This is a genomic window from Moorena bouillonii PNG, assembly GCF_001942495.1.
GTDB lineage: Bacteria > Cyanobacteriota > Cyanobacteriia > Cyanobacteriales > Coleofasciculaceae > Moorena > Moorena bouillonii.
The window spans coordinates 7843667-7901337 of sequence record NZ_MKZS01000001.1; the positions used below are offsets into that span (position 1 = coordinate 7843667).

The following is a 57671-nucleotide window of genomic DNA, read 5'->3' on the forward strand; positions in this document are numbered from 1 at the left end:
GTGGGCAAATGGACATGATTGATGATCAAATTGTCAAACTATCATTATTTGCCCACCCTACCCCACTGAGTTATGGAAAGCTGACGGCACCTCAAGTAGCGTGAGCTTTTAGCTCACCGCTGACTGCTGAATGCTTATTTAGCAGGAGAATTAGCGATCGCTTTTGTAGGGTGGGCAAATGGACATGATTGATGATCAAATTGTCAAACTATCATTATTTGCCCACCCTACCCCACTAGAGCAAAGGGAACAAGGAATAGGGAACAGCGGATCTGGGAATAGGGAACAAAATTATTTCAATTCCTACACGGATTGCTATATCAGCGATCAGCTATCAGCGATCAGCGATCAGCTATAGCGATCCTAAATCATTGTCTTGATGCAGTCGCTCATGGGGGAAACCCCCTTTGGCCGACTGCATCGCTTGTAAAATCACTGGACTTTTTAAAAACTAGCTCCAACTCTTGTCACTTCTGCCTTCTGCCTTCTGCCTTCTGCCTTCTGCCTTCTGCCTTAAAGCTCTTGTCAGGTGGGCAAATTAGCCATGATTTCTAATCAAACCGACAACCGCTTGAATTTTGCCCACCCTACCATTGAAAAATCCTAACTTTTGTAGGGTCTGCAAATTAGCCATGATTTCTAATCAAACCGACAACCGCTTGAATTTTGCCCACCCTACCATTGAAAAATCCTAACTCAGTTTTGCCATTAGGCAAAACTGAGATGCACCCACCCCCTTTGGCCGACTGCCTCCCCTGTTCCCTTGCTGCATCGCTTATTCAATGTTCGGTGTAGCTTGCCCATAGGCCATAAGCACCTCAAGTAGCGTGAGCCTAGGGCGTGTTTTCAAAGTTTTCCGCAAGATTTAGATCCCCCCCAGCCCCCAGGGCTGTTTCATTGTCGATGTCAAAATTTTTTCTGAGGTTTTGAAACCGCCTTGGAGTAACGGGTTCACCCTTTTTTTTAAGAGTTAAGTATTTTAACCTAAAAAAGTCTTAAATTCTCTAAGCGCAAAAAGCTTGGGCAACGGAATAAAAAAGCGAATGATATCAACAAAACAAAAAGCGATCGCCGATACTGTAAAATAAAAGCGAACGCTATTTAATTATAAAAAGTTTATCTATGAATAGCCTAATTCAAGCTCTCAAAAAAGTCAAGGACTTTCGTAAACTCCAAGGACAACGACATCCTTTATGGAGGGTTTTATTAATTATTATTCTCGGACTCATGCAAGGATATACTGGGTATAGAGCTTTAGGAGATTTTGCTAGATTTAATCAAGACTTATTATTGAATACCTTAAATATTGTCCCGGAGAGAGTTCCTTCTTATTCAACCATTCGACGAGTGATGTTAGGAGTAGATTGTTCAAATTTATTGGATATTTTTAATCAGTGGGCAAGTCAATTTGCTTTTGATAAATCCTTAAGAGATTGGATAGCTATTGATGGAAAAACTTTAAGAAGTACTGTTGAAAATTATAACAATCATTATCAAAATTTTGTGGTAATCGTTTCTTTGTTTAGTCAGAAGTCAGGGGTAGTTTTAAATTTGACTAATTTTGAAAATAAGAAAAGTTCAGAAATTCACCAAGTCCAAGGAGCTATAAGAACTTTTACCCTTCAGAATCAAGTATTTACTCTCGATGCTCTCCACTGTCAAAAAGCAACCACTCAAGCTATTATTGACTCAAATAATCATTATACTATTGCCGTTAAAAAAAATCAAAAAACACTCTATAAGTCTCTAGAATATGTTAGTAATCATCAAACACCAATTACAGTTAATTGCACTATTGACAAGAGTCATGGCCGAGAAATTGAGCGCACTACTTACGTGTTTGAGCCTCCGGCTTATTTTTGCTTAGATTGGTGGGATGTAAAGAGTTTTATAAAAGTAGTTAGACAAGGAAAAAGAGGAAATGCTAATTATTATCATATTGCTTATTATATCAGTAGCTTGTCAGAAACGGCTAAAGTATTTGCTGATAAAATTAAAGGACACTGGGCAATCGAAAATAAATTGCATTGGATTAAAGATGTGATTTTACAGGAAGATCATTGTTCTTTTAATGACACTCAAGCTACTACTAACTTTTCTATTCTCAACACAGTAGCTCTGAATCTTTTCCGAATTTTGGGCTTCGACTCAATTACCCAAGCCCAAAGATGGCTTCGTAACAAGTGGTCTAGGCTTTGGGTTTTGTTAGAATGAAACAGCCCTGCCTTAAAAAAGGGGGGAGCCATTCTCAAAGTCCCCCTTTTTTAAGGGGGATTTAGGGGGATCTCCGAGGCAAGAAGACACGCCCTAGCCCATTAGCTGACAGCTGATCGCTGACGGCTGATAACTAAATGCTTACACCAAATTTAATTTTCGTTCCTTATATGAATATTCATTACTTTTTTTGAGATTAGCTTGTTAATAAAGTTTACATCTGCCATCCTGATCAATGATGTAGAATTTAGTTATGAATACAAACAAGAAAATTATACATCAAATTTTTCGGGATGGCGTTAGTCAGCGCGGACGCTTGCTAAGGGAACTCGAACCAGATTATGTTTCCGTAGATGAGCGCGATGTTTATGATTTACTCACCTTCGTACAAGAGTATGCCACAAAACTAAACTATTACGATGAGTCCAATCGGATAAATGGGGATTGGTCGAGTTTCTTTGCGGGAGATGTTGAGCAAATGGTTGCTTACATTAATAACCCGGAAAACTTCGCAGACGAGCCATCGACACAACGGCAATTAGCCCAACCTCATCTAGTTTTGTTGTTCACGTTTTTACAATTATTACGTTATCCTCAGCAACAGTTCAAGGCACTGACCCAAAGATATCTCGATTTTTACTATAAAGAGGTACTGCAGTTAAGGACAAAAGAGGAAGTTCCAGACAAGATTCATGGGATTTTTGAGCTGGCGCAAGGAGAAGAAGCCCATCTTATTAACAAGGGTACTTTGCTCAGCGCTGGACAAGATAGTCAAGGGGTTAATATTAACTATGCCACCGATGAAGATATAGTTGTTAATCAAGCTCAAGTAGCCAGCATCAAAACGTTATTTTTAGAAAAAAATTATATCGGTTTAGAAGAAATTCATAATCAAGATAATAAGAGCGATCAAAGTTTTGAAACTAGGCTGCGCTGGGCGGTTGGTAGCCCCAACCAAGGAGACAAACTTCCTGATTTTAATGGTGAATCTGTTGATATTGATTATCTCAAAGACACTATTTATCAAGGGATTAAAAATCCTGAACAAATCTCTGAAGAATAAGAAGAAAAGGATTCTATTGAAAATTATATTAAAAATCAACTATTTTTTGTCTCTACAGAAGATTTTAAGTATTGCTTTGATATCCATGATAGGCAAATAAATAAAGACAATCCAGAAGTAGAAGAACCTACAGAATTAGAATGGAACGAAGTTTATAAAATAATTGAAAAAGCCTACAGAAAAAAAATTACCATGGGGAGGCGTAATGCCTTAAAACAAAAGCGAGAACAGTCCGATTTCAAGAGCATGATGGAATGGGCTCTTGGTCATCCTAATCCTGGCGATCCTTTGCCGAAAATGCCTAATGGTTATACAACCCTCCAAGAGATAGTTGCTGATCTTGACCAAGAGCGAGTTATTAGATATGTCAAAGAAGAACTGTATCTGAGTGTGGCAGATTTCCGGAAGATTATGGAAATCCAAGCTACTACAGAAAATCCTGATTGGAAAGAAGTCTATCGCCTCGTTGAAAAAGCCCAAACCAAGAAAAGAAACTTTACTTACCCTCCCATTGGAAAAACCGAAATTAAAAATATCCATGGAAGTTCACTAGTTGACGCGGAAGAGGGACAAGTAACTAAAGCACAACGTTTTCAGACTTTTGGCAACATTACTCAAACCTCACAAAATTCCATCGGTTTTGCCGTTACTTCTCCCGTCTTGTTGTTGCAAGAAGGTACACGTAAGATTACCCTTACCTTCGCCTCTGAAGGAAACACTTTGAATCGGGATACTTTCCAAGAAATACTAAGTAGCGACCCTTTTGAGATTTACTTGAGTAGTGAAGCCCAATGGATACAACCTCAAGCTTTTGAAGCTAAAGTTGGCGATTTTATTGTTGAAGAACCACTAGACTATTATAGCAGTACAGAACTATCTCTGAGTTCCACTGCTTCGGACAACGATAACTTGACAAGCGTTTCTTTTAGTGAAGGCTCTGAACATACCTTTTCTGAGAGCGACGATGTAGGGCAACTTCTGGTTTGGAATGACGGCAAGATATTCAAGATTATAGGATTAGTCAGGGATAAAGAAGCTAATATACAGCAAATTGGTATCGGTAATTTTCCTCAAGAGGCTGTTAGTACTGACCAGATTAACCTCTATCGTAATTCTGCTATTTACCTCAACAGTTTACAGTTTCAGTTAACCCTCGATCCCACCCTACCTGCTATTTTGCCACCCAAACCAGATGAGTCAACTTTTTTCCTGGACACTCCCTATCCAGTGGTAAAAATTCTGTTGAAAGAAATATCATCAGCAGAAAATACCCAGGAAAAACTATATTACGATCAATTTAAATCGGTACGCTTAGAAAAAGTAAAGATACAAGTTAAAGTAGAAAATAGTCAAGATGTCCAACTGCGGAATGATAACTCAGTACTAAATCCCAAAATTCCTTTTCAACCCTTTGGCAATAATCCTAAAGTAGGTTCGGGGTTTTACTTCGCTAATCGAGAAATTAGCACCAAAAAATTAGATAGTCTTGCCATTAATATGGAGTGGATGGGACTTCCTAAAGACTTTGCCACCCATTATGAGGCATATTCAAGTACTGGGGTAATTACGGATGCAATTACTAATAACAGCTTTAAAGCCAGTTTGAAGCTTTTTAATAACCGAAGCAGGGTGGATTTTGAAAAAAATGACAAAGAAATATTTACAGAAAAAACAATTACAATTACCGGGACCGGAGAAAACCAAGAAGAAAAAACTATTTAAAAAAAAAATACTTCTTTGAGTTATCACAACTCCAATCTACAAGATGATTCATCATCTAATTCCCTTATAGATATAGATACAGATGATCCTTTTGAGCAAAATCGGTATTTCATACTGGAATTAGCAAGCCCAGATTTTGCATTTGCCCATGATTTATATCCGATAGTATTAAATAAGGTGACTTCTGCAACGGATAAAGACGTTGTAAAAGATAAAGATGGAACCAAAGTAAAAGATAAAGATGGAAAGGATATAAAAATCAAATCCCTGACGGTTTATCCCCCTTACACCCCGCAAGTTAAAGCCATCTCCCTCGACTATACCGCCTCAGAAGAGATTGACTTGCAAGCCTCCCAAAGCGAGCAGGAACCTAGTAAAATCTTCCAACTTAATCCCTTTGGCTATGCCGATATCCAAACTCTCAATCAAGACAACCAATATTATCTCTTACCGAACTATCAAGAACAAGGCACTTTATACATTGGTATCCGTAATCTGCAACCACCCCAAAACATTTCCATCCTCTTCCAAATGATACCGGGCAGTGGTAATGGGGAACTAATTCCGCCACAGATTCACTGGAGTTACTTGAGTGGTAATTCTTGGCAGAAATTTCAAGATACAGAAATGCTTTCCGATAGTACCAATGGGTTAGTCGATTCGGGGATTATCCGCTTGAGTATTCCAGACAAAGCCACCAGTCAGCATAACTTATTACCCAGTGGTTTACATTGGTTACGAGCCACCGTCACCGAAAACGCTGCTGCAATTCCTGATACTCTCGACATCAAAACCCAAGCTGTCAGGGCGACCTTTGTTAACCAGGGGAATGCAGCCGACCATTTAAGTAAACCCCTCGCAGCTAATTCCATTCAAGGATTTGTAACACGAGATCCCGCCATCAACACAGTACAACAGCCCTATAGTTCCTTTGGCGGTAAACCAAAAGAAGACAATCGCGCCTTCACCATGCGGGTGAGTGAAAGACTGCGCCATAAACAGAGGGCTATAACTGCCTGGGATTACGAACGTCTAGTATTGGAACATTTCCCCCAAATCTATAAGGTGAAATGTATCACCACAGTTACCTTGGCAACCACAATCCTGGTGATGCCAAGGTAACTGTGGTGGTAATTCCCGACGTGGCGAATACTGCGCCTTTCTTTCCCCTCGAACCCAAAGCACCTTCCTACTTACTAAAGGAAATCCAGGTATACCTGCAAAACTATACCTCACCGTTTGTGCAAATCGTGGTAAAAAATCCTCACTACGCACCCATTCAATACAAAGTGGGTATCCGTTTTCTCGCTGGATGTGACCAGGGGTACTATCTCAATCAACTCAATGAAGATATTAAACGCTTTTTGTCCCCGTGGGCCTATGAAGAACAAGCAGATATTACCTTTGGTAGTTCAATCCCTAATTCCTCAGTGATCCATTTTATTAAGAAAAGATCTTATGTAGATGATGTTGGCTATCTCAAATTAATTGAGCAAGTCGCCATCAAAGCTGGATCTGGCGGCAAGTCAGATATCTATTATCGGGTGATTCCGTCTAATCTTGCCCAGGTGCAACACCCGGATTCAATTTTGGTTTCTGCCCCTCAACATATTATCTACCTGATGGGCACAGAAAATTCTTATGATGAAGAGGATTTTGAGGGAATTGGTTATATGAGTATTGTTACTGATTTTGAGGTTATTTAAAAGGAGTTAAATATCATGGAACCCAAGAATAGATGTGACCTAAAAAAATTATTCAAGACAGGGGCAAAGCCTTCTCAACAGGATTTTGCCGACTTTATTGATTCCACCCTCAATATAAAAGAGGATGGCATAGAAAACCCGGCTGGGGCAGATACTCCCCTGAAGATTACCGCCCAGGGTGACGATGAGAAACTATTGGATTTTTATGCGGGTGATACGAAGACTTGGAGTATTAATCAAAAATCAGGAGATAAGCCAGGTTTAAATATAAAATATAATTCTGGAGATAGTAAGCTTTTTATTGACAGCAGTAATGGGAATGTGGGACTGAGTATCGATGATCCGCCGAAGGCGAAACTCCATATTCGCCAGACGTGTCATGAAGATGCTTTACGGATTGATGATCAGTTAAATAATACTACTCCTTTCGTTATTAAGAAAGATGGCAAGGTGGGGATTGGGACGGATTGTCCAAAGGCCAAGCTGGAAATTAAAGGAGATCAACCTGTCCTGAAGATTTGGGGTCAAGGAGATAATGATAATGCAACCATTCAATTGGGAGAATCGACCGCAGCAAACGGGGGTTTTGACCTTAAGTACATTGGCAGTTCAGAAAAAAAATTATATATAGAAAGCTATAGCAACTGCGTTTCAAAAGGAAAACATTTAACCATTGTAAGTGAATCAGGCAATGTGGGGATTGGGACGACCTGTCCAGATGCAAAACTAGAAGTTAAAGGAAATTTAAAGCTAGAGTACGGAGTAGCGGTGAATGCATTTTCTTGTGATGGTACTCTCGAAGGTTGTAGCGATATGGCCATACCAACGGAAAAAGCAATTAAAACCTATGCCGATACTAAAGCACTTCTCCATGGTTGTGTGAGTGAGGATTTTTCAGCAAAAAATCTAACTGTAAATGGAGTAATTAAACCAAGTGCGGGTAATAAAAAAAACAACGGTATTTTCTTTACTAAAGAACCGGATTATGGTAGTAAAGATGCTGCCTGGATCAGGTATTACCGTTGTGGAAATTCAGGAGAAAATACGACACTGGAGATAGGAACATCTAATGATTGTGACGATCATATTGCCTTAATGCCTCGAAAGGGCAATGTGGGGATTGGGACGACAAATCCAAGGGCTAAACTCTCTATAAATGGCGGTTTGCACGTTGGTGGTGATTCCGATCCAGGGGATAAAAACCTACGGGTAGATGGCTGTACAACCACAAATGAATTATCTGTCTCAGGAAGTCTTAGCTTTGATACACCGACAAGACAGATAATTAACATGTGTAATAATAATTACGGGATAGGGATACAGCATGGCACTCAATATTTCCGCACTGACAATAATTTTGCTTGGTACAAAGGTGGTACTCATGATAACAATGAACTGAACCCTGGTACTGACGGAATAGTACAGATGGTTATCAAAGATTGCCATGTGGGGATTGGGACGATAGATCCAGGGGCAAAACTAGAAGTGAAGGGCAATCTCAAGCTACTAAAGGGAGTAGCGGTGAATGAATTTTCTTGTGATGGTAGTCTCGAAGATAATAGCGATTGTGCAATACCAACGGAGAAAGCAATTAAAACCTATGCCGATACTAAAGCGCTTCTCCATGGTTCTGTGAATCAGGATTTTTCAGCAAAAAACCTAACTGTAAATGGAGCGATACAACTAAGTTGTGGTGATGCTGCCTGGATCAGATATTACGGTCGAGGAGGTGAACGAGAAGCAAAGACACTGGAGATTGGAACATCTAATCATTGTCACGATCATATTGTTTTAATGCCTGGAAAAGGCAATGTGGGGATTGGGACAAGCAATCCAACTCACAAGTTTCATGTCCTAGCATCAGATGCAGTAGGCTTATTTCAATCTTGCACTAACCTAGCCTTCTTAGAACTTTCCACCAACGAAGGATTGAAGAATCGGGTAGAAATTGCCAATAAACCTGGTGGGCGATTGAGCTTTTCTACAGCAGAAGCGTGTGATGTATTCAACCTCACCAAAGATGGTAATGTGGGGATTGGGACGACAAATCCAGGGGCAAAACTAGAAGTGAAGGGCAATCTCAAGCTACAACAGGGAGTAGCGGTGAATGAATTTTCTTGTGATGGTACTCTCGAAGGTAATAGCGATCGGGCAATACCAACGGAGAAAGCAATTAAAACCTATGTAGACACAAAAACATGTCTTTCTGGTTCTCAGAGTCAGGATTTTTCAGTAAAAAACCTAACTGTAACTGGAGCGATACAACTAAGTTGTGGTGATGCTGCCTGGATCAGATATTACCGTCGAGGATGCGAACCAGAGGCAAGGACACTGGAGATTGGAACATCTAATCATTGTGACGATCATATTGCCTTAATGCCTGGAAAGGGCAATGTGGGGATTGGTACGGATAGTCCAGAGGCAAAGCTGGATGTGTCAGGACAAATTAAAGGTGGCGGGGTTTTGGCTGGAATATGGGCAGCCCAACCAGATACTGATGTTTCTATCACATCCACGGGGTGGGAATATGTTTCCGATACATCAGTTACTTTCACCCTAGATAGAAAAGCAATAATTTTTTGTACCTATTCAATTAATGTCCAACCAGATGGAAATTGTGAAGGTGGTAATCTCGTTGCAACAAGGCTAGTCGTGGACGGTAATGGCTGTCGCCAATCTGGTTCGCACTTTCAACCCCATAGCCCTAATCATCCTAATGTGAATTTGAATGGCAATCTCGTCTTGCCGCTTCAGACAGGTCAGCATACCGTTAAGCTCCAGTGGAAGAAAGTTGGCGACAATGTTGCAAGGTGGAATAGCAACCCATCATGCCTAGATGGCTTCGGTGGCGGAAGAACACTTGTGGTCATGGCATTTTACTTACCAATAATAGGTGTTTAGTGCGATCGCCGATATTGTAGGGTGCGTTAGCGGTAGCGTAACGCACCATCTCCAAATTTCAACCGAACCTGAATCTAAAAGTTAAAGGAACATCAAACAACAACTGTAGCGTAACGCACCATCTCCAAATTTCAACCGAACCTGAATCTAAAAGTTAAAGGAACATCAAACAACAACTGTAGCGTAACGCACCATCTCCAAATTTCAACCGAACCTGAATCTAAAAGTTAAAGGAACATCAAACAACAACTGTAGCGTAACGCACCATCTCCAAATTTCAACCGAACCTGAATCTAAAAGTTAAAGGAACATCAAACAACAACTGTAGCGTAACGCACCATCTCCAAATTTCAACCGAACCTGAATCTAAAAGCCAAAGGAACATGAAACAACAACTGGAGAAACGTCTAGCCGAACTCAAAACAGTTGGTAGGCACTGCCCACCCTACATGAACCAAGTGAGATCGCTCATGCTATAATCAAAACACCTAATAGTAAACGAGGAAAATTGTAATGAAAAATAAAGTCATAGATGTGACAGATCTAAGTCCGAAACAGATTGCTATGCTTGAAGAAATTATTGCTGCTTTTAAGGCGGTTTCTCAACAGAATAGTTTTTCACAAGATATAAGTAAAAAAGAATACAAAGAGAAAGAAGACTTGAAGCAACTTCATCAAGAGTTTGATTGGTTGGTTGCTGACCTTGGTGTAAAAGAACCACTTACTAGAAGTAATGTCTATGGCATCGAATAAGAAAATAAAACGGTATTTAGACACTAACATTCTGGTATATTAAATTGATTTAAGTAAGGATAATAGGCAAAAACATCGGGCAGCTTTATAAATTTTAAGACCTAGTCAAAGAGAAGTTATCTGTCTGTATTATCAGTGCGATCGCCGCTCTTGTAGGGTGCGTTAGCGGTAGCGTAACGCACCATCTACAAATTTAAACCGAACCTGAATCTAAAAGCCAAAGGAACATGAAACAACAACTATAAAAACGTTTATCCGAACTCAAAACCGAATTTGCATCATGACAAAAACTTCTAACCGATTTAGAAACCAAACAAGCTAATGTTCGTAAAACCTTACTCCCCATCCAAGGAGCAATTCCAAAAGAGCAATCTTTAATCAGAGTAGAGCAATGATTACCTTAGCTAAATGGTCAATTGAAGACTATCATCACATGATTGCAGCAGGTATCCTCAGTGAGCGTCATGTGGAATTACTAGAGGGAAAAATTATTGAAATGTCACCAGAGGGACCATTGCATCGGAAAATCAACGATTCTATGGCAGACTATTTGCGGGAAAAGCTCCGAGGTTGCGCCAAAATCTACGAATCACATCCAGTTACCCTTCCTGATTCTGAACCAGAACCAGATATTGCTGTTGTTAAATTGCCAGTTTCATTGTATGACAATCGTCACCCTTCTGCCGAGGAAATTTACTTATTGATAGAAATATCTGACACTACCTTGGAAAAAGACTTAGAACAGAAGCGAATTGCCTATGCTCATGCTGGTATATTAGAATATTGGGTTGTAGATTTAAAAGCTCAACAACTGATCGTGTTTCAGCAACCATCAGGGGATAGTTATCAAATCAAACAAACCAAAGCCTATGGAACTTTGTATCCAGTTGCTTTTCCCCATGTTGAAGTGTCAGTGGAAAAGTTAATATCAAAAACTATCTGATATATAGCAATTCTCATAGCTATGAGATATACAATTTATGGATTGTAGGGAACAGGGAACAGGGAACAGGGAACAGGGAATACAGAAGAGGGAATAGAGAAGAGGGATGCGCTGCATCAAAACAGGGAATCAACGTCAAAGAAGACTGTACCTCATAACTGCGATAAACGCTATAATATACTATAGCGGTTTTAATAGTAACGAAGTACAGAGGATTTTTTACCACTTCCGACTTCCCTCTTCTTTCTTCCCTACTCCCTACTCCCTACTCCCTACTCCCTAAAACCCAATAATTTGCACCTCACCCAATTTAAAACTGCTGTATTGTAACCCATCCTCGTCAACAAGGAACATGAAAGAACAACTAGAAAAACGCCTAAACCAACTAAAAGCCGAATTTGCATCAGGACAAAAAGTCCTAGCCGATTTAGAAGCCAAACAAGCAAATGTTCGTGAAACATTACTCCGCATCCAAGGAGCAATTCAGGTATTATAAGAAGAGCTAACTAAACAGAATAGTGCTACCTCTAAATCAGACAATTTGCAAGGATTAGAAACCGAGGCTTTAGCAACACACCCTCAGAACAAGGATTAAATGCTGTAGGATCAGGGATGAAGATATTTTATAGATTTCTGTGAGCGAAACCGTCTACATTGAAACCAGTATAATAGGATTTATCCACTATTTGTACACCTTATGAATTAATGGTAGAATAAAAATGTGGAGAGATTAAATTCTAGAAGAGATCTACAGAATTCGAGAGGAACACGCTAGAACTTTCAATTACGATTTGAAAGCCATCTGTGATGACTTACGGAAACGACAAACGGCAAGCAACAGAAAAATTATTTCCAAACCCCTTAGGCGACCGGATTTACCTTTAATGTCCCAAGAAGGCTCACGCTCTATCTGATAGGAAAGCATAGTCGATTGCAGCTCAGGCTGTGCAATAGCATCAACAAAAACCCAGAAAGCCAAAAAATGGCTTATGCCTTCCCATTATTGCGCTGTAGCTACCCTGCGGGAAGCTGCTCAACGAGCATCATAGGTACACGCTCCATTGTACCTGATATAGCGGTCTTCAAATGGGCACGAATTCCCTGTTCCCTGTCCCCAACTTTTGTAAGAAGTCTACTCTAACGTTTATCGTAGCTATGAGGTACACATTATTTTTTACCTCTTCCCTATTCCCTATTCCCTATTCCCTATTCCCTATTCCCTGCTCCCTGCTCCCTGCTCCCTGCTCCCTGCTCCCTAAAACCCAGAAATTTGTACCTCACAAGTCGTAGAATTGCTATATCATGACTAAAAACCTTACCATCTCCAACGCCCCCCCAGAAAATCCTGGCATGAATTTCGCCTTATTGCGACAAGAAGGAATCAAGCACATCGAACGCCTAGGGGGGAAACTGTGGACAGACTACAATACCCACGATCCCGGTATTACTATCCTAGAACAACTTTGCTATGCCATCACGGATTTAAGCTATCGCCTTGACTTCGAGATGAAAGACTTGCTTGCGCCTGCTCCTAAAGAAAATAGGAAACAGTTTTTCACCGCCAGAGAAATCCTCACCGTTAATCCCCTCACAATTAATGATTATCGCAAACTGCTAATCGACATCGATGGTGTTAAAAATGCATGGGTTAAACCCATTAAGAATTCACAACCCCCAATTTATTACGATTCCCTTCTTCATACCTTAACTTTTGAAGCTTCTAAACGCACTCAGCAAGTCAACTTAAATGGACTTTATCGGGTACTAATCGAAAAAGACAAAAATGTCTCTGACGAAGGGAGTCTCATCGAAAAAGTAAAATCTAAACTTAATCAGCATCGAAATTTGTGTGAAGATTTTGCTTCAGTCGAAATTTTACCCATTGAAGAAATCACCATCAAAGCCGAGATGGAAATTGAAGAAGGATTTGAGGTGAATGAATTAATGGCACAGATATATTTGGACTTAGATAATTTTATTTCTCCTCACCTACAATTTTTAACCTTAAAAGAACTACTGGATCAAGGCAAAACTCCTGAAGCAATCTTTGATGGTGTCCCCCTGGAACATGGCTTCATTGACGATGAAAAACTTGATAGTTTTATCAAGAAAGACCAACTGCACACCTCTGACATAATTCGGATTATTTTAGATATTCCAGGGATAAAAACTGTTATAATAATTACTATTTCAAGCGACAATTCATCTGAATTAGAAGAAACGGCGTTAGCATTAGAGCCTAATCTAACACCCCAACTCAAAGATATAGATGGCTTGACAAGTAACATTACCTTTTACAAAGGACAAATTCCGTGCAATCTGAACCTGAATAAAGCTAAAATTTATCTGAAATCCTTACAACAAAAAAACACAAAAACATCATCAAGCACACAAACAAAAGATATCCCCATCCCAGTGGGACAATACCGAGAATTATCTGACTATGAATCAATCCAAAATGATTTTCCTGCTACTTACGGTATTGGAGAAATAGGTTTACCGGCTTCCGCATCTCCCAAACGCAAGGCTCAAGCCAAGCAGCTACAAGCTTATTTAATGTTTTTTGACCAACTTTTAGCTAACTATTTTGCTCAATTAGATCATGCTAAAGATTTATTCTCTTTTCAAACTAAGAACAATACAACCTACTTTTACCAGGAACTTTATAGCATTCCAGGTGCGCCAGAAATCCTCAACTTTGAGCAAAATTCACCAGAAGATCAATGGAATGATATTGATAAGATAATAAAAAACCGTTTCCTAGATCATTTAATGGCACAGTTTTGTGAAAAGTTCACAGATTATTCTTTACTTTTATATGAATCAATTCTGGATGAAAAACTGATTGATGATAAAATTAGTTTCTTACAAAATTATCCCCAAATTAGCGCTGGGAGGGGTAAAGCCTTTAATTACACTGATTCCAGTCAGGTTTGGGATACAGAAAACGTATCGGGACTAAAACAAAGAATTTGTAGTTTACTAGGAATTCCTTACCATCGAAAAACTTTGGCTCTCTGCAATGAATCGGATGAAACCGAAGGTTTCCATATAGTCGAACATATTTTACTTCGTCCTCGCAGCAGTAACGACCCCGACTCAGACGAGAATTTTTCAGAATTTAAATCAAACACAGATTCAAACACAGATTCAAACACAATAGATCCTTACTCTTTCCAACTCAGTTTTGTATTCCCTGATTGGCTGCCTCGCTTTCGAGAAAAAAACTTTAAACAGCTAATTTATAACATTATCAGTGCGGAAATACCAGCCCATATAACTCCTTATTTCCACTGGTTAAATAAAACAAAAATGCGAAAGTTTGAAACGGCTTACACTCACTGGTTAAATACAATTGTAGATAAAAATGCGACACCTGATACTCTTAAGAGTACGACTAATAACCTAATAGAAGCCTTAGAAATTGGTCGTGTTGGTATAACATCATTTAGCGTCCTTGGATATATGACTATCCGTTCTAATGATCTAAATGTACACACAGACACAGATTTTAGAGTGATTTAATTAAAGCCTTTGGAAGTGAAGCAACAACGACATATTATCAAAAAACAGATTATAGAACTTAATTTAAGTTCACAGCAAGGTGCTTTTGAACTGCAAAATGAGGTAAGTAGACTATATCGCTATAAAGTCCTCCCCCTGATTGATAATTTATTTAATCAGTTCAGCGATTTAGATACAATACATCGAATTAATACCCTAGAAATAGACCTAGGCAATATCGATATCAATAATCTAGAACAGGAATTGATTGACAAAATCATAGAACAAATTCAACAGCAATTAGGAGAACAAATTAGCCACTCAACTTCCAGTTTTTCAACACAGCCACAACCTAAGACTGAGTTGGGTGAGTCTTCACCACTGCTTGCTAGAACAGAGGGAGAGACGGGGGAAAATATAGAAGTAAATAAAATTACCTCTGTAAGTTCAACGAGCTATCAAAGACTATCTGATCAAATTGGCAAATCAGAGATTGCTAGTAAAAGAGCTTTACAACTAGAGGTTTTTAGCTACTTTATCCAAACAGGGATGCTACCCTGGTGGGCAGAAAACTTAAGTAAACAAGAGCTAGAAGACTATTGCGATCGCCTGATCACCAATTCCCCAAATCAGGTCAAGTCTATTGTTCAGCAAAGCTTAAAAAATCCCAAGCAATTGCAGCGCCTTATTTACCAATTTTCCGATTCAATACTCCTCAAAATAGCCGGATTGTTGACTGGGGATTCAGTCCCGTTTATTGCCGACTATAATACAGACATAAAACCGGTCTTGGCACAGCTAGAGCAGACGAGAAATATTCCGGCAGCCAAATTGCGATTAGAAATATGGCAAGGAATACTTTTCAGTATCTCCTCAAATAGTAATACTCAAGTAGATAAGCTCAAGTTAATCCAAGAAAATTTATTACACATTGCCACCAGTAATCGGATTAACTATCCTGAGTTTTTAAAGAATCTTGTTGCCAAGATAGAGCATCTAGTCAGAGAAGGAAAAGGATTTAAAAGCACACTTCCAGAAATCTTAGATAGAATCCAAATCCCTAGCCAAGAGACACAGTTAATTAGAGCAGAAGCAAGAGCTTCACAGCTAGAGATTTTAAGGGACTTTATCCAAACCGGTATACTACCGGAAAACTTCAGCAAACAAGAGCTAGAAGACTATTGCGATCGCCTGCTCACCAATTACCCAAATCAGGTCAAGTCTATTGTTCAGCAAAGTCTAAAAAATCCCAAGCATTTGCAGCGCCTTATTTACCAATTTTCCGATTCAACACTCCTCAAAATAGCCGGATTATTTACTGGGGATTCAGTCCCGTTTATTGCCGACTATAATACAGACATAAAACCGGTCTTGGAACAGCTAGAGCAGACGAGAAATATTCCGGCAGCCAAATTACGATTGGAGAGATGGCAAGGACTATTGTTCAGTATCTGCTCAGATAGTAAGACTCAAGTAGATAAGTTTAGATTAATCCAAGACAATTTATTACATATTGCCACCAGTAATCGGATTAACTATCCTGATTTTATCAATAGTATTGTTGCCAAGATAGAGCATCTAGTCAGAGCAGGAAAAGGATTTAAAAGCACACTTCCAGAAATCTTAGATAGAATCCAAATCCCCAGCCAAGAGACACAGTTGATTAGAGCAGAAGCAAGAGCTTCACAACTAGAGATTTTTAGCGACTTTATCCAAACAGGTATACTCCCCGAAAATGTCAGCAAACAAGAGCTAGAACAATATTGCGATCGCCTGATCACCAATTCCCCAAATCAGATCAAGTCTATTGTTAAGCTTTGCTTCAAAAATCCCAAGCAATTGCAGGGTGTTATTTACCAATTTTCCGATTCAACACTCCTCAAAATAGCCGGATTATTTACTGGGGATTCAGTCCAGTTTATTGCCGACTATAATACAGACATAAAACCGGTTTTGGAACAGCTAGAGCAGACCATAAATATTCCAGCAGCCAAATTGCGATTGGAGAGATGGCAAGGAATACTTTTCAGTATCTCCTCAGAGAGTAAGACTAAAGTAGATAACTTCAAGTTAATCGAAGACAATTTATTACATATTGCCACTAGTAATCGGATTAACTATCCTGAGTTTTTAAAGAATATTGTTGCCAAGATAGAGCATCTAGTCAGACAAGGAAAAAGATTTAAAAGTCAACTTCCAGAAATCTTAGATAGAATCCAAATTCCTAGCCAAGAGACACAGTTGATTAAAGAAAGGGAACAACTGGAACACCTATTAATGGAATTGCAACACCTTGATTTCAATAGCCAGATATTACCCCAACATAAACAGCAAATTAATCAACTTAAGACTGAAATAGAAATATTACTAAATGAAATCAATAATCCTGCCCAAGTCCAAAGGTCATCAGACCTGATTACACGCTTCAAACAACTACAGAAAAGTATTCAAACTCTTAAACTCAACATCCAACAAGAACTCAAGTCTAATCAAACCAGATTTCCAGATACTGTCAATACTTTTAGTGACTCTGATGAAATCTATATTTACAATGGGGGATTAATTTTGCTATGGCCATTTCTGACTCGCTTCTTTGTCAAAATAGGATTGGTACAAGATAAGATTTTTATTAATACCATATCTGCTGAACGAGCAGCCCTTTTACTCCAGTATTTAGTTGATAACTCAACAGAAATACCAGAACACAGTTTACCTCTTAATAAAATACTATGCGGTATAGATTTATTAGAACCTATAGACACCAATTTAGAAATCACCCCACAAGAACGAGCAGAATGTGAAAACTTATTATATGCTGTGATTCAAAATTGGTCTATTTTGAAAAATACATCAATAGAAGGATTTAGAAAAGCTTTTTTGCAGAGAAACGGTATTGTGAGAGTTCGTGATGGTAGTTGGCTGCTACAGGTTGAACGTGAAACCTACGATATTTTACTAGATAGAATTCCTTGGAGCATACGAGTTGTTAAGCTGCCGTGGATGGATAATATTTTATATGTAGAGTGGTAAGCTGTAGGGAACAGGGAACAGGGAATAGGGAACAGGGAACAGGGAATAGGTAATAGGTAATAACCAATTTAAATGCGCGACAGCTTAGCAGGGTAGTTAATATCAAACAAATAAGCATTCAGCTGATAGCTGAATGCTTAAAAAGCTGACTAACTTTTACTTTTTACTAATCAACCTTCAACCTTCAACCTCTTAACCTTCAACCTCTTAACCTTCAACCTCTTAACCTTCAACCTTCAACCTCTTAACCTTCAACCTTCAACCTCTTAACCTTCAATCCCCAGTAATCGACAAACCATCAACCCAGATTTTTGGACACACTCCACCAGAGGTAAACTCAGGCTCTTTTTCCACATAAATAATGGATTTCAGCAGTTCCCGAAAATCTCCGGCTACGGTTGCGGAATCAATACTAGTTAATTCTCCTTTATTCACCATCCAACCATCAAAGGGTAGAGAAAAGGAACCTTCGAGTGCTTTAACTCCCGCATGAAGCGCATTCACCTCATCAATCCAAATCACATTTTCGGCTTGCTCCAAGCTGTATTCTTGTTCAGCAGATTGACCAGGAAAAACATGATAGAAATTAGGGCTAACTGTAACTTTTGCCCCCATATTGGCATGACCTGTTGGTTGAGCATTCAGGCGTTTGGCGCTGCCAGCACTGTGCAGAAAATTGCTTAACACCCCTTCTGTAATTATCGGTACTCGACGAGTAGGTGTTCCTTCTCCATCAAAATAGACCGGTGCTACATTCTTTGGATGTAGCTCATCATCACAAACAGAAAGCAGAGGAGAAGCAATTTGAGTACCTAGAGACTCGGGAGTCGAGAGGCTTTGCTTGTCTAGAATATTCTGAGCATTAAATAAATTAGAAAAAGCATTCAGTAGACTCAGGAAAGCTTCGGGAGAGAACACTACCCGATATTTTCCGGACTTAACTTTCTCATAGTTCAAGTGACTGATGGTTTTCTCAGCAGCTTCTTGCAGACAAGTCTGAATATCCAGAGTTTCTAAACCTTGACTAATCTTATAGGCACCAGCACTACGGGGCTTTTTCCCTTCTTCCTCAGTTTTGGTATAAAGATAAATGGAAGCCGAGGAACTAGCTTGCTGGCGCAATGCCCCATCACTATTGAGATAAAAGCGCTCAACATCCCGTTGAGATAGTCCATTGTAAGGAACTCCGGCAATAGCTGAGTGAGCGTCCAGTAACTTTTTCTCTGAATCCAGTAGGGTTTCTACTAATTTAGATACTGGCTGTTGAGGCACTTGATTATTGGGAATCTCTGGAATCGATACTGTTGACTCAGAGCTAAAGTCTGGGGCGTTTTCCTTCACCCCAAAACTACTCGCCTCATAAGCGGTTTTTAAGGCTAGTTCCAGCCCAGTTGGGTTGGTATCGGTAGTTGAAGTAATGCCTACTTTCTGGTCTTGATTCCAAACCCGTACAGTTACACCAGACCGATTAGATGCCTCAACCTGTTTTGGCTCACCCTGGTCTACTTGAACACCAGCTTCATCTACTGCAGAGCCATAAATATCGAATTTTTCAATTCCCAGGCGTTTTGCGATCGCATTCGCCGAATCAGCTATCTCATTAATCTTGGTCATGTTATCTTAAATTTTGAATGTTGGGTTAACAAAAAAAAGAGGCATGATATCAAATCCGGTTAATCGCTTCGGATTCAGCTTAATTGTTAGTTAATTGTTAATTTACTAACAACCAAGAATGATAAGTCTTCAACCGGAGATGATAGTCTAACACTAGTCCCAAAGCCTGGCTGCTGGGGTAACTTACCGTCCACCAACCGTAATCGAATCTACCTTGATATGAGGTTGACCGACGGTTACATAAACACTGCCGCTAATGGAACCACAGAAACCAGCGGCTAATCCTAAGTCTTTGGAACACATGGAAATCTTATTCATAATTTCCTTAGCTTCCCCAATCAGAATTGCCCCTTTCAGCGGTTTAGTGAGTTTGCCATTTTCAATCAAATAGGCTTCATCGACACCAAAATTAAATTCCCCAGTAGCACCAACACTACCACCGCCCATCCGCTTGCAGTAAATGCCTTTATCGATAGAAGCAAATAAATCCTCTACCTCGTAATCACCAGGAGCAATGTAGGTATTGCGCATCCGTGAAGCAGCAGCATAGGCATAATTCTGACGGCGGCCACTACCTGTTCTGGGGTGTCCAGTCAGCTGAGACCCTGCCCGGTCGGCGATAAAATTCTTCAGTATGCCATTTTCTATCAACAGAGTTCTTTGGGCTGGCATGCCCTCATCATCCATATCAATGGTTCCAAAGGCATTGTCAGATAACCCTTCATCCCAGGCAGTAAGGCTTTCGTTAGCAATCTTCTCGCCTTTTTTGTCAGCAAACGGAGTAGTTTTCCGCTCAATCTGGGTCGTTTCCAACAGGTGTCCACAGGCTTCATGGAAAATTACCCCACCAAAGGAATTCGCCATGATAATGGGGTAAGTACCAGACTCTACGTAATCCGCATAGAGCATCTTACCAGCAGATTCAGCAACTTCCTCAGCAGTAGCATTATAATCCCAGGCTCTTAGAAACTCTGGGTTACCGGTACTACCAGCACGCTTGCCAATCGAAGAGCGATGGTCACCATCAGCACATAGTAGGTTATATCCCACAGACTGAGTTAAACGAATATCTCTGGCAAAGGTGCCATCACTAGCTGCCACCAAAACTTCCTGCCAATCCCGGAAATAAATAGCCCGTCGGGATTGGACATGGCTAGCCTTGCGCTGGAGTGCCCCATTGGCATCCAGGAGTACTTCTCCCATTTCTGCCATCGAACTGCAACCGGATAGCCAAGTGTCTTTGCCTTTAGCAGTAGCGTAATCCCGCAACAGTTCCAGGTTAGTTTCTGGGATAAAGGCATTAGGGGTAGGTAATTCCAGCCCTTGAATAGACAGGGCTTTCTCCAAAGCCGCTTTTAGCCCCGAAAAGGATAGGTCATTAGTGCTAACATAGCAATCTGACTTACCCCGAAACACTCGGATACCAGCACCAGAGGAAAGGCGGGGAGAAATGCTAGTAATGGCATCATCTTCCGCAAGACAGCTGATGTAGTTGACCCGTTCTAGGAAAAACTCAATGAAATCAGCACCAGCTGCTCGTCCTAATCCCAGGAGGGTGGAAAGGGGAGCTCTCCAGCTTTCATCAAAGCTTGAGGATGTGGATTGGTATTCCAGAGTAGGTAGTTCTTTGGATAGAAGTAGGGTTGGGGGCATAGATAATTTCCTTATCCTTTGGATATATATCCTTTTGATGATGGGTTTTATATCTGCCAGTCTAGCAAAATCCTCAAAAGTTGGTTGAATCTGGTTCTATACTATGGGGGATGAGCTTTCTTGATTTAAAATTATTCATCTCTTACTTAATTTCAGATTATTTTTATGAATACTAAAGGATTTCACCATGTAGCGATTATTTGCTCAGATTATGAAAAATCGAAGCAGTTTTATGTGGATATTTTAGGGTTTTCGATTATTGAAGAAACCTTACGAGCTGCGAGAAAGTCTTATAAATTGGATTTACAAGTGGGTGATGGGGATAGGATTGAGTTATTTTCCTTTCCTAATCCTCCTGAACGAGTTAGTCGTCCTGAAGCTTGCGGATTGAGACATTTAGCATTTCAAGTAGATGATATTCAAGCGTCGGTGAATTATCTCAAATCCAAGGGTGTGGATGTAGAAAGGATTAGAATTGATGAGCATACTGGGAAGCGATTTACGTTTTTTCAAGACCCAGATGGATTGCCGTTAGAAATGTATGAAAGTTAAATGGAATCGGGAATCGGGAATCGGGAATCGGGAATCGGGAATCGGGAATCGGGAATCGGGAGCAGGGAGCAGGGAGCAGTGTATTCATAATAGTAACCCACCCCTAACCCCTCCCAGGATGGGAAGTGAAAATATTGTATAATTTCCTAAGAAGTAAAATTTTCAAGGAAACTAAAGAAAATGTCTTGGGATAGCTACATCGATAATCTAAGAGGTTGTCTGAGAAGTCTCATTTGCTACATCCAAGCCCCCGTTGGTCCCCCGAGCGAGCAATCCCTCGGTCGGGGGACTTTTAGAAGCAAATTGACTCTTCCCCCAAAGTTGGGGGGCTAGGGGGGCAAAATTCAGTATCAAAAAACTTTTCAGATATCCTCTAATTGGACAATCTAAAGACGCTAATGGAAGGTAACAAAATAAGTATAGCGGTTTTTACCCTAATGAGGTACACATAATTTTTTACTTCTTCCCTCTTTTGACTTTACTGCTCCCTGCTCCCTGTTCCCTGTTCCCTGTTCCCTAAAACCCAAAAACTCCTTACTAGCTTGAGAACAGCTATGACTAAAACAAGTGATCTATATTCTCTGTATGATGTTGATAATGAAAAATGGTTATTAGAAACTCTGAAACTCCTAAAAGAAAAACGACTAGGAAATCTCGACATAGAGCATTTAATTGAGGAATTAGAAGGATTGAGTCGTCGAGATAAATTAACAGTTGAAAGTTTTTTAGAACAAATTATCCGACATTTATTACTCCTGAACTATTGGCAAGAGCAATATGACTATAACGCGAACCATTGGCAAGCGGAAATTATGAGCTTTAGAACCCAACTGGACGAGTATTTAACTAAAAATCTCCGCAATCATTTACAAGAAAATCAAGCCAAAGTTTATAAAAAAGCCTTAAAATATGTCAGAAAAAAAACCGCTATGATGATTCAATTTCCTGAAGACTGTCCCTATGCTCTCGAACAATTATTAGATCAAGATTGGCTGCCTTAGTCAGCGCTCAGCAGTCAGCGGTCAGCTTTGTGGCATAGGCTTTGGCCTTGGCCAAAAGGCCACGCGGGGCGCGTTTGGCCACGCTGTGCGAACGACACTGAAACTTTCCTCAAATTAAAGGAATGCTTACCTCTTTTATTCTTAACGGTTTCCTCATCAACCGTGCCCATAGCGCATAAGCACCTCAAGTACCGTGGCACAGGCTTTGGCCTTGGCCAAAAGGCCACGCGGGGCGCGTTTGGCCACGCTGTGCGAACGAGGCTGGGACTAACCCATTAGCTGATAACTGAATGCTTACGATTGTTTTGCCTTGAGGACTAGAGGTCAATGAAAAAAACTCCTCTGGATAATTGAGGAGCGATCACCTATAAAAACCGATTAAAATTTTAACGTTTTGCTGTTGATATGCGTTACTTCAATTTACGTTTGAGAGCTGACCCAAAACCAAGAGAACCAGTAATAAGCAGACCTAAGACAGAAGCAGGTTCAGGCACAGGTGTTGTACATCCAAAACATGTAATCTCGAAATCAAAAGCACCATCACCTCCATCATTAGGACCACTTATAAAATTAGTAACGATGGCTGTGTATTCGCCAGTTCCAGGCAAAGTTAAGGTTACTACAGCACGAGGATCTGCAAATGGTCCCGGATTAGGAATTTCATCATCAGCAAACTCTAGAAAGCCTGGGTCACCCCGATCAATATTTACATTAAATCCGCTAGCAAAGTCGGAAGTATCCTCGAAAAGACCTTCAAAAACCCAGAGAGCTGGATCTAAATCTTGCTCTATGCGGAGTGCTTCGATTGTAACTACATCTCCTTGATTGCCGAAAAAGTTAAAAAAACGACCTGTGGACTGGTCACTAAAAAAACCACTACTAGAAATAGCATCAAACTCAGGGATTCCGTCTTGTAAAGTCCCTTGGTAGGTGATAGATGCGGCGTCAGCTGGTGCAGCGGCAATCCCAGCGCCAGCAATGACACTGAGGGCGATAGCGCTGTAGGTAAGGGGATTGGTGACTTTGTTGTTTATCAAACTATTAAGCATGATGATCATCTCCTGACAATTGACAGTTACTGATTCCCAAAAAAATCACAAAAATGCCTCTGTTAGTAGCGATAAAAAACCTGATTAGTCAACGCTACTAAATTGTGATTTTATTGATAATCCGTTTATTAATTAACCGGTCAGTTCATCTAAAAATCAAGCAGATCAAGCCAATTAGTTAACCCATCTCGATCCCAAGACTCACGCGAGCACCATGAACTGACCTATCTAATACAGATAGTTTTAAGCTGGATTTAAGTAATTAGGATTTAAATCAACTATTGGTATTGATGGCTTACTTGTCTCCAATCAAAATTTTATATCTAACTCAGATAAAATTTATAAATTTCACGGAAAACTCACTAAACCTTTAACTATATAAAGCTTTGATAAAAAATTTTTTGATGAGATAAAATTAGATAGTTTTGCTCTCCTAGACTGATTCTAGTAAATGAGTAGTTTAAATCAGCTTAAGCCCTTAAATAGCAAGGGATTCAACAAAGGGATGCATGGCTACTCCCTACTCCCATCAACCCAGGACGAAGTACCTCACCCAATTCAGAAACGCTATACTATGTTTACATCTCAAGTAAAAATGCTATAGATCACAAATTAACCATTAGTAGCAAGTTGCTGTTAAAGAAGTCATACCACCCACATCAAGGTCTGTCTAGATTTGAGATTAGCGTTCGCGAAGCGGTTCCAAAGGAACATCGCACTCTGTTAATGAGATGCTGACCACTAACCTATTTTTCCTCTTTGAATTAAGAATGTAGAATTAAGAATTTAGAATTAAGAATTAAGAATGTAGAATTAAGAATTTAGAATTAAGAATTTAGAATTTGGAATTCTGCATTCTACATTCTACATTCTGCATTCTACATTCTACATTCTGCATTCTACATTCTGCATTCTGCATTCTACATTCTGACATACAACCTTCAACCCTCAACCTTGGCCTTTCGGCCACGCTACGCGAACAACCTTCAACCTTGGCCTTTCGGCCACGCTACGCGAACAACCTTCAACCTTCAACCTTGGCCTTTCGGCCACGCTACGCGAACAACCTTCAACAAATACCAACAACCGCTTAATTGACCACCGATGGCTTCAACTCATCTTCGGTGTCAGCACTGGTTGCCTTAAGGCCATTATCCGACAAGGGATTACGAGCCTCAATGAGTTTGATCGCACGACTGACACTTTCTGGCAGAATCACCACTAAACCACCATCAGCCACTTTATCCAAACCCCTATCAATTGCCTCTGTCTCCTTGAGGATAATCTCATAGTTGGACTCGCGATTTTCCTCTCGTATGCCCTTACGAATTAACTCAGCTGCATCACCACTGGGACGTCCTCTTAAGTCATCATCTTCTTTGATAATAATCCTGTCAAAGATTTTTGCTGAGAGTCGTCCTAATTCAATAAAGTCTTCATCCCGGCGATCCCCAGGACCACCCACAACCCCAAAGCGCTCTCCCGGCCAGTTGCGCACAAAACTACCCAATGCCTCGTAACTAGCTGCATTGTGGGCATAATCCACTAGAGCATGATAACTGCCAAGATTGAACAAATTCATTCGTCCGGGTGTCTGGTCTACAGAAGCCCGAAATGTGGTCAATGCCTTTCGAATGGCCTCAATCGAGACTCCTTGAGCAAAGGCAGCGAGACTCGCAGCTAGAGCATTAGCAATCATAAAAGGTGCCCGTCCCCCAATTGTCACTGGCACATTAACTGCCTGCTCAATCCGCAGGGTCCAATCCCCTTTGATGATAGACAAATAACCATTTTCATAAACCGCAGCCAGACCTCCACCACTAGTGTGGTTTTTGATCAACTCATTCTCTGAGTTCATCGAGAAATAACCCACTTGACCCTTTACCTTTTCTGCCATTGCTCTGACTAGGGGGTCATCAGCATTGAGGATAGCATAGCCCTTCGGACTCACCACTTCCGCCACAATACTCTTCACCTTGGCCATCTGTTCAATGGTGTCGATGTCTCCAATTCCCAAGTGGTCAGCGGAGACATTTAAAACCACCCCAATATCACATTTGTCAAAGGCCAAGCCAGAACGCAGGATCCCACCCCGAGCAGTTTCCAGCACTGCCACCTCAACTGTAGGGTCTTTGAGAATTACCTGAGCACTTTGGGGTCCAGTGGTATCACCTTTTTCCACCATATATTCATCAACGTAGATCCCATCGGTAGTGGTATAGCCTACAACCTTTCCAGTTTGGCGATAGATATGGGCAATTAAGCGGGTGGTCGTGGTTTTTCCGTTGGTACCTGTAATGGCGATGATGGGAATACGGTTAGGTTGGCCATTTGGGAAGAGCATATCTAGGACTGGTGCTGCCACATTCCGGGGCTGACCTTGACTAGGACAAACATGCATCCTAAAGCCAGGGGCAGCATTCACCTCAACCACCACCCCATCAGCTTCCCGTAAAGGCTTAGTGATATCGGAGGTGACAATATCAATTCCAGCAATATCCAGACCAATAATTTTGGCAACCCGCTGTGCCAGCCAGATAGTTTCTGGATGGATGTTATCGGTGTGGTCTACAGCAATACCCCCAGTGCTGAGATTGGCAGTTTCCCGCAAGTAACAAACTTCCCCCTTTCTGGGTATACTGTTCAATCTGTACCCTTGCTTTTTCAAGACACTCTCACTGGTAGCGTCTACCACAATTTTAGTCAAGACATTGTCGTGTCCCTCACCGCGATGGGGATCAAGGTTAGTTTGGTCAATCAGTTCCTCAATCGTAGACCTACCATTACCCACCACATGGGCAGGGATACGCTCTGCTACTGCTACTACCTTGCCATTGACCACAAGAATCCGGTGGTCAAAACCTTTATAATAGCGCTCCACAATCACAGAGCGGGAGACTTCTTTGGCGGTCTTATAGGCAGTCTGCGCCTCTTCCCAGCTATTAATATCGAGGGTAATGCCTCGTCCATGATTCCCATTCAGGGGTTTAATCACAATCGGGTAGCCACCTACATACTCAATTGCCCCTTCCAACTCATCTAGGAATCGAATCGTTGTCCCCCGGGGAACCGGTACACCAGCATCCCTCAGGATTTGTTTGGTACCTTCTTTATCACAAGCCAACTCAACCCCTAAAATCCCTGAATAATCACTCAATGTGGCTTGAATCCGCTTTTGGTGGACACCGTAGCCCAGTTGAATCATCGCTCTCGCGCTCAGCTGCATCCAGGGAATATCTCTGGCTTCGGCTTCCTTAACCAGGGATTGAGTGCTTGGTCCTAAAGCTGAATTATTAGCCAGTTCTTGTAAATCTTTCAGGTCTTGTTCTAATTCACTTTGGGGATAGGTTTGCTTATCAATGATGCTACGACACAGCCGCACAGCTGCCCTAGCGGCATAACGACCCACCTGCTCATCAATGTACTCAAATATGACCTGGTAGACTCCTGGTGTCGCTGTTTCCCTAGTGCGACCAAATCCAACCCTCATGCCAGCCAGATCTTGTAGTTCTAGGGCAACGTGTTCAATGATGTGCCCCATCATGGTGCCTCTGGCAACCCGAGCAAGGAATCCCCCCCGGACACCAGGGGAACAGAAATGCTCTTCCAGACTGGGTAGGACAGTCTTTAGTCCTTTATAGAAGCCAGGAATCTCGTTGGAGGGGGTATTTGCCAATTCCTCTAAATCGAGACGCATGACAATCAGTTTGTGATGTCCAATACTCCAATAATTAGGACCACGTAAAGTCTGGATTCTCAGAATTCTCATATCAACTGAAACTTCGGTGGTGATGCTCGCTGAATGTGCAAGGAAGCCTAAAGACGCAATTCATCAAATAAAATCCGCCTTTATCGCCTACTTTGGCACTACTTTGGCACATTATGAGCCGATTGGCACGCTTGAAAACTCTAGCTCCAATCCGGGAATCAGGCGATCCGGTAGGCTGCTGATTAGATTTGGGATAATCTTATTATTATCAACCTTGGAGATAAAAAAAACTGTTCTGTGTGAACAGTTTTTTCAAAATTATCCATAATTATCCATTGCAGCCAGCAGGTAAGGAGCCATGTAAAAATAAGTTGTACAAATTTTATCTGAAATAACTTGTGAGATATAGCTTCCAGAACAAAAAATGTTCAGGTTATTTTTACGCGAGTCCTAATCAGATGAATTCCCCCAACTACAGTCATGAGGAAACCCCTTGATTAAGGCACTGCATCCCTTGGCACAGGTCAGGTCAAGCCATACTCAAAAGCGTGGGCTGGTTATTGCGCTTGTTGTCCAGGAGGTAAGGTTTAGCTTTCTACTGCGAATAACGAACGCTTCTGAAAGTGGTAGCGATCGCCATGACACAGAACATGCACTCGCAGATTGTGGATACTGATCGGGTCGTTATGACCAATCTTAGGCTGGTTGGTGTAAGACATTTCCTTGGGATCAATAATTGTGACAGTGCCTTTACCCATCACTTCTAACCAACCATTTTTTTCAAACAAAGCACAGGTATCTTCATCGATTCCGATGGCCAATCGCTCCGGATGTTCCGAAATAGCACTGATCAGGCGTGCCATACGATTCCGATGGTAGAAATGTTGATCGACAATCACCTCTGGAATGATTCCTAAGCCCATGGTTATATCCACCAAAGAACGATTAGGAAACTCACCACTACCACCACCAGCAATCATGTGATGACCCATAACTGCAGCCCCAGCACTTGTCCCAGCTATGGTAATCTCGCTCTGATGAACCCGCTGCCGAACTTTTTCCATTAAGGGGGTATCGGCTAGTAGCCCGCACAAGCGTAGTTGGTCACCTCCAGTCATGAATACCCCGGTACAGATTTCCAAGTACTCTAGTAAGTCTTGGTTTTCTGCTTGATAGCGATCGCGTATATCTAGCAACCGAATTTCCTCGGCTCCCATGTCTTCAAAGATGCGTTGATAGCGACTGCCAATCACGGTTGGTTCTCTGGAGGCTGAAGGGATAATGGCAAGGCGAGCATTAGTTCCTCCAGCACGCCGAAAAAAAGTTTGCAGGATCTCTCGTCCGTGAACTTTATCTTCAGCGCCGCCGATTACCAAAATAGCTGGTTGAGTGGACTTAGGCATCCTCATTCTTTGCAATTGAGATTCTAACTGCTGCATTATATTAGTAATGGGCATGAGGTGAGTTGAATACTTTTGAGTAGTGCTTTTTAGTTAAAATGCCACATTATAGCAATTTTTACGTTGAATCCGTGATTTTTTAATGATATTCACGCATTATAGCCTTACCATTTATGCATAATCACTGATTATGTATCTTAGCCTCTTCCCACAGGATTTTTAGCTCCAGACCCCTACCCTCCCTTAACTCCTTGTGCGATTTGACATTATCACTCTGTTTCCGGATTTCTTCACCTCTCCCCTGAGTTCAGGGCTACTTGGTAAGGCACTCCTCAAACAAATAGCCGAAGTGCATCTGATCAACCCCCGAGACTTTGCTACTGACAAGCATCGACGAGTTGATGATGAACCCTACGGTGGTGGGGTGGGAATGTTGATGAAACCAGAGCCGATTTTTGCGGCTGTAGAGTCTTTACCCATTTTACCCCACCGTGATGTCATCTTAATGACTCCCCAGGGGCAACCGATGAAACAGCAATTGTTCAAAGAATTGGCCACAGGTTATGATCAGCTGGTGATAATTTGTGGACACTACGAAGGTGTGGATGAGCGGGTATTACATTTAGTCACCCGAGAGGTATCACTGGGGGATTTTGTCTTAACCTGTGGAGAAATCCCAGCCCTAGCCATGATTAATGGTGTCACCCGGTTGCTACCAGGAACAGTAGGCAAAGCCGAATCCCTTAAATTAGAAAGCTTTGAAGCCGGGTTACTGGACTATCCTCAGTACACAAGACCTGCTGAGTTTCGGGGATGGAAGGTTCCAGAAGTTCTGTTATCAGGACATCATGGGGAAATTGAGCGCTGGCGTAAAGAGCAGCAAATTCAGAGGACTAAAGAACGCCGTCCTGATTTGTTTGATCAATCCCTAAATGCAAAGGGAACAGGGAGTAGGGAGTAGGGAGTAGGGAATCGGGAGTAGGGAATCGGGAGTAGGGAATCGGGAGTAGAGAATCGGGAGTAGGGAGTAGGGAATCGTAAGCATTTAGCTTATGGGCTACATCACAGCGTCGTTCGCACAGCGTGGCCAAAGGCCAAAGCCTGTGCCACGATACTTGAGGTGCCAACGGCTGATAGCTGATAGCTGATAGCTGATAGCTGTTCGCGTAGCGTGCGCGTAGCGCTTAAGCTGATAGCTGATAGCTGTTCGCGTAGCGTGCGCGTAGCGCTTAAGCTGATAGCTGATAGCTGAATGCTTACGCTCCTACTAAGGAAAACTTTAAGATAAATACTGTTGCTAAAATCCACATGGCAATAGTCGTTTCGTGAACTTTACCCTGAAAAGCTTTCAACAGAGGAAAGGTTATTAAACCGACAGCTAAGCCATCAGCAATGGAATAACTTAAAGGCATGATCAAGATGGTGAGAAATGAGGGAATTGACTCGGCTGGATCGTCCCAATGGATTTTTCTAACACTTCCGATCATCAACACTCCAACCATGACTAATGCTGGTGCTGTGGCAAAGCTGGGAATGGCAGATAGAAAGGGAATGAAAACTATCGATAGGGCAAATAAAATGGCAGTAACAACGGCAGTCAAGCCAGTGCGTCCCCCTTCCAATAGTCCTGAGGCCGACTCAATATAGGTGGTTACTGTAGAGGTGCCTAAGATTGCCCCAGCAGTAGTACCGATTGCATCTGCCATAAAGGCTCGCGACCCATGGGCAAATTCCCCCTTTTGATTGATATAACCTGCTTTGACTCCTAGTCCAGTTAGGGTACCAACGGTATCAAACAGATCCACAAACAGTAGCACAAATAGGATACTCAGTAGTTCCCAGATATTGGTCTGAACTACCTGTGACAGACCTACAAATGCCTGACCAAGTAAATCTCCTGGCCATTGGGGTAAGGCAACAATTCCTTGTGGCCAAGGGGCTATCCCCAAAATCCATGCCAGTAATGCGGTGGCGAGAATACCCCACAGCAGGGCTCCGGTAATGCGTCGAGCGATCAAGGCTGAGGTAATTAGAATCCCGACAATGGTTACTAATGTGGCTGGCTCAGTCAAATCTCCCAAGGTAGTGGTAGTTGCCTGAGACTGAGTAATGATACCTGAGCTATTGAGACCAATATAAGCAATAAATAAACCAATGCCTGTGGTGGTGGCTTGTTTAATGCATTCGGGAATCCCAGTGACAATTTTACGGCGAACTCCAGTAACCGTCAGCACTATAAAAATTAATCCTTCAATGAAAACCGCAGCCAGAGCAACCCGCCAATCTATGCCTAAACCCAACACTACTGAAAAGGCAAAGTAGGCATTGAGACCCATGCCTGGTGCTAGGGAAAATGGATATTTGGCATAGAGTCCCATCACTAAGGTTGCCAAAGCAGCTGAAATCCCGGTGGCAATCACTAATTCCCCAAACAAATCCTTGGGTTGTTGGAGGAAAATGGCATTAGACAAAATATCGGGATTGACCACCAGAATGTATGCCATGGTGACAAAGGTGGTTACTCCCGCCAGAATCTCGGTACTAAGTTTGGCTTGGTGTTGATCAAATTGGAAGAATTTAGCGATCGCGTTCGCGCAGCGTCGGCTCTGCCGAAAGCGTGACCAAAGGTCAATCCCATTGGTATCTTCCACGACTTTACGGGGTTCAGTGAACGGGTCAGATTCTGGCGTCATGGCAAGGCAAGGGTAATCAATCTGCTGCTAGCATAGTAGTTTTTTGCCAAATGCGATCGCGTAATCTAAATCTGTAACCTCGGCGTTGCGTCAGTCTTTGAATGAATAGGAGTAGAGTGGGCATCCTGCCCGCCCCAAAAGTACGCCGAACAGGCAAGATGCCTATTCCACCTCACTCTTAAAATCATTCCATTATTAAGCAACGCTGTAACCTCTGCTGGCTCCAATCCATCCTTTGAGGATAGATTAGGGGTTGCCTGAAATAACAAAACGACCAACACATACCACAAAACCGCCAACTGCTGTGATCAAAATGCCGATCAATGTCCAAATTTGTGCCTTGCTTGAACCGTTTAATTCTTTGAAATCCGTTGCAATCGCGTTTTGCTTGCTCTCTATTTTTCTTAGTGTTTCGTTTATCGTGTTGACATCTTTTTGAAGGCTATCTAGCTTTCCCTTTATGTCTTTTAAGACTTCCTCTAAGGAGTAAGTAATTTTTATGGGGGTCTCGCTCATGGGTTAAATTTCTATTATAGATATATTTTGCTGATGTCCCCTAGTAGGCAACTAGGGGACTGTCTTTATTATCCACTTTATGCTGACACTGAGTGAAGCCTCTGCAGCTGCTTTGACTGCATTCCAGGAGGAGCCTCGTAACTATGAATAGCGCTCAGCTTCCCTTCCCCTCACTGCTGACTCCCTTCTTTGTTGCCAAATTTAACTAAATTTAACAAACCTTAAAATTGACCATCAATCAAATAAAGTATTAAATAAAAAAAATACAGTTAATAACTGTAATAAAGTTAATCATTGATAAATGATTCGCTGACAGCTGACGGCTGACAGCTGACGGCTGACAGCTGACGTCATTTTAGACACCCTTGACTTTTGTTGCCAAATCTTGAAATAATAAAATCTGATTGTAGAATAGCTTAGAGTTGTTCTGTGATTTTGACTGATTTGGTCTTAATCCTCACATAATTTTTTTCAATGAAAATCCAGTATAAATCTCTCGAAAACCCTACATCCTCGGCAAGTGAGCGTCACTCGCCACACCATCAAAAATTTGTCGCTCCGCCACTGGATGATAAGTTTTACGCCGAGAGTTATGAGTTACGCAAGGCAGCTTCGACCATGACAGTTGCTGCCATTGAGTGGTTCCGCAATAATGTAACAGTATTACTGGAGGGAAGTTATTCACCCTCACACCAAGACGATACCTTATCGGTACTCAGTATTGGCAGTGGCGAAGGTGATATTGATCTTGAAATCATACAGAGCCTGATTCCCAGGCTTAATCCACGGTGGAAGCAGTTAAACTATGTAGCACTTGAACCGAATCCGATCCATCGCGGACGCTTTCTAGAACGGCTCGACCAGGCATCTTTAGGCGAAAATGTAGAGGTGTCGGTGCGTGATGACTATTTTGAACCCGGTAAGTTTGAAAGCCAACAGAAGTACGATTTGGTTCTGTTGACCCACGTTTTATACTACTTTGACGAGCCTTACCAAGCAATTCAGAGCGCCCTAACTCAAACCAAGGAAGGCGGACAGGTGGTAATTGTCCACCAAACAGCTACAGGTATCCCTCAAATCCAGCGCGAGCATATGCTGGAAGCAAAAGGTAACCAAAATGAGATGTTCACAGCACAGGACATTAGAAATTTACTGGATACTCAATCTCATCAGCATCAGTATCACCATGTCCATGCTCGCCTGGATGTGACGGAATGCCTCCAAGGCTTGGAAAATGGCGTCAAAATTATGTCATTTTGTATGGAATGCGATTTGCGCCAGCTTCAGGAAGCCAAATTTTTCAAGATTCTCCAGGGATTTTGGAGGTTGGCTGAGATTGAGGACAGTGGAAAAGCATTTATAAATGAACCGATTGGGGTTTTTGTATTGCCAGCTCCCAGTGTTACTGTTCAACAAAGAAGTCCAGAAGACCAAGATCCAGTAATTGATTATTGGCAGTTGGCGCAGCGTTTCGACTGGTCGGGTACTTTCTTATCACAATATCAACGAGGAAAATCTTCGTCTGATCTCAGATTACTGGATGTTGCCTGTGGCACAGGGCGCTGGTTGGAAGCTTTTAGTCACTATATCCAACTTGATCAAGGAATTGATAATGTTGTCTACGATTGCTTAGACCCTTGTGGGAGTTCACTGTCTCAAGCGAGTAAAAAAATTCCTCTTCTTTTCCAGCGAGGTAACCAATATGTTAATACAATTCAAGGAGCAAAGCTGGAAAGTAATGCTTACGACCTGTTGTGGTCGATGCACGGCTTTTATATGATTCCACGCCAAGACTTGAAACCTGTGTTGAAAAAGTGTGCTAGTTTGCTGAATGATACGGGAGTTGGATTTATTGGTTTGGCTACTCGTAAATCTTTCTACGTGGATTTCTACGAGCAATACCTGCAAATTTTTAAAGATGGAAAAGGCGAAGGATTTACCTCTGCGGAAGATGTGATCGAGAGTTTGGGTGAATGTGGGATTCAGCATCAAGTCCATAGGATATTCTATGAAGAGCCCATAAAAGCTGATGACTACGCAGCCTTAGAGCATTACATCAAGAATGAGGCAACAGTTAACTGCTTTAACAAGGATAAGGAAGCAGAGCAGTTATCTGAATCAAAAAATATTACCTTGGAAGATTTGCTCTCTCATCCGGAGATGGAACGATATCTAAACTCATTGCTCAGAAACTCCGTCTATTACTTTCCTGAGGAGATCTGGCTGATCTCGTTTAATGGTAGCCAGTGTTAATCGGTTTCTATTTTTTACCAAAGTAAGGAATGCCTGAATTTTCATTCCTTCAAACATCTGCTGTACCCAGCCCAGTAGTACAGCAGTCCTGTTTCCTTTGAATACCGATGTGATCACAAAGCAAAAGACATGGAAGTATGAGTGTACAGATAACAAGCTCTAACATCAGGAATCCGATAGCCAAGTCCTACTCCCAGGATGAACAAAACTTGCGCGAAGACCTTGCTGCTGCTTACCGCTTGGTTCACTACTACGGGATGACGGAGACGATCCATAGCCATATTTCAGTACGCATTCAGTCCGAACCAGCTATATTCCTAATCAATCCCTATGGTATGCTGTTCGATGAAATCCGTGCATCAGATCTAGTGCGAGTTGATGTCAATGGTAACAAAATCGATGCTACAGACGCTGAAGTAAATCAGGCAGGATTCACCATCCATAGCGCCATTCATTTAGGTTGTCCTGATGCTCATGCGATCGCCCACACCCATACTGTAAGTGGCATGGCGGTTGCTGCGATGGAAGAGGGTCTGTTGCCACTTAACCAAGCTTCCATGGAGTTCTATAATCGTGTTGCCTACCATGACTATGAGGGGATCTCACTCGACCTTGATGAGCGCGATCGCCTGGTTGCATCCCTAGGACAGAAGAACTGTTTAATCCTGCGGAACCACGGGCTTTTAACTGTGGGTCGAACCGTTGCAGAAGCACTTTACTATATGTACAACCTGAATAAGGCATGCGAGATCCAAGTCAATGTGCTAGGTACTAGCACCAAGCCGATCCTGCCATCACCTGAGATTTGTGAACATACAGCCCGCCAGTTTGAGGAGCCAACCTTCTACAACCAGGAGGTCGCCAGGATATGGGAAGCCAATCGCCGTTTGCTTGACCGGCTCGATCCCTCATATCGTCAGTAATAATGGGAACCTTAGTAACCTTGTTCACAATTCACCACATTCTTCAAAGGAAGACCATCACGAAGGCAACAAATAGCCTCTACAATCGGTTTTGTCCAGTACTCAGAATCAGTTTGAGTTGCTACATGGGGTGTTATTGTAATTTGAGGGTGTGACCAAAATGGATGATTTTCATGCAAAGGTTCCCTAGAGAAAACATCCAGACAAGCACCTGAAAGTTGACCTGAATCTAATGCTTCTAATAAATCTTTTTCTACTAAATGTTGCCCTCGTGCAACATTAATCAAATAACTTCCTTTAGGCATGGCGGAAAATGTTTCACGATTAAGAATCCCTTCTGTTTTTGGAGTTAAGGGAAGTAAACACACCAGCACTCGACATTTACTCAAGCAAAGTTTTAACTGGTCTGGTCCATGAAAACACTCTATACCATCGATGTTCTTTGGTGTCCGACTCCAACCCCGAATCGGGAAACCAAGAGTCTTGAGTTTACCAGCAGCATCTGTTCCAAGCACACCAAGACCTAAAATTCCTATAGTACAGGAGCTGGTTTCTGGTAGAGGTAAAGGGTCCCAATGTCCCGCTTTTTGAAATGTTTGATATGTAAATGCTTGTCTGTGAAAACGAAGAACAGCTAACAAGATGTATTCACTCATTCTTGATGTCACATAAGGTTCAACAATACGAACAATTGGCACATTGTGGGGAAGATGGGGGTCTCGTAAAATCTCTTCGACTCCAGCCCCGAAGGAAATAATTCCCTTAAGCTTGGGAAATTTTTCCATTATTCCTAGAGGAGGCTTCCATGTTAAGATTGCTTCTATTTTATCTGGATTCTCCACTTCTGGCCAGATCTGGACATCGAGATCTGGTATAGTTGCCTTGAGTTCTGTAACCAATAGTTCCAAATTTTCAGCTTCATAAATTATAAGTATTGAAAACATAACTAAAACCCTAAATATGACTACAACAAATCCGAATTTGAATAAATTGTTTGTTTCTGATACCTTCGCCGATATGATTAAAAACAAGCTAATGAAGAAGATGGAAGCTCATCAAGCATCCAATCCCCAAAAAGAACTATACATTATGGCCTGGGGCGAAGGATTTACCTCGGCGGAAGATGTGATCGAGAGTCTGGGTGAATGTGGGATTCAGCATCAAGTCCATAGAATATTCTATGAAGAGCCCATCAAGGCTGATGACTATGCAGCCTTAGAGCATTACATCAAGAATGAGGCAACAGTTAACTGCTTTAACAAGGATAAGGAAGCAGAGCAGTTATCTGAATCAAAAAATATTACCTTGGAGGATTTGCTCTCTCATCCGGAGATGGAACGATACCTAAACTCATTGCTCAGAAACTCTGTCTATTACTTTCCTGAGGAGATTTTGCTGATTTCATTTAATGCTAATTAATTTAGGTGGAACTATGAATACAAAAATGAGCACCCTTAAAACCAGGGAAACTTTAACTAAGTCCTACTGTCAGGATGAACAAAACTTGCGCGAAGACCTTGCTGCTGCTTACCGCTTGATTGACTACTACGGGATGTCAGACATGATCTACGGTCATATTTCCCTGCGCATTAATGAGGAACCACCAATATTTCTCCTAAAACCGCATTATCTATTTTTCGATGAAGTATGTGCATCAAATTTGGTCGCAGTTGATGGCAATGGTAATAAAATCAACCCTACAGACGCGGACATAAGTCCAGCAGGATTCACTATACACAGCGCCATTCATTTAGAACGTCCTGATGCCAATGTAATCCTACACACCCATAGTGTTAATGGGATGTCAGTTGCTGCTATGAAAGAGGGGCTGTTACCCCTTGACCAGATATCGATGGCGTTCTACAATCGCATTGCCTACCATGACTACGAGGGGATATCATTTGACCTTGATGAACGCGATCGCATCTTTGCATCGATCGGACAAAAGAAATTCTTGATCATGAGAAACCACGGGCTTTTAACTGTGGGTCGAACCGTTGCCGAAGCGTTCTACTATATGTATTATCTCAACAAAGCCTGCGAGGTTCAAGTCAATGTGCTTCGTTCTGGTGCTAAGCCTAACATTCCACCACCGGAAGTTTGCGAACATACAGCACGCCAGTATGAAGAACCCAGCTATTACGATGAGATCTTAGGCAACTGGAAAGCCAATCGCCGTTTACTTGATCGGCTCGATCCGTCAGATCGTGAGTAGTCGTCTTTCCTCTGTTCACAAATTATTTGAAAATAAGCTGTTCAGCATTTAGATTCGGATCCGCAAATTCTCGAAAGGAAACAGGGAAATGGGAAACAGAAGATTCACAATTTAAATGTCGAATAGCTTACTGTATTAGCGTTTCATTATGAATATCAATTTACCTAAAAATCATTTCAAAGAACAATCTAAGATAATAGCGTTATGGGGCGCACCTAGATGTGTAACCACTGCTTTTGAGAAGACTTTTAGTCAACGTCCAGATACAGAAATTTTTCACGAGCCTTTTAGCGATACTTATTACTTTAGTAAATGGCGACGTTCCAATCGATTTGGTGATTATCGAGATAAGCTAAATCATGACTGTGCCACAGTAATTAAAGAAATACAATTAAAAGCGCAGGTAATGCCCATAGTCTTCGTTAAAGATTTTCCGTTTCAAGTTTTGCCCTATCTTGATGAGAATATTCAAGAATTTCTTGGCTCTGTTATCAACACATTTATAATTCGCCATCCTCATGAAGTCTTAGCTTCATTGTACAAAACCAAGCAAAAACTTATAGAACAGGGGTTTGACCCAAAATTTACGGAAGAAGAATTTGGTTTCAATTCATTATATAAGATGTTTCAGATAGTAACTAAAGAATTGAGACAACAACCAATTGTTGTTGAAGCCAATCGCTTTCGCCAGAATCCAAAGAAGATTTTGATTAATTATTGTCAACAAATTGAAATCACCTTCACGCCTAAGATGCTAACTTGGGAAAATGGCAGATTAAAACAATGGAATCCTCATGAAGCCAAAATCCATGATTGTTATCACGAAACTTTAAATAATACCACTCAAATCAATCCTCCAAAAGAAATTAATCTACAGATTAGATCCGAACACTTAGACATGGTTGAAAAAGCAGTAAATGTTTATAACAAGCTTTTTGCTTATATAAGCACCTAGACACAATTAATTTGTATGCTTGCCTTAAGTTCTGTAATCAATAGTTCCAGATTTTCAGCTTCATAAATTATAAGTATTGAAAACATAACTAAAAACTTAAATATGACTACAACAAATCCGAATCTGAAGAAATTGTTTGTTTCTGATACCTTCGCCGATATGATTAAAAACAAGCTAATGAAGAAGATGGAAGCTCATCAAGCATCCAATCCCCAAAAAGAACTATACATTATGGCCTGGGGTGACACAACTCAGCCTTTAGCACCAAAAGTGGTTGACGCTTTAGTGGATGCTGCCACTAAGCTAGGAGATCGCTCAACCTATACAGGATATGGGGAATTTGACGGAAATATTAAGCTGAGAGAGGCGATCTGCAACAACTACTACAAGCCTCGTGGAATTGACCTAAAACCAGAGGAGATTTTTGTTAGTGATGGGGCGCAGTCAGGTACTTTTGGTCTTCAGGATCTCTTTGGTCTAGATAATGTTATTGCCCTACAAGACCCGATTTATCCCCCATATTTAGAAGCAAATCTGTTGGCAGGTAGAAGTAATATTATCTACCTAGAGTGCAACGATCATAATAATTTTGTTCCAGATATTCCTACATCGAAGGTGGATATAATTTACCTATGTTTTCCTAATAATCCTACAGGAGGAGTTGCCACTAAAGAACAACTCAAAGCTTTTGTTGACTATGCCAGAAGTCACAAGTCTGTGATTATTTTTGATGCTGTTTATAGTGCTTTTATTACCGACCCTAACATTCCTAAAAGTATTTATGAAATAGAAGGTGCAACTGAATGTGCCATCGAAGTTGGTAGTTTTTCCAAAACAGCTGGATTCTCTGGATTAAGATTAGGTTGGTCTGTGGTTCCGTGTGCCCTAACCCTTGAAAGCACTGTAGCAGGAGAGTTGAATGAAATGTTTAGAATTGGTCAATCTATCCGGTTTTGGGGTGCTTCTAATTTAGCACAACAAGGGGGCATTGCGGCTTTGTCCGAGCAGTGCCAACAAGAATGCCAAGAAATTGTTAACTATTACCTGGAAAATGCCAGAATCCTCAAGGAAGGTTTAGAAGCTTTTGGACTGACTTGTTTTGGTGGCACTAATAATCCCTATATATGGGTCAAAGGAGCGGAGGGCATGAGTTCTTGGGACGTCTTTAACCAACTGTTGTTTAAAGCAGGGATTGTTGGGGTACCTGGTAGCTTATTTGGTCCGAGTGGTGAAGGTTTCTTACGTCTAAGTACTTTATGTAGCCGAGAAAATATAGAAAAGGCCATAGACTTCGCGGCAGTTGTCGGGAACAGAGAATAGCGATGCAGCGCCTTAATCAGGGAGTTTCCCCCCTCTCCCCACACTCTTCTCCCGACTCCCGACTCTCTATTGCACCCGATTCCACATCCGTTGAATTTCCCCAATCACCTCAGAATTTGGTGGTGCTAAGCTTTTTAAATTAGGGTCAGTTTTTGCACCCGGAATACCTTTTGTCCAAGGACTCCCGGACACCGATTGCAAATCAATACCCCCAACTACAGGACGAAAACCGTATTGCACAAAGGTTTTTTGTTGTTCTGGAGCAGTTAGGAATTGGAGGAATTTCCGTGCTGCTTTTACCTGTTGCGAGTTAACATCTCTGCGGACAATGGCTGCTGTCGAAACCGTTTCAATGGTGGGATTAAAATAATAAATTTGATAGGGCTTGCTTTGAGTCTGGGCTGCTTGTTCCCAACGGTAGAGGGCAATGCTTTCATATACAGTAGCAACATCTGCATCATTGGGGCCACGGGCAATAAACTCTTGCAATAGAGTGTCCGTTGACCGTGGCGGTTGATAGACAGACCGCTTTACTAAACCGAACAGAGATTGAGTTTCCGGGCTATTAAAATTAGTTGGGGATAAGGTTGCGCCCCCAGAATTACTCTGTGTCCAAAGACTTAAGGTCAGTTGTCCGCTATTGGAACGATTAGGATCGGTAGTGACAAAGTCAAAACTACCCCAGTTAGGATTGCCGCCAATCTCCTGCCAATTGCGCTTTTTCATGGCATTTTCTAGTTTTAACCATTGAAAACGACCATCAGGAAATAGAACTTGGCCCCGTTCTGGCCAAGCAATACCTACTAAGAGGGTTTTGGCAATGGGTTGGGGGTTATCATAAAAAGGTGCGCTAGTGTTTTGGGCTTGCCAGCGATCGCTTAACTCATTCAACAAAACCCCATTAGCGGGAATTAAAATTGTGGGTTTAAAATCATTCTTTTCATCGAGATAGCGATTTACTAATTCCTGGGAGCCTTGGAATTTAAATTCGATGTTAATATTAGAATAGGTTTCTTCAAAACGTTGTTCCAGAACAGCGAGGGGTTCTTGCAATTCTGTTCCAGTGACGACATAAAGGGTTTGGTTTAATCCTGGTAAAGGAGCGTAGGCAATGCCTAGGGAAACAGCGATAATCCCCAGGGATGTAATTGTTTTAGTGGTTTTATTATCCATTTACTCTAGCGGTTTGCGACTTTATTGAGTTTTCTGATTTTTTAGGGAACAGGGAACAGGGAACAGGGAACAGGGAAGAGAGAAGAGGGAATAGGGAACAGGGAACAGGGAACAGGGAACAGGGAAGAGATCAGTTGGTATTAAACTTAAGTTATTTACAGCAGTTTGCAATTGGGTATTGAAAACCGCTATAGCTGATAGCTGACAGCTGATAGCTGATAGCTGAATGCTTACTATCAAGTTAAGATAGGAAAAGAGCCATATTGTCTTGAAAACCTGCCAATTCGGTACTGAGGGAGCGCAATTCTTCCAAGGTTTGGGTATCTTCTAAATTGCTTGTGCGCAGGCGATTCTGCAACTGTTGTAAAACTCCCGCAGTATCAGTAATCAAAGTAGCTAGAGCAATCACCTGGGCTTGTCTGGCATCTTCCCCTTGTCTGGCCAGGGTAATGTTGTGCTGCAAGCTGGTGGCTAATTGCTGTAATTGTTGTCTGGCGACTCCAGAACTCTTAGTTTTTTTCGCCTCTACCTCTTGCAACTGCTGCTGTAACTCGGTTACTGAAAGCAGGGAGTCGGTACCATGGAGACGTTGGGAGAATTGGTCAATTTTGGTGGGTAATTCCAAAGCGCGATTGACCGAAGGTCACGCTACGCGATCGCATGCGAATTGAATCGTAGAAAGTAGCTCCATTTCGGTGGTAGCAAGGGCAAGTTTTTCCGATTCTGAGCGCAGGCTTTCTGCTTTCTGAGCAATCAGTTGAGCCTGTTGTCGTACCTGTTGTAATTCCCTTTCTAAGGCAGGGTTTTGTAGGGTCGGGCGTGGTTGACTTTCCTTTTGCTTAAGAACAGTGGCACCAGCCACCGTGACCACTCCTGCTAGGGGTATAGCAATGGGGCTAGGAAGTCGAGCAACTCGTACTGCGATCGCATGGACTACACCTCCTGCTAAGACCGCTAGGGGATAATGAAGAGGATTTGCAAAGGTTAACATGGGTTTGGTAATCGGTAATCAGCGACTGATAATTGATTTAAAATAATTTACTTAAAACTCAACTTGTAAATCGGCGATCAACTTAGAAATCGTTTCGGGATTGCCCTGACGATAATAGCCCCCATTTAGTTCAGCAATTGTTTGCAATACTTGAGGACTAAATTCTCCTTGTTTGCCGTAACCGACGGTGAAAAAAGCAATACTTTCATCCGCTTCAAAGTTACTGCTTTGTAATTGTTGTGAGAGGTTATCGAGAGTAATTTCTGAGCCAGAATCCTGACCATCGGTTAAAATCAACACCGCATTAATTGCGTCTGTTTTAAAATTTTGTTTTAACCAGTTCCGAGCAAAAATAGCACTATCATATAATCGAGTTCCTCCCCCAGCTTTCAGACTACCGATAAATTTTATACCCTCAGCTTTTCCTTGGGGTGTTCCTTCCACCATAAATGGCTGTTCAATCTCATTACTGAAAGGAATAATGGCAATCTTTTCCCTTGAACCGATATTCTGCACGTAGTTCAGTAACGTATTCTGCACAGACGAGAGTTTCTCACCTCTCATAGAACCGGAAACATCTACGACTAAAGCAACTTGGGAAGGTTTTTTGGCGTAGCTTTGCCAACTTTGCAACATCGCTTCTACCACTTCCGGTTTAGGAGGACGGTAGGAATCGTATTTAGGATTAGCTTGTACCCCAAATTGAGGGGAAAACTTACTGCCAAGGGGCACCCCTGGAATCCCCGGACGTAAGCCCAAGTCTACCGCAATTTTTTGGGTTTCTGGTTGCCGTAGGAATTCAATAACTTTTTCCCCTGCTGCTTTCTCTTTTTCACTCACCCATGGGGCATTGGGGAGGATGGCGCGGATGTTAGAACTGAAGGTAGCAGAAGGATAAACCGCTTGATAGTTAACCGTATTATTACCTTGGCTGTTGGCAGAAATCACTAAGGATTCGTAGACAGAGCCCACAGAAGCCCAAAACGGACCGTTTTTCACCATCGATTTCGCTAAAGACCCGGTGGATTTGCCGTAACGGGTTATTTTGTTTTGGATTTTCTGAACCCGATCTTGGTATTTTTTTACATCAGCTATGGTGAGTTCTTCAGGACGCTTACCGGAAACCGAAGCAAATTGAGCCACTAGGGTTTGCAAGCCAGAATTGGAACGGGTTGGGGCGGTGTGAACGTAGGTTATTGGTAAAGCAGCCGCCTTGGGGTCTAGATCCTGGTGATTTTTCGCCTCTACCAAGGAAACATAGAGATCGTCCACTGCTGCTAAACTTCCGGCTAAATCAGCTTGGGTCATAAAAACCATCGGACTGTAAGCAAGCAGAGGTGATTCAGTTAAATCTGGGATATAGTTCTGTCCTGGAAAAATTTTATTAATCTGGAAGATCAGCTGACTCTGGTAAATTTCTCCATCGACAGAAATTAAAGTAGGAAATTGGGAGTCTTCAGGAGCGATCGCACCAGATTGCAATTGTTTAGTAAGATTAAGAACTTCCTCCACCACATCCCCACTTCCTTTAGTATCGCAGGTTAGATAAAAGGGAGTACCATCCTCTAGTTTAGGCTGGGAGTTATTGAGTTTGGTGGCAGCGCGATTGACCGAAGGTCACGCTACGCGATCGCAAAAATCTTTTAAGTCACTCCCTGCCAGAAAGCGAATTTCTAAACCTCGGTTAACTGTTTGGTTGATTGTTTGACTAGTCTGACAAGCACCAAGGAGCAAGAGAACAGAAGAGATAGGTATAAAATATCGTTTCCAAGAGATTGAAGGGAAAACCTTGGGGAGATTGCTATAATTAAACATCACACATCGCTTAGTTTTTTAATCTAAGATCAAGCACCAATTAAATGATAACACGTTTGCTTAAAAAAAGCTGTTTAAATGGTAGTTTTTTATTGGGTGTGATAAGATAGAATAGGCTTCCCATGTTTGGTAACCAGTTTTACTATGATTCAGCAGCTTACTCCCACCACCGATGACATCTTATATCCCGAAAGTGACGGGAAACCAATGGCCGACAATACCCTTCAATTTGAACTAATTACCACCATTAAGTATGGCCTGGAAGTCCACTTCAAAGATGACCCTAATGTATTCATCGCTGGGGATTTGTTGTGGTATCCAGAACAAGGAGAACCCAAAATCAACCAAGCCCCCGATGTGATGGTAGTTATCGGTAGACCCAAAGGGCATCGGCGTTCTTACAAGACCTGGGTTGAAGATAACCTTAATCCCCAAGTCACCTTTGAAATTGCATCAGAAACCAACACCATCAAAGAATTAGAAGAAAAGAAACTCAAGTTTTACCAGACCCATGGGGTAGAAGAGTACTATCTTTTTGACCCAGATCGGACAAAACTGAAAGGCTGGTTGCGTTCATCAGAAAAACTAGAACCAATCCCCCAGATGCTGGGTTGGGTAAGTCCCCGTTTAGGAATTACCTTTGAGTTAGTAGCATCTCAATTGGTGCTCTATTATCCCAATGGTGAGCCTTTTGCTAGCTATTTAGAAATTAGTGAGCAAAGAGATATGGCTCAACAACAGGCAGAGCTCGAAAGGCTCGAAAAAGAACAAGAACGCCAACGGGCAGAACAAGCGGAGCAAGCTTTAGAGCTTGAACGAATTCGTATGAAAGCATTGCTAGAGCAATTAAAAGCCAAAGGGATAAATCCCGAGGATTTTAACCTATAATCTCTAGCAATTCTCCTAGTAATCAGGTAGACAGGATTTTTCCTGTTCCCTACTCCATTCCCCCCTTAATAAGGGGGGCTAGGGGGGATCCCGACTCCCATTAACCCAAACAATTTTTCCTATGGTTCAGCAAATTACTCCCACCACCGATGACATCTTATATCCCGAAAGTGACGGGAAACCAATGGCCGACAATACCCTTCAATTTGAACTAATTACCACCATTAAGTATGGCCTGGAAGTCCACTTCAAAGATGACCCTAATGTATTCATCGCTGGGGATTTGTTGTGGTATCCAGAACAAGGAGAACCCAAAATCAACCAAGCCCCCGATGTGATGGTAGTTATCGGTAGACCCAAAGGGCATCGGCGTTCTTACAAGACCTGGGTTGAAGATAACCTTAATCCCCAAGTCACCTTTGAAATAGCATCAGAAACCAACACCATCAAGGAATTAGAAGAGGATAAACTCAAGTTTTACCGGACCCATGGAGTAGAAGAGTACTATCTGTATGATCCAAACAGAGCCAAACTAAAAGGCTGGTTGCGTTCAGGAAAAAAACTAGAACCCATCCCCCAGATGCTGGGTTGGGTGAGTCCCCGTTTAGGAATTACCTTTGAGTTAGTAGCATCTCAATTGGTGCTGTATTATCCCAATGGTGAGCCTTTTGCTAGCTATTTAGAAATTAGTGAGCAGAAAGAACAACAACGTCAACGAGCAGAACAGGCAGAAGAAGCTTTAGAACAAACACAGGAAGCTTTAGAGCTTGAAAGACTCGAAAAACAACAGGCATCACAACGGGCAGAGCAAGCACAGCAAGCTTTAGAGCAAGAACGAAGTCGTATGAAAGCCTTGCGGTCGCAATTAAAAGCAAAAGGGATAAATCCCGAGGATTTTGACCTGTAAGCTATTTGATTGATAAGTTTAAACCATACCGATACCCCATACCTTCAATCCAGAGCCGCCTGTCAAATTTTACTTTTATTCTCTTCTAGTTGACGCACCTTTGATTCATCCCCTAAAGCCCGATAACTAACTTGGGCTTTTTCCAACCACTGTAAAGCTTCCTCTTTACTGTCAAGAATTATGCTAATAATTACTAAGCGCTTTTGTATTTCCGCTTGACTGTTTAAATCTGATGTTGCTTGAGCCAGTTCTAAACCTTTGAGGTAACGCTCCTTTGCCAGTCGATTTAATCCCACTTCTGTGTAGGTATCCCCTAGCAGTTGATAGGTGGCTACCAAAGTATTACCATCTTTGATGCTTTGTTCAAGTATATCAATGGCATCATATTTCAAGTCTTTGCTGAGGTAAAAATGGGCTAGGGCTAAGGTATTTGCTTTTTCACTTAACTGTTTTTGCTGGAGTTCCTCTACTTCTTTTAATAGGGTGTTGGCTTTCTTTTCATCAAGTACCCGAAAACCCAATACCCCTTCCTCTATAGAACGTTTACCTTTGTCAGTTTCAACAATTAACGAATAATAACCAGGTGCTAGAGGTTGTTCCCCTGAATAAAGAATTTCTGTCTCCCTAGTGTAGGTTTTCCAGTCTAGATCTAATCCTTCTCCACGAATCCTAACAGAGTAACGTTCTGCACCTTCAACCTGATGCCAGCGTAGGGTGGGTCGGTTGTCGAGTAAGGATGTGTTCCTCGGACTTAATAGGTAAGGAATTTTTTGATTATTTGCTGCCCTAGTAGGAGCGGTATAATCCTCTGAGTGAATTATTCTACTATCTCCGGCGGTAGGACAGCCTTCATTAACGATGGATGTTTTTCCCGGTTCAGGTTTCCAGGTTGTCCAGTTGGAACACAGCACTTCAACCGTAGCATTTGAGTCTACCAACAGCCTATCTTCCCCCCTGAGTACATTACCAATAGAAGCTGGTTGAAAATTTGACCAATTGGGCTTCTGGAATTTGACTTGACCTGGAGGAGCCAAGGCGATAATTAGATTAAAGCTTCGTATTTGAGGCAGGGCAGGTTTGACGAAAGGGACTGCCACACCTAGCCCCAATGCAAAGGCAATTAAGGTTTTCCATTGTTTTGACCACATGATTGATTTTCCTCCTTTAATTTTTGATGAGCTAAGCCCAGCCACAGATCCTCATCAGGATTAGCACTTGACCCCAATTGACAACATTTTTGCCACTGGGTAAGGGCTTTGGTTTTCTGGTTTTGTCCTTGATAAACCTGAGCTAATAAGCAGTGGGCTGAACCGCGATTGCTGATTTTTTCAATACCTTCTGGACTACTGCCTAAAGAGACCGCGCTCCGGAGAATTGGTTCTGCTTGCTCCTCTCGCCCTTGCTTGAGTAAAGCCCAACCCAAGTTTTTCATCAGGTCGTATCGAACTTTGATGCTTGCTTGCCCAGCCCCGGCTAAACCTTTGAAGAGTAAGGGGATAGCTAAGGAGGGTTTGTTGTTAAGAATATGCAAGCGACCTAAGTTGTTATAAGCTTTAACAAAACCGCCTTTTACGGCGAATTGGTATTGAGTTCTGGCTTTGTCAAACTGTTGTAAATCTTCGTATACTACAGCTAAGTTGTAGTGAGCTTTGACATTATCAGGATTAAGGGCTAAGGCTTGCTGATAGTGGGCTTCAGCACTGGCGAGTTGACCCTTGTTATAGTTTTCAAAACCTCTTCTATTAGAAAAATTAGAAAAATTGGGCAGATAAAAGTTAAAACCTAGTAAGATTAGCAGTAATAACTCCGTCGCCCCGAGCTGGGCTTCCCCATGAAAATGCTTGGGAATACCCAGTCGGATTAATAATTTATCAAATCCTTCTTGTCCGGTTTCCGTTAGTTCGCTTATCGCTTGTAATAAGGTCAAAAGACTGGGAAAAGCAATTGCTACTGCTCCCGCAAATCCAGTGCCTGCTATCAGAAAACGAGGCAGAAGGTCGATTAACAAGCCAAGATTCGCCGTCCAGCCAGCAATGCTCAATCCTCGCCATAACCAATCCCACCATTGCCAGCGGGCAAGCTCCGCTTCTGTTTCTAAATGCCACCACCAAGCTGTGTCTGGGGGTTCCAAACTAGTTCGCCAGCTGGAAAAATCAATAACTTTGCTGATCTGCCAAGCATTTTGTTTGAGGCGCACATCCAAGGCAACAAGGGTTTTTTGTTCGTGATAATAATGGTAAACTTTTGCCTGAACAGTAGCGTGAACAAAATCCCTAGCATTTAAAACTGCAATAATTTGCTCTTCAGACATCGGTGATGCTGAATCTTCCAGGTTATCAAGGGCTATTTCGTAAGTCTTGAGAGCCTCATCTAAGGGAGGAGTATTCATTTACTTTGTGGGTCAAAGATGTAAAAATTAAACTTAATTGTTCTTCCAACTTATATATTTTATTTTATAGATTTGTACTACTAAGCTCGAAAAGCTTGACTGTAAGCATTCAGCGGTCAGCCGTCAGCCGTCAGCCAAGGGCATCAGCTGATAGCTGATAGCTGATAGCTGATCGCTGATTTTTCAGTATCTATAGACTTATCCGGCTAACCACCAAAAGTTATGCAGGAAACTTTCAATACCAGGTTGATCTCCCACAGGACTTACCCACCAAGACCCTTAACATCCCGTTTCTCCTTATAAGTCAAAAGCTGAAATCGGTATATAGCATTTCTTAAATAGGTGAGGTACACAAGTTGTGGATTAATGGAAATAGGGAATAGGGAACTAGGGAATGACTTTTTTGAAGTGTCGTCTGTTGCTTGATGTACTTTTGCTGCTCCAATATCAGCCATACCAACTGCTCCCTTGCCAGTTGTTTGAGGGCTTTTGGCTCTAGCTTGTTCAGTGCGAGTTTTCTGCTCATGCTGTTAGGTTACCGATTTTTTCAGTTTTGTCAACCCCCCTCACCTGAATTCTTACAATTAAACTTAATTGTTCTTCCAACTTATATATTTTATTTTATAGATTTGTACTACTAAGCTCGAAAAGCTTGACTGTAAGCATTCAGCGGTCAGCCGTCAGCGGTCAGCCGTCAGCGGTCAGCCGTCAGCCAAGGGCATCAGCTGATAGCACCTCAAGTAACGTGGCACAGGCTTTGGCCTTGGCCTTTAGGCCACGCTACGCGAATGGCCACGCTGTGCGAACGACGCTGTGACGTAGCGCATTAGCTGATAGCTGATCTAGGGGTAATTGCAGCTGGCTCACATTTTTTTGTTCCCGCTTTTTATTGTAGGGCGCAGGCTAAGTAGTAACAACCGTTAACATCAGCCTTGCAATTGGGTTGAGTGCGGGGCCAGTCTCTACATTGACAAGCAATTGGCAATTATTGACAATATAGCTATAAACAAGTAGTAAGCAACTAAGTATCCCAATGGAGACAATGAACATTGCCCTGCCCTCTCAGATGAAAGAGTTTATTCAAGCTCAGGTAGCCTTAGGGGGTTATAGCAGCACTAGCGAGTACATTCGAGAGCTAATTCGAGCTGACCAAAAGCAGAAAACTAGATACGCCCTAGAAATGGAAATTCTCAAAGGACTAAGTAGCCCAGAGCCAACACCAATGACAGCTGACGATTGGGAAGATATTCGGGCCAATATCAGACAGCGGTTTGACCAATCCGGGAAATAACTGATACATCGGATAATTACAGCGTTTCTCATATTAATTAGGTACAAAGGATTTTTTCCCGACTCCCGACTCCCGATTCCCGACTCCCGACTCCCGACTCCCGACTCCCTAAAAAAAAATCGGTCAAGTTTGGGTTAACCCCAATCCTTGACCGAATTCTGTACTTTAACGTTCCACAAGTACAGCTTAAAATCGATAATTTCAGATCTCAATTATGCCATGATTACCGAGTTAGTCAGCAACTGCTGAAAAGCAATAACATCCCAACTCATTTTGCTTCATGCTGCTTCATCCTCCTCCACAAAACATCCTTAACAAGTCCTGATTTGCCAGGGGGCAACCCTGGCAATATCCTATCTTAATCTACGTAAAAGTATCGAATCAAAAAGGTCATAACCTCACCAGGATTTCCCGTCGGCTCCGGAGTGCTCCACTCGTCCGGATCCGCATACTTAAGGGAATAAATGGCATTAATTGTTTTGCGAACCTTTTCAGGAGAACCGATCAAAAGGAGCTTGGCTTTCTTGGGTTTAGAACCTTGGTTGTCGGAAGGAGGAAAATTGTTACTCATCTGAAATTATGGATTGATTTTGTGGACACTATTAATTTATCAACAAATAAATATATTGTCAAGGGGTTTAGAAAATTTTTTTTTATTAAGAAATCGGGAATTGGGAATCGGCAAAAGTTTTTACTTGTATAGATTTTTAAGAAGATTACTGGTCAGGTGGGCAGTGCCTAATACCAATTCAAACGCTGACCATTGTTTTGCTAAGCACTGCCCACCCTACATCTACTATTGAGCATGCTAATACCAAGTAAGGTTTGTGTTTTGTTCGACTGATGTTGAAAAGACTAGCTACTGCTTAAAAAGATCTCAACTAGGTTCTATAGCACTACGCATTCAGATGTTTGACATTGTCTTGATGCAGCGCGGTCATGGGGAGGCACCTCTGCATCGCTCCTAAACTCCGAAACGTGAGTCTAGCTTACTTCTGACTTCTTACTTCTTACTTGCGGACTTGCGCGTAGCGCTATATTAGGACTAAACCCGTCCCCATTTCTAGTAAAATTAATCTCTTTGATGGCAAAAAAAAAAGCAAGTTATAAATTAACTTGCAAAAGATTTAACCCGATAGATTTTGTGAATTTTATTGGATTATCAACCAAATAATGCCATTATCATCTAATAGCATTATTTGGCTTCTAGGTGCAACAGGTATCCGTGTAGGAATTGTGATAATTTTTGATGCCATATTGCCTACTCCCTGTTCCTATGATCCGTTGTTCCCTTTGCTATACAGCTAGTTCACACTACTTTCATCTACTGTTGAATTCGATGCCCCTGTAGCAATTGGCAATTCCTCGACTTTGGGTAGCTTTTCGAGGGCCAGACGAGACGAAGACGTCCCACCGGATAAACGCTTGAGAAGTTTTGGTCTAGGGTCATGGAGCAAGTAAATAATATTATCCCCCGGTTGCCAATCTTCATTCCCACTCGCCACTTGAAAACTCTTTTCCCTTTCCACTAGCAAAGGTACCAGTTCTCCAGAGCGAATTAAGGCATTTAGATGAGCTCGCTGAAAACCAAATCCAGCTTCCTTGAGAGTGGTTTTGCCCAACTTGATTTGCCCATCATTAATGTACTGGATCCAAGTTTTGATCGGTAGTTGTGCCATGAAGGCCTGATTAACCTTGGTTTTATTGTTGTTGCTATTGACTTGGGGGTCACGAGGAAACACTGCTAAGACTCGCGGTGGATTAAACTCCTCTGCTGCTCGTTGAGCCAATACCAAGTTAATTTCGCCATTCTTGGTCATTGCTAGGAACGTTCCCACCGATTCGATGCCAGCTTCTTCTAGAACATCCACATCCAAACCACTGCTTTGGAAAACCCGCAGATTTTCGTCCCTTGCTTTTTGGCATGCTTCTGGGTCTGTATCAATCAGCACAACAGACTCTCCTCGTTCTTGAAACAAACGAGCAATCAGACGGCTCATCGGATTACAACCGATAATTACAGCACCAGTTGCCTCCTCCTCTGGGTTAAGTTTTAGCCATTTGGCGACCCAACGAGCGGTCAAACCTTGTAAAACTACCGTCAACATAATGGTGAGGAATACCAAGGCTTTAATCGAGTCACCACCATTAAACCCCCGTTCCGTCAGGAGAATGGCAAACAAGGAAGCCACAGAAGCACTGACAATTCCCTTAGGACCAATCCAGGACACAAATAATTTTTGCCGCCAATTGAGATCACTATTCCAAGTACAAACCACCACACTGATGGGGCGCACCACCAACATCAACACCAAGACGGTAAAGATACTGCCCCAGCCTAGGGCAAACACACTGGCGATGGATAGGTCAGCGGAGAGGAGTACGAATAACATGGAAACCCCAAGGACAGTTAATTGTCCCTTGAAGCGTCGCAACAAGCGCTCTTCAGGCAGGTCAGAGGCTCCCATCACTACTCCAGCCACTACCGTTGCCATCAAACCGGATTCAGAGCGAACCATCTGAGCCAAGCCAAACAAACCCCACATGCCAGCCAGTACCACCAAGTTTTTGAGTTCTTCTGAGATGAAGCGTGCTTGCTTGAGAAGAAACCCCATTAACCAGCCCCCTAAGCCCCCAATAACAGCACCGGTGCTCAAACGAAGACCTAGACCCACAAATGCTGCATTTGCACCACCATCACTATTTAAAATTGTGTCCAGGACAACCACTGCCAGAATTGCCCCGACTGGATCAATGAGAACCCCTTCCCCTTCTAGGAGGGTTTCTACACGTCGATCCACTTTCACCTGTTTTAGCAGAGGGCTAATCACCGTTGGTCCGGTGACCACCACTAGAGAGGCATAGAGAAAAGCAATCGGCCAAGGAAACTCCCCTAGCCAGTGAGCCGCCATACCACCTCCTAACAGGGTAATCAGTGTTCCTATGGTAACTAGATTTCTCAGACTACCAGACACTTTGCCCAGATCCCGCAGATCTAGGTTAAGCCCTCCTTCAAACAGAATAACTGCCACTGAGAGGGCAACAATTACCTCTAGACCAACCCCTAGCTTCTGTGGGTGCAAAAGACCGAAGCCATCTGGTCCGAGTAGAGTGCCAAACATCAGCAAAAAGACAATGCTGGGAATTTTTAAATACTCACCCATTACCTGGGCACTGATCCCAGCGAAGATGGCGATAACCATCTGTAGGGTTAGTTCAAATGAGCTTTCCATATGCGTAAGTGTCGCAAGTGATCAACTTAGGTAGAAATTCCTCATTATTCTGTGTTCAACTCCATGGCCTGGCTTGGTCAACAAGTGATCGGTTAGCAGTGAATCTGAACTTGAGGTAAGTTCTAGAACATTGCTCGTAGCAGTCGATGGTCAATGACTCAGCTATAGGTCACAGTAATAAAACCGTCTATAGCCTATCTTAAGCATGCCCTTTGTGTCCTGGTAGTGTATCACTTTCATAGGACTTATTACAGAAGTAGGCAACTTTGGAACTTCGGAACAGTGAACAGGTAAGGATTCTGGAGAAGATTTTTTAACTTTGGCAACAGGTCTTGAAAAAAACTCAAGTTTGAATTACTCAAGAGTGTAAGCAAAGCTGTTTGCTGTTGTGCCTTACTTAAACGATTGCTGACCAACACTTCCTCCCGGAGATAACATTGAGCGAGTGTAAATAGTCATGGGGAGGTTTGAGAGTGTCTGTTACCAGCTCATCCTCCTCTTTGTCTAATTAGTTTTGTTTATATTGTGTTTATCTTGTGTATAATTGTCAGACTTTGCCATTAGTCAGCAATCTAATCATTAATTCCAGCCATAGCTCACACTACTCATAGGTCAAAGGTTTTTCTACGTTGATTGGTAATTTAAAAAAAAATTAAGTTTTAATTCATGCTGGATAGTTTAGCACCGTCAGTTCCACAACGGACATTCCATCACTGACGGTAAACAGCTTCAACAGAATTGCCTTTTCACCCTCGCGCGAGACGATTAGTTAGAGACGATTAGTTAGAGACGATTAGTTTTCGGACATAATTGAAAGGTTAAAGGTAAAAAGTGTACTGCTGTGGTGAAGAACACCAGACAACGGGGTTAGTAGATTAGATAGGATGGCTAGCAGGATTGGGATAATCCCCCAAGTAGAACCGAAAAATTCGATGATGGCTCGTGGTCTGGTGGGGAACAGTAAAATTAGCTTGCTTAATGGTTTTTTGTTAAACTTCTAGCTTTAATTATGAATTATTGGTAAAGGTAAAGGTAAAGGTAAATTTATGGATCATAAAACGTTTACTTGGGGTGGCTCGGGAAACCGCATACGTAGAACTCAACGCTGGATTGAGAGATTGTCGCTGTTAGGGTTACTCCTAGCAGCACTATTGTTGTTTAGCATTAATTTGGGCAGTGGCTCGTTGGAAGAGGTAGAGCAAAGCATAAGTCATCTTGCTACTCAACTACTTTCAGCAAAGGGGGAATTTGGGCAGTGGCTTTACCCAACTCTCGAAGGTGAAACCCTAATTGAACACCCCCCCCTACTAGCCTGGCTGATTGCGGTGGCTTATCAGTTTGGTGGTGTCAACGAGTGGACTACGCGCTTACCTAGTGCCATCCTCAGTGTTCTGTCGGTACTGCTAGTCTATGGTCTTGCTACAGAAATCTTCCCCTGCCGTCAGAAGGCTATTTTCTCTAGCTTGATTTACCTAACGTTCTTACCAATAGCCCATTATGGGCGTATGGCAATCCTGGATGGAGCTAATCTGTGCTTTGTGGTGTTGATGATGTGGTGTGTGTTGCGATCGCGTCGGGACTCACGCTGGTCACTGCCAGCGGGGATCGGATTAGGCTTGATTTTCCTCACTAAGGGGATCCTGGTGGCATTGTTGATCACAGCGATCGCTCTGTTGTTTCTAGCATGGGATACGCCCAGACTCCTCACGTCTACTTATTGGTGGTTAGGATTGCTCTTAGGCTATAGTCCTGCTCTTGCTTGGTACACTGTGCCATTGCTGGTACAGGATCAAAGAGCTGTTACTACAACTAAAGCCATTCTCTACGAGTCCCTACGCCCGATCTGGACAGCAGTGGATGGGCAAAATCGCCTGCCTTGGTATTACCTGGGGGAAATGTTAAAATTTTCCGCACCTTGGTTACTGTTCTTTTCCTACTGGTTACAGCAGGCTTGGAAGAATCGCCATTGGGGCTGGGCTAAATTGGTACTGGTATGGGCTGGCGGTTACTTGATCGCCATTTCCCTTCTTGCCACTAAATTGCCTGGGTATGTGTTACCAGTTTACCCAGCATTAGCCCTTGCTGGTGGAGCCCAACTCACAGACATTTGGCATTGGCCTTCTGGCAAATCTTATCCCCGTTTTTGGAGTATTGGTTTAAGTCTGCTAGGTGTCGCTACCATTACTGTGATGCTTCACTTCGGGATTAGGAAAGCTTTTGACCTCAGCTCCTGGCTGTTCTTCGCTTGTGTCCCTTTAACCATGGTTATAGCAGGGATGCTGGTTGCCCGACAGGATAGACAATTTATGGTAATTTTATTCTGGGGAACCTATATTTCACTACTGATTTTGATGTCTTCTGACCCTGAGATTTGGCAATTGCTGATCTAGTTCAACTTATTGCTTAATACTGGTCTGCTTGAGTAATGGAAATTGAAGCCAGCCAGAAGAATTGATGATGCCCCTGACTGGATGTTATTTATACAATATCCCAATTGAGTGATTAAAAGCTAGATTGGGAAGTTTCCATAAATGGGGATGGAAATTGATACACCGCTTTCTTAACAGACAGTGATCAAGTTGGCATGGAGCTATCAGCAGTCAGCTGACGCGCTACTTTCCGGCTTTGCAAACAGCTAATGTTTTGGGAGCCTGGGTTTATCAAGAGAGTAAGCTTATGGGCTCCTTTTCAAACCACGCTTACTGTTTAAAGCCTCGTGGATTGGTTCTCTTGAGGGCATCATCAATGGCTACTTGCAGAGCGTTTCAAGTAGCGCTAATGCTGATAACTGACGGCGGAATGCTGACATTTTGAGCGAAAGCACATTTACCGGTTAAGGCGTTCTAAGCCTTGTCTATTCGGCTCAGGATGCCTCAAGTGCTTCTTCTTCTGTTTCATCAAGTTGTTTAAGGTGAATGTGCTTGCGTCCCAGGGTGATTTCAAACTGGTCCCCTGGTTCTAAACCCATTTGTTTCGTGTAAGCCGAGCCAATCAGAAGATTGCCGTTAGACTGCACACTAATCCGATAGCTGGCACTGCGTCCGCCACGACCATTGCCATTGACTTTGCTGTCTAATTCAATCCCCTCCGCATCAATAAGGGCATTGAGGAACTTCATCATATTGACTCGCTCTACTCCGTTTTTTGTCACGGTGTAGTAGCCACAGGCTCTAGCTTTTTCTTCTTTGCTCAGGCCACCTAGGTTTTTGACTTTCTCCACCAATGCTTGGCCCTGCAGAGGAACGATCGGAGCAGCCATGTTTTTCTTTTTAGCCATCAACTTGAATCTAATACTAAGGACTTAAGTGGTATCCAGCCTTTCTACTGGACTGACTGTCAACTAAGATAACAAAATCTTAGTTTAATATCAGTATATGAGACTATCTTACACCGATAGTGTCAACTGTGTTCGTTAATAGTCAGTTTTTAACTACCGTTCAACTACAGCAATAGGTTGTGAATAGGTCGTGAACAACTCCGATCATCTGGGTCACAGGAAAATTGCCTAGGGTCACGGGAAAATTGCCTAAAAGAGTATGGGCTACTCTTGTAGGCAATTTCCCCACCAGCAACTTGTACTTTCCATCCCTGTCACAAGTCAATGGCTATCTCCATTGGGTGACACTATTTTATAGTTTCTTTGAGCTGTTGCATTCAGAAGGGCGGGCTATCAGCTATCAGCCATTGATAGTCTAAGATATAAGCTTCTGCCTTGAAGCCGATAGCTAAAAGCATACCGCTCAAAGTATAGTCTTCAGGATGAGAGGGTTCCTTGGTTCCCCCTGCTCTTGATGCTGATAGCTGAGTGCATTAAACGAGCGTGATCTTTAAACAGGTCATAAAATCGTTTCCGACTAAGCGTCTTTCAAAGAAATTGTCCCGTTAACTCCCACGTCCACTTTCCGATTGGATTGCTATTTTATTATGAAGCTCACCACTCGTGGACACTACAGTGTTAAGGCACTACTAGATCTGAGCCTAAGACCAGGGTATGGACCGACATCGGTTAGAGCGATCGCTAAACGGCAAGGTCTACCAGCTCCATATCTAGAAAAACTACTGATTGAGATGCGTCGTGCTGGCTTAGTCAAGTCAGTTCGTGGAGCTCAAGGAGGCTATCAATTAGCCCATGAACCCACAGAAATTTCCCTCGGCAAAATCCTAGAAGCAGTGGGTGAAACCATCGAACCACTACCCCACCATACCCCAGACGCTGGTCAAGCCGAAGACTGGGTTACATTTACACTTTGGCATCGTTTGCATCAAAAGCTTAAAGAAGCATTGTACACTATAACTCTTGCCGATCTTTATTATGATGCCCGTAGTTGGCAAGCGGCTATGGGAGAAGAAACCAGTTTCGTTGTTTGAATCAATTTTTCTTTTCATGAAAAAGAGTAACGAACCGATTACTTATGAGGGAGGCTGTCATTGTGGCGCTGTCCGCTTCCAGGTAATTGTAAACAAGCATCAGGCAATTGATTGCAATTGTTCGATGTGTAAAAAAAAGGGCATCTTACACCTGATTGTCTCCCCTGAGCAATTTAGCTTACTTAAGGGAGATCAAGTGTTGACTAGTTATACCTTCAACACTCACACGGCCAAGCACACATTCTGCCAAATCTGTGGCATTCATCCTTTCTATCGACCCCGCTCTCATCCCAATGGGATTTCTGTCAACCTACGTTGTCTTGACGGTGATGTTCTATCTCGATTTACCATTGTCCCTTTCGATGGGGCTAACTGGGAAGAGAATGTCGATAAAATTAGAAAGTAGTGGTTCAAATCCTGGGTAATAACCATACTAATGGTCTCATTTTGCTGCTGGCGGCTAGTCTGGATTATCTGATCGGTGATCCTTGGGGTTGGGTCCATCCAGTGCAGGTTATGGGCTGGGTAATCTCTCAGTTCACTCAGCTAGCAATTCACTTCTGGCAGCAGCCTTGGCAACGACGCCTAGCAGGAATTGGGTTGGGTATTGGACTAATTATTGGGAGTGGAGTAGCTGGATGGTTTATTGTCTTCCTAGGAATCTGGCTCAATCCATTTTTGGGTATAGGCATAGGAACGATATTGCTAGCCAGTTGTTTTGCTGGTCGCTCTCTTCGAGCAGCAGCAATGGATGTATTACAGCCTTTAACTGCCGGAGAATTAAAACTAGCCCGTTCTCGATTAAGTCAATATGTTGGTCGTGATACAGAAAATCTTTGTGAGTCAGAAATCCTACGAGCTGTCCTAGAAACGGTGGCGGAAAACACTACCGATGGGGTCACAGCCCCTCTGTTCTATGCCATTGTT

Annotated in this window: 54 protein-coding genes and 2 pseudogenes (1 of these 56 cut by a window edge); 35 read left to right on the forward strand and 21 right to left on the reverse strand. The window is 42.2% G+C overall.

Annotated elements, in window-relative coordinates; all coding sequences use genetic code 11:
• Positions 1–178: 178 nt before the first annotated feature.
• From BJP37_RS32000 to BJP37_RS32060, 16 genes and pseudogenes are all read left to right on the forward strand, one after another.
• Positions 179–358 carry a hypothetical protein gene (locus BJP37_RS32000; RefSeq protein WP_075905040.1) on the forward strand — a complete coding sequence of 60 codons (180 nt, stop codon included), beginning with the start codon at positions 179–181 and terminating at the stop codon, positions 356–358.
• A 764-nt stretch (positions 359–1122) separates the two neighbouring features.
• Positions 1123–2214: an ISAs1 family transposase gene (locus tag BJP37_RS32005; protein ID WP_075905042.1), complete on the forward strand. Its 1092-nt coding sequence runs from the start codon at positions 1123–1125 to the stop codon at positions 2212–2214.
• Between the two features lie 253 nt (positions 2215–2467).
• Entirely contained in the window at positions 2468–3277 is an 810-nt protein-coding gene (locus BJP37_RS32010; RefSeq protein WP_075905044.1) for a baseplate J/gp47 family protein, read from the forward strand.
• Positions 3278–3469: 192 nt separating this feature from the next.
• Positions 3470–4999 (forward strand): baseplate J/gp47 family protein, encoded by a 1530-nt coding sequence (locus BJP37_RS32015; protein ID WP_075905046.1) that lies wholly within the window; start codon positions 3470–3472, stop codon positions 4997–4999.
• A 15-nt stretch (positions 5000–5014) separates the two neighbouring features.
• Positions 5015–6121, forward strand: a complete 1107-nt coding sequence (locus tag BJP37_RS32020; protein ID WP_075905048.1) for a baseplate J/gp47 family protein — start codon at positions 5015–5017, stop codon at positions 6119–6121.
• Positions 6070–6705 (forward strand): baseplate J/gp47 family protein, encoded by a 636-nt coding sequence (locus BJP37_RS32025; RefSeq protein WP_143727897.1) that lies wholly within the window; start codon positions 6070–6072, stop codon positions 6703–6705. Before BJP37_RS32020 ends, BJP37_RS32025 begins: the two co-directional genes overlap by 52 nt.
• Positions 6706–6720: 15 nt before the next feature.
• Positions 6721–9606, forward strand: a complete 2886-nt coding sequence (locus tag BJP37_RS32030; RefSeq protein WP_075905052.1) for a hypothetical protein — start codon at positions 6721–6723, stop codon at positions 9604–9606.
• Between the two features lie 513 nt (positions 9607–10119).
• Positions 10120–10359 carry a hypothetical protein gene (locus tag BJP37_RS32035; protein ID WP_075905054.1) on the forward strand — a complete coding sequence of 80 codons (240 nt, stop codon included), beginning with the start codon at positions 10120–10122 and terminating at the stop codon, positions 10357–10359.
• Positions 10360–10750: 391 nt separating this feature from the next.
• On the forward strand, positions 10751–11302 hold the full coding sequence (locus BJP37_RS32040; RefSeq protein ID WP_075905056.1) for a Uma2 family endonuclease: 552 nt from the start codon (positions 10751–10753) through the stop codon (positions 11300–11302).
• A gap of 106 nt (positions 11303–11408) precedes the next feature.
• Complete coding sequence (locus tag BJP37_RS40445; RefSeq protein WP_158069858.1) at positions 11409–11585, forward strand: hypothetical protein; 177 nt, start codon at positions 11409–11411, stop codon at positions 11583–11585.
• Between the two features lie 69 nt (positions 11586–11654).
• Positions 11655–11798: a hypothetical protein gene (locus BJP37_RS41800; protein ID WP_198954369.1), complete on the forward strand. Its 144-nt coding sequence runs from the start codon at positions 11655–11657 to the stop codon at positions 11796–11798.
• Positions 11799–12036: 238 nt separating this feature from the next.
• Positions 12037–12216, forward strand: coding sequence for a hypothetical protein (locus BJP37_RS45260; protein WP_438941547.1), 180 nt, complete (start codon positions 12037–12039; stop codon positions 12214–12216).
• Positions 12213–12404: pseudogene (locus BJP37_RS45265) on the forward strand (Uma2 family endonuclease); the annotation flags it as partial. The gene BJP37_RS45260 and the pseudogene BJP37_RS45265, both read left to right, overlap by 4 nt.
• Before the next feature lie 53 nt (positions 12405–12457).
• The gene (locus tag BJP37_RS44115; RefSeq protein WP_269087100.1) at positions 12458–12592 is read left to right on the forward strand and encodes a hypothetical protein; all 135 of its coding nucleotides are present in this window, start codon (positions 12458–12460) and stop codon (positions 12590–12592) included.
• A gap of 216 nt (positions 12593–12808) precedes the next feature.
• Positions 12809–14827 (forward strand): baseplate wedge protein, encoded by a 2019-nt coding sequence (locus BJP37_RS32055; RefSeq protein ID WP_143727899.1) that lies wholly within the window; start codon positions 12809–12811, stop codon positions 14825–14827.
• A gap of 15 nt (positions 14828–14842) precedes the next feature.
• Entirely contained in the window at positions 14843–17836 is a 2994-nt protein-coding gene (locus BJP37_RS32060; RefSeq protein WP_143727900.1) for a contractile injection system tape measure protein, read from the forward strand.
• A 273-nt stretch (positions 17837–18109) separates the two neighbouring features.
• Here BJP37_RS32060 and BJP37_RS32065 read toward each other — a convergent pair whose 3' ends face one another.
• A complete protein-coding gene (locus tag BJP37_RS32065; RefSeq protein ID WP_075905062.1) occupies positions 18110–19450 on the reverse strand; it encodes a TldD/PmbA family protein in 1341 nt (446 codons plus the stop codon).
• A 183-nt stretch (positions 19451–19633) separates the two neighbouring features.
• On the reverse strand, positions 19634–21103 hold the full coding sequence (locus BJP37_RS32070) for a TldD/PmbA family protein (protein ID WP_075905064.1): 1470 nt from the start codon (positions 21101–21103) through the stop codon (positions 19634–19636).
• A 165-nt stretch (positions 21104–21268) separates the two neighbouring features.
• On the opposite strand from BJP37_RS32070, the gene gloA2 reads away from it, so the two are divergent.
• Entirely contained in the window at positions 21269–21655 is a 387-nt protein-coding gene (gloA2, locus tag BJP37_RS32075; RefSeq protein WP_075905066.1) for an SMU1112c/YaeR family gloxylase I-like metalloprotein, read from the forward strand.
• A 554-nt stretch (positions 21656–22209) separates the two neighbouring features.
• Positions 22210–22656 carry a DUF29 domain-containing protein gene (locus tag BJP37_RS32080; RefSeq protein ID WP_075905068.1) on the forward strand — a complete coding sequence of 149 codons (447 nt, stop codon included), beginning with the start codon at positions 22210–22212 and terminating at the stop codon, positions 22654–22656.
• Between the two features lie 410 nt (positions 22657–23066).
• On the opposite strand, the gene BJP37_RS41805 is transcribed toward BJP37_RS32080, so the two are convergent.
• Positions 23067–23705 carry a PEP-CTERM sorting domain-containing protein gene (locus BJP37_RS41805; protein WP_075905070.1) on the reverse strand — a complete coding sequence of 213 codons (639 nt, stop codon included), beginning with the start codon at positions 23703–23705 and terminating at the stop codon, positions 23067–23069.
• 842 nt (positions 23706–24547) lie between these two features.
• Between BJP37_RS41805 and BJP37_RS42040 the strand changes: the two genes are divergently transcribed.
• On the forward strand, positions 24548–24799 hold the full coding sequence (locus BJP37_RS42040) for a hypothetical protein (RefSeq protein ID WP_158069859.1): 252 nt from the start codon (positions 24548–24550) through the stop codon (positions 24797–24799).
• On the opposite strand, the gene cphA is transcribed toward BJP37_RS42040, so the two are convergent.
• Together cphA and BJP37_RS32095 are read right to left on the reverse strand one after the other, a co-directional pair.
• Positions 24796–27474 (reverse strand): cyanophycin synthetase, encoded by a 2679-nt coding sequence (gene cphA / locus BJP37_RS32090; RefSeq protein WP_075905072.1) that lies wholly within the window; start codon positions 27472–27474, stop codon positions 24796–24798. The genes BJP37_RS42040 and cphA overlap by 4 nt on opposite strands.
• A gap of 527 nt (positions 27475–28001) precedes the next feature.
• Positions 28002–28853, reverse strand: coding sequence for a cyanophycinase (locus tag BJP37_RS32095; RefSeq protein ID WP_075906671.1), 852 nt, complete (start codon positions 28851–28853; stop codon positions 28002–28004).
• Between the two features lie 214 nt (positions 28854–29067).
• Between BJP37_RS32095 and trmD the strand changes: the two genes are divergently transcribed.
• A complete protein-coding gene (gene trmD / locus BJP37_RS32100; RefSeq protein ID WP_075905074.1) occupies positions 29068–29775 on the forward strand; it encodes a tRNA (guanosine(37)-N1)-methyltransferase TrmD in 708 nt (235 codons plus the stop codon).
• A gap of 101 nt (positions 29776–29876) precedes the next feature.
• Here trmD and BJP37_RS37935 read toward each other — a convergent pair whose 3' ends face one another.
• From BJP37_RS37935 to BJP37_RS32115, 4 genes are all read right to left on the reverse strand, one after another.
• Entirely contained in the window at positions 29877–30122 is a 246-nt protein-coding gene (locus tag BJP37_RS37935; protein ID WP_143727901.1) for a hypothetical protein, read from the reverse strand.
• Positions 30071–31507 carry an NCS2 family permease gene (locus tag BJP37_RS32110; protein ID WP_081431407.1) on the reverse strand — a complete coding sequence of 479 codons (1437 nt, stop codon included), beginning with the start codon at positions 31505–31507 and terminating at the stop codon, positions 30071–30073. Before BJP37_RS32110 ends, BJP37_RS37935 begins: the two co-directional genes overlap by 52 nt.
• A gap of 16 nt (positions 31508–31523) precedes the next feature.
• Entirely contained in the window at positions 31524–31664 is a 141-nt protein-coding gene (locus tag BJP37_RS40455; RefSeq protein ID WP_158069860.1) for a hypothetical protein, read from the reverse strand.
• 89 nt (positions 31665–31753) lie between these two features.
• Positions 31754–32023, reverse strand: a complete 270-nt coding sequence (locus tag BJP37_RS32115; RefSeq protein ID WP_075905076.1) for a hemolysin XhlA family protein — start codon at positions 32021–32023, stop codon at positions 31754–31756.
• A gap of 474 nt (positions 32024–32497) precedes the next feature.
• Here BJP37_RS32115 and BJP37_RS32120 point away from each other — a divergent pair, with 474 nt between their 5' ends.
• Entirely contained in the window at positions 32498–34276 is a 1779-nt protein-coding gene (locus BJP37_RS32120) for a class I SAM-dependent methyltransferase (RefSeq protein ID WP_081431408.1), read from the forward strand.
• Positions 34277–34413: 137 nt separating this feature from the next.
• On the forward strand, positions 34414–35199 hold the full coding sequence (locus BJP37_RS32125; protein ID WP_075905080.1) for a class II aldolase/adducin family protein: 786 nt from the start codon (positions 34414–34416) through the stop codon (positions 35197–35199).
• 11 nt (positions 35200–35210) lie between these two features.
• On the opposite strand, the gene BJP37_RS32130 is transcribed toward BJP37_RS32125, so the two are convergent.
• Entirely contained in the window at positions 35211–36143 is a 933-nt protein-coding gene (locus BJP37_RS32130) for a 2-hydroxyacid dehydrogenase (protein WP_075905082.1), read from the reverse strand.
• Positions 36144–36159: 16 nt separating this feature from the next.
• Here BJP37_RS32130 and BJP37_RS32135 point away from each other — a divergent pair, with 16 nt between their 5' ends.
• The 4 genes from BJP37_RS32135 (at position 36160) to BJP37_RS32150 (ending at position 39689) form a co-directional block, all read left to right on the forward strand.
• Positions 36160–36618: a hypothetical protein gene (locus BJP37_RS32135; protein ID WP_075905084.1), complete on the forward strand. Its 459-nt coding sequence runs from the start codon at positions 36160–36162 to the stop codon at positions 36616–36618.
• A 13-nt stretch (positions 36619–36631) separates the two neighbouring features.
• The gene (locus BJP37_RS32140) at positions 36632–37414 is read left to right on the forward strand and encodes a class II aldolase/adducin family protein (protein ID WP_229415513.1); all 783 of its coding nucleotides are present in this window, start codon (positions 36632–36634) and stop codon (positions 37412–37414) included.
• 148 nt (positions 37415–37562) lie between these two features.
• The gene (locus BJP37_RS32145; RefSeq protein WP_075905086.1) at positions 37563–38369 is read left to right on the forward strand and encodes a sulfotransferase-like domain-containing protein; all 807 of its coding nucleotides are present in this window, start codon (positions 37563–37565) and stop codon (positions 38367–38369) included.
• Positions 38370–38471: 102 nt separating this feature from the next.
• Positions 38472–39689 (forward strand): LL-diaminopimelate aminotransferase, encoded by a 1218-nt coding sequence (locus BJP37_RS32150; RefSeq protein WP_075905088.1) that lies wholly within the window; start codon positions 38472–38474, stop codon positions 39687–39689.
• Between the two features lie 66 nt (positions 39690–39755).
• Here the strand turns inward: BJP37_RS32150 and BJP37_RS32155 are convergent, their stop codons facing one another.
• The 5 genes and pseudogenes from BJP37_RS32155 to BJP37_RS45270 form a co-directional block, all read right to left on the reverse strand.
• Positions 39756–40862, reverse strand: a complete 1107-nt coding sequence (locus tag BJP37_RS32155; protein WP_075905090.1) for a substrate-binding domain-containing protein — start codon at positions 40860–40862, stop codon at positions 39756–39758.
• Positions 40863–40883: 21 nt separating this feature from the next.
• A complete protein-coding gene (locus BJP37_RS37940; protein WP_143727903.1) occupies positions 40884–41102 on the reverse strand; it encodes a hypothetical protein in 219 nt (72 codons plus the stop codon).
• A gap of 1 nt (position 41103) precedes the next feature.
• Positions 41104–41487 carry a hypothetical protein gene (locus tag BJP37_RS43045; RefSeq protein ID WP_229415514.1) on the reverse strand — a complete coding sequence of 128 codons (384 nt, stop codon included), beginning with the start codon at positions 41485–41487 and terminating at the stop codon, positions 41104–41106.
• An 18-nt stretch (positions 41488–41505) separates the two neighbouring features.
• A complete protein-coding gene (locus BJP37_RS43050; protein WP_229415515.1) occupies positions 41506–41853 on the reverse strand; it encodes a hypothetical protein in 348 nt (115 codons plus the stop codon).
• 51 nt (positions 41854–41904) lie between these two features.
• Positions 41905–43668, reverse strand: a pseudogene (locus BJP37_RS45270) (extracellular solute-binding protein).
• Positions 43669–43812: 144 nt separating this feature from the next.
• On the opposite strand from BJP37_RS45270, the gene BJP37_RS32170 reads away from it, so the two are divergent.
• Both BJP37_RS32170 and BJP37_RS32175 read left to right on the forward strand, forming a co-directional pair.
• Positions 43813–44556, forward strand: coding sequence for a Uma2 family endonuclease (locus tag BJP37_RS32170; RefSeq protein WP_075905092.1), 744 nt, complete (start codon positions 43813–43815; stop codon positions 44554–44556).
• A gap of 121 nt (positions 44557–44677) precedes the next feature.
• Positions 44678–45463 carry a Uma2 family endonuclease gene (locus BJP37_RS32175; protein WP_075905094.1) on the forward strand — a complete coding sequence of 262 codons (786 nt, stop codon included), beginning with the start codon at positions 44678–44680 and terminating at the stop codon, positions 45461–45463.
• A 62-nt stretch (positions 45464–45525) separates the two neighbouring features.
• On the opposite strand, the gene BJP37_RS32180 is transcribed toward BJP37_RS32175, so the two are convergent.
• The 3 genes from BJP37_RS32180 to BJP37_RS37945 form a co-directional block, all read right to left on the reverse strand.
• Positions 45526–46611: a hypothetical protein gene (locus BJP37_RS32180; protein WP_075905096.1), complete on the reverse strand. Its 1086-nt coding sequence runs from the start codon at positions 46609–46611 to the stop codon at positions 45526–45528.
• Positions 46584–47852: a tetratricopeptide repeat protein gene (locus BJP37_RS32185; protein WP_075905098.1), complete on the reverse strand. Its 1269-nt coding sequence runs from the start codon at positions 47850–47852 to the stop codon at positions 46584–46586. The genes BJP37_RS32180 and BJP37_RS32185 overlap by 28 nt, the downstream gene beginning before the upstream one ends.
• A 334-nt stretch (positions 47853–48186) precedes the next feature.
• Positions 48187–48378 (reverse strand): hypothetical protein, encoded by a 192-nt coding sequence (locus tag BJP37_RS37945; protein ID WP_143727904.1) that lies wholly within the window; start codon positions 48376–48378, stop codon positions 48187–48189.
• Between the two features lie 126 nt (positions 48379–48504).
• Between BJP37_RS37945 and BJP37_RS40460 the strand changes: the two genes are divergently transcribed.
• Together BJP37_RS40460 and BJP37_RS32195 are read left to right on the forward strand one after the other, a co-directional pair.
• Complete coding sequence (locus tag BJP37_RS40460) at positions 48505–48669, forward strand: hypothetical protein (protein ID WP_158069861.1); 165 nt, start codon at positions 48505–48507, stop codon at positions 48667–48669.
• 225 nt (positions 48670–48894) lie between these two features.
• Positions 48895–49143, forward strand: coding sequence for a type II toxin-antitoxin system ParD family antitoxin (locus BJP37_RS32195; protein WP_229415518.1), 249 nt, complete (start codon positions 48895–48897; stop codon positions 49141–49143).
• Positions 49144–49501: 358 nt separating this feature from the next.
• Here the strand turns inward: BJP37_RS32195 and BJP37_RS42045 are convergent, their stop codons facing one another.
• Positions 49502–49714 carry a hypothetical protein gene (locus tag BJP37_RS42045; protein ID WP_075905104.1) on the reverse strand — a complete coding sequence of 71 codons (213 nt, stop codon included), beginning with the start codon at positions 49712–49714 and terminating at the stop codon, positions 49502–49504.
• Positions 49715–50316: 602 nt separating this feature from the next.
• Between BJP37_RS42045 and BJP37_RS44130 the strand changes: the two genes are divergently transcribed.
• Positions 50317–50451 (forward strand): hypothetical protein, encoded by a 135-nt coding sequence (locus BJP37_RS44130; protein WP_269087101.1) that lies wholly within the window; start codon positions 50317–50319, stop codon positions 50449–50451.
• Here the strand turns inward: BJP37_RS44130 and BJP37_RS32205 are convergent.
• The gene (locus BJP37_RS32205; protein ID WP_075905106.1) at positions 50448–52376 is read right to left on the reverse strand and encodes a cation:proton antiporter; all 1929 of its coding nucleotides are present in this window, start codon (positions 52374–52376) and stop codon (positions 50448–50450) included. The two genes, BJP37_RS44130 and BJP37_RS32205, sit on opposite strands and share 4 nt — an antisense overlap.
• A gap of 1046 nt (positions 52377–53422) precedes the next feature.
• Here BJP37_RS32205 and BJP37_RS32210 point away from each other — a divergent pair.
• Positions 53423–54766 carry an ArnT family glycosyltransferase gene (locus BJP37_RS32210; protein ID WP_075905108.1) on the forward strand — a complete coding sequence of 448 codons (1344 nt, stop codon included), beginning with the start codon at positions 53423–53425 and terminating at the stop codon, positions 54764–54766.
• 473 nt (positions 54767–55239) lie between these two features.
• Here BJP37_RS32210 and BJP37_RS32215 read toward each other — a convergent pair whose 3' ends face one another.
• A complete protein-coding gene (locus BJP37_RS32215; protein WP_075905110.1) occupies positions 55240–55653 on the reverse strand; it encodes an AbrB family transcriptional regulator in 414 nt (137 codons plus the stop codon).
• Positions 55654–56300: 647 nt separating this feature from the next.
• Between BJP37_RS32215 and BJP37_RS32220 the strand changes: the two genes are divergently transcribed.
• The 3 genes in view from BJP37_RS32220 to cbiB are tightly spaced (each overlapping or abutting the next) and all read left to right on the forward strand, a layout consistent with a single transcriptional unit that may run on beyond the window.
• Positions 56301–56744, forward strand: a complete 444-nt coding sequence (locus tag BJP37_RS32220) for an Rrf2 family transcriptional regulator (protein ID WP_070392486.1) — start codon at positions 56301–56303, stop codon at positions 56742–56744.
• Complete coding sequence (locus tag BJP37_RS32225) at positions 56692–57150, forward strand: GFA family protein (protein WP_075905112.1); 459 nt, start codon at positions 56692–56694, stop codon at positions 57148–57150. Before BJP37_RS32220 ends, BJP37_RS32225 begins: the two co-directional genes overlap by 53 nt.
• Positions 57150–57671: the 5' portion of an adenosylcobinamide-phosphate synthase CbiB gene (gene cbiB, locus BJP37_RS32230; protein ID WP_075905114.1), read on the forward strand. Its footprint extends 516 nt past the window's final position; only the first 522 of its 1038 coding nucleotides appear in the window; its start codon is at positions 57150–57152; its stop codon lies beyond the right edge, outside the window. The genes BJP37_RS32225 and cbiB overlap by 1 nt, the downstream gene beginning before the upstream one ends.

Coding starts and splice junctions, on each gene's coding strand:
- BJP37_RS32155 (WP_075905090.1), bottom strand. CDS start 40,862: ATGGATAATAAAACCACTAAAACAATTACATCCCTGGGGATTATCGCT.
- BJP37_RS32055 (WP_143727899.1), top strand. CDS start 12,809: ATGAAAGACTTGCTTGCGCCTGCTCCTAAAGAAAATAGGAAACAGTTT.
- BJP37_RS32215 (WP_075905110.1), bottom strand. CDS start 55,653: ATGGCTAAAAAGAAAAACATGGCTGCTCCGATCGTTCCTCTGCAGGGC.
- BJP37_RS32170 (WP_075905092.1), top strand. CDS start 43,813: ATGATTCAGCAGCTTACTCCCACCACCGATGACATCTTATATCCCGAA.
- BJP37_RS32135 (WP_075905084.1), top strand. CDS start 36,160: ATGACTACAACAAATCCGAATTTGAATAAATTGTTTGTTTCTGATACC.
- BJP37_RS32115 (WP_075905076.1), bottom strand. CDS start 32,023: ATGAGCGAGACCCCCATAAAAATTACTTACTCCTTAGAGGAAGTCTTA.
- BJP37_RS32010 (WP_075905044.1), top strand. CDS start 2,468: ATGAATACAAACAAGAAAATTATACATCAAATTTTTCGGGATGGCGTT.
- BJP37_RS32175 (WP_075905094.1), top strand. CDS start 44,678: ATGGTTCAGCAAATTACTCCCACCACCGATGACATCTTATATCCCGAA.
- BJP37_RS32125 (WP_075905080.1), top strand. CDS start 34,414: ATGAGTGTACAGATAACAAGCTCTAACATCAGGAATCCGATAGCCAAG.
- BJP37_RS32180 (WP_075905096.1), bottom strand. CDS start 46,611: ATGTGGTCAAAACAATGGAAAACCTTAATTGCCTTTGCATTGGGGCTA.
- BJP37_RS32030 (WP_075905052.1), top strand. CDS start 6,721: ATGGAACCCAAGAATAGATGTGACCTAAAAAAATTATTCAAGACAGGG.
- BJP37_RS32150 (WP_075905088.1), top strand. CDS start 38,472: ATGACTACAACAAATCCGAATCTGAAGAAATTGTTTGTTTCTGATACC.
- BJP37_RS32065 (WP_075905062.1), bottom strand. CDS start 19,450: ATGACCAAGATTAATGAGATAGCTGATTCGGCGAATGCGATCGCAAAA.
- BJP37_RS32025 (WP_143727897.1), top strand. CDS start 6,070: ATGTATCACCACAGTTACCTTGGCAACCACAATCCTGGTGATGCCAAG.
- cphA (WP_075905072.1), bottom strand. CDS start 27,474: ATGAGAATTCTGAGAATCCAGACTTTACGTGGTCCTAATTATTGGAGT.
- BJP37_RS32210 (WP_075905108.1), top strand. CDS start 53,423: ATGGATCATAAAACGTTTACTTGGGGTGGCTCGGGAAACCGCATACGT.
- BJP37_RS32110 (WP_081431407.1), bottom strand. CDS start 31,507: ATGACGCCAGAATCTGACCCGTTCACTGAACCCCGTAAAGTCGTGGAA.
- BJP37_RS32080 (WP_075905068.1), top strand. CDS start 22,210: ATGACTAAAACAAGTGATCTATATTCTCTGTATGATGTTGATAATGAA.
- gloA2 (WP_075905066.1), top strand. CDS start 21,269: ATGAATACTAAAGGATTTCACCATGTAGCGATTATTTGCTCAGATTAT.
- BJP37_RS32000 (WP_075905040.1), top strand. CDS start 179: ATGGACATGATTGATGATCAAATTGTCAAACTATCATTATTTGCCCAC.
- BJP37_RS32220 (WP_070392486.1), top strand. CDS start 56,301: ATGAAGCTCACCACTCGTGGACACTACAGTGTTAAGGCACTACTAGAT.
- BJP37_RS32140 (WP_229415513.1), top strand. CDS start 36,632: ATGAATACAAAAATGAGCACCCTTAAAACCAGGGAAACTTTAACTAAG.
- BJP37_RS32005 (WP_075905042.1), top strand. CDS start 1,123: ATGAATAGCCTAATTCAAGCTCTCAAAAAAGTCAAGGACTTTCGTAAA.
- BJP37_RS32225 (WP_075905112.1), top strand. CDS start 56,692: ATGCCCGTAGTTGGCAAGCGGCTATGGGAGAAGAAACCAGTTTCGTTG.
- BJP37_RS32095 (WP_075906671.1), bottom strand. CDS start 28,853: ATGCAGCAGTTAGAATCTCAATTGCAAAGAATGAGGATGCCTAAGTCC.
- BJP37_RS41805 (WP_075905070.1), bottom strand. CDS start 23,705: ATGCTTAATAGTTTGATAAACAACAAAGTCACCAATCCCCTTACCTAC.
- BJP37_RS43050 (WP_229415515.1), bottom strand. CDS start 41,853: ATGTTAACCTTTGCAAATCCTCTTCATTATCCCCTAGCGGTCTTAGCA.
- BJP37_RS40445 (WP_158069858.1), top strand. CDS start 11,409: ATGCGCTGCATCAAAACAGGGAATCAACGTCAAAGAAGACTGTACCTC.
- BJP37_RS32130 (WP_075905082.1), bottom strand. CDS start 36,143: ATGTTTTCAATACTTATAATTTATGAAGCTGAAAATTTGGAACTATTG.
- BJP37_RS42045 (WP_075905104.1), bottom strand. CDS start 49,714: ATGAGTAACAATTTTCCTCCTTCCGACAACCAAGGTTCTAAACCCAAG.
- BJP37_RS32195 (WP_229415518.1), top strand. CDS start 48,895: ATGAACATTGCCCTGCCCTCTCAGATGAAAGAGTTTATTCAAGCTCAG.
- BJP37_RS32070 (WP_075905064.1), bottom strand. CDS start 21,103: ATGCCCCCAACCCTACTTCTATCCAAAGAACTACCTACTCTGGAATAC.
- BJP37_RS32185 (WP_075905098.1), bottom strand. CDS start 47,852: ATGAATACTCCTCCCTTAGATGAGGCTCTCAAGACTTACGAAATAGCC.
- BJP37_RS32015 (WP_075905046.1), top strand. CDS start 3,470: ATGGGGAGGCGTAATGCCTTAAAACAAAAGCGAGAACAGTCCGATTTC.
- BJP37_RS32205 (WP_075905106.1), bottom strand. CDS start 52,376: ATGGAAAGCTCATTTGAACTAACCCTACAGATGGTTATCGCCATCTTC.
- BJP37_RS32120 (WP_081431408.1), top strand. CDS start 32,498: ATGAAAATCCAGTATAAATCTCTCGAAAACCCTACATCCTCGGCAAGT.
- BJP37_RS32145 (WP_075905086.1), top strand. CDS start 37,563: ATGAATATCAATTTACCTAAAAATCATTTCAAAGAACAATCTAAGATA.
- BJP37_RS37945 (WP_143727904.1), bottom strand. CDS start 48,378: ATGAGCAGAAAACTCGCACTGAACAAGCTAGAGCCAAAAGCCCTCAAA.
- BJP37_RS44115 (WP_269087100.1), top strand. CDS start 12,458: ATGAGGTACACATTATTTTTTACCTCTTCCCTATTCCCTATTCCCTAT.
- BJP37_RS32035 (WP_075905054.1), top strand. CDS start 10,120: ATGAAAAATAAAGTCATAGATGTGACAGATCTAAGTCCGAAACAGATT.
- BJP37_RS32040 (WP_075905056.1), top strand. CDS start 10,751: ATGATTACCTTAGCTAAATGGTCAATTGAAGACTATCATCACATGATT.
- BJP37_RS44130 (WP_269087101.1), top strand. CDS start 50,317: ATGCCATTATCATCTAATAGCATTATTTGGCTTCTAGGTGCAACAGGT.
- BJP37_RS41800 (WP_198954369.1), top strand. CDS start 11,655: ATGAAAGAACAACTAGAAAAACGCCTAAACCAACTAAAAGCCGAATTT.